At 64.9% G+C, this 55,664-nt stretch carries 56 protein-coding genes and 1 pseudogene (2 of these 57 cut by a window edge); 31 read left to right on the top strand and 26 right to left on the bottom strand.

All coding sequences use genetic code 11. From position 1 onward, the window contains the following. The 5 genes from D7T59_RS00545 to D7T59_RS00525 form a co-directional block, all read left to right on the top strand. Positions 1-243 carry the 3' end of a sigma-70 family RNA polymerase sigma factor gene (locus D7T59_RS00545; protein WP_180850828.1) on the top strand. 444 nt of this gene lie to the left of the window's left edge, so the window shows 243 of its 687 coding nt (coding positions 445-687); its start codon lies beyond the left edge, outside the window; its stop codon occupies positions 241-243. Then, the gene (locus D7T59_RS00540; protein ID WP_180850827.1) at positions 240-1,283 is read left to right on the top strand and encodes a FecR family protein; all 1,044 of its coding nucleotides are present in this window, start codon (positions 240-242) and stop codon (positions 1,281-1,283) included. Before D7T59_RS00545 ends, D7T59_RS00540 begins: the two co-directional genes overlap by 4 nt. A 108-nt stretch (positions 1,284-1,391) precedes the next feature. Then, a complete protein-coding gene (locus tag D7T59_RS00535) occupies positions 1,392-3,848 on the top strand; it encodes a TonB-dependent siderophore receptor (protein WP_258012884.1) in 2,457 nt (818 codons plus the stop codon). Positions 3,849-3,894: 46 nt separating this feature from the next. Next, positions 3,895-5,787: a PepSY-associated TM helix domain-containing protein gene (locus D7T59_RS00530; protein ID WP_180850825.1), complete on the top strand. Its 1,893-nt coding sequence runs from the start codon at positions 3,895-3,897 to the stop codon at positions 5,785-5,787. A 107-nt stretch (positions 5,788-5,894) separates the two neighbouring features. After that, complete coding sequence (locus D7T59_RS00525; RefSeq protein WP_180850824.1) at positions 5,895-8,546, top strand: excinuclease ABC subunit UvrA; 2,652 nt, start codon at positions 5,895-5,897, stop codon at positions 8,544-8,546. Positions 8,547-8,581: 35 nt separating this feature from the next. On the opposite strand, the gene D7T59_RS00520 is transcribed toward D7T59_RS00525, so the two are convergent. Then, entirely contained in the window at positions 8,582-10,558 is a 1,977-nt protein-coding gene (locus D7T59_RS00520; RefSeq protein WP_180850823.1) for a TonB-dependent receptor plug domain-containing protein, read from the bottom strand. 72 nt (positions 10,559-10,630) lie between these two features. Continuing rightward, positions 10,631-11,041 (bottom strand): MerR family transcriptional regulator, encoded by a 411-nt coding sequence (locus D7T59_RS00515; protein ID WP_180850822.1) that lies wholly within the window; start codon positions 11,039-11,041, stop codon positions 10,631-10,633. Positions 11,042-11,127: 86 nt separating this feature from the next. On the opposite strand from D7T59_RS00515, the gene D7T59_RS00510 reads away from it, so the two are divergent. Then, a complete protein-coding gene (locus D7T59_RS00510; RefSeq protein ID WP_180850821.1) occupies positions 11,128-11,757 on the top strand; it encodes a cation efflux transmembrane domain-containing protein in 630 nt (209 codons plus the stop codon). Positions 11,758-11,800: 43 nt separating this feature from the next. On the opposite strand, the gene D7T59_RS00505 is transcribed toward D7T59_RS00510, so the two are convergent. Then, positions 11,801-12,754: an alpha/beta fold hydrolase gene (locus D7T59_RS00505; protein WP_180850820.1), complete on the bottom strand. Its 954-nt coding sequence runs from the start codon at positions 12,752-12,754 to the stop codon at positions 11,801-11,803. A gap of 167 nt (positions 12,755-12,921) precedes the next feature. On the opposite strand from D7T59_RS00505, the gene D7T59_RS00500 reads away from it, so the two are divergent. From D7T59_RS00500 to D7T59_RS00490, 3 genes are all read left to right on the top strand, one after another. Further along, a complete protein-coding gene (locus D7T59_RS00500) occupies positions 12,922-13,491 on the top strand; it encodes a TetR/AcrR family transcriptional regulator (protein ID WP_180850819.1) in 570 nt (189 codons plus the stop codon). A gap of 61 nt (positions 13,492-13,552) precedes the next feature. Further along, the gene (locus tag D7T59_RS00495) at positions 13,553-14,029 is read left to right on the top strand and encodes a DUF1348 family protein (RefSeq protein ID WP_180850818.1); all 477 of its coding nucleotides are present in this window, start codon (positions 13,553-13,555) and stop codon (positions 14,027-14,029) included. Positions 14,030-14,301: 272 nt separating this feature from the next. Next, the gene (locus D7T59_RS00490; RefSeq protein ID WP_012511063.1) at positions 14,302-15,222 is read left to right on the top strand and encodes an MBL fold metallo-hydrolase; all 921 of its coding nucleotides are present in this window, start codon (positions 14,302-14,304) and stop codon (positions 15,220-15,222) included. Positions 15,223-15,337: 115 nt separating this feature from the next. Here the strand turns inward: D7T59_RS00490 and D7T59_RS00485 are convergent, their stop codons facing one another. The 3 genes from D7T59_RS00485 to D7T59_RS00475 all read right to left on the bottom strand — a co-directional run bounded on the left by D7T59_RS00485 (position 15,338) and on the right by D7T59_RS00475 (position 17,234). Next, entirely contained in the window at positions 15,338-16,219 is an 882-nt protein-coding gene (locus D7T59_RS00485) for an RNA polymerase sigma-70 factor (protein ID WP_180850817.1), read from the bottom strand. A 75-nt stretch (positions 16,220-16,294) separates the two neighbouring features. Next, positions 16,295-16,699 (bottom strand): cupin domain-containing protein, encoded by a 405-nt coding sequence (locus D7T59_RS00480; RefSeq protein WP_180850816.1) that lies wholly within the window; start codon positions 16,697-16,699, stop codon positions 16,295-16,297. A gap of 55 nt (positions 16,700-16,754) precedes the next feature. Continuing rightward, positions 16,755-17,234: a carboxymuconolactone decarboxylase family protein gene (locus D7T59_RS00475; protein ID WP_180850815.1), complete on the bottom strand. Its 480-nt coding sequence runs from the start codon at positions 17,232-17,234 to the stop codon at positions 16,755-16,757. An 89-nt stretch (positions 17,235-17,323) separates the two neighbouring features. Between D7T59_RS00475 and D7T59_RS00470 the strand changes: the two genes are divergently transcribed. The 5 genes from D7T59_RS00470 to D7T59_RS00450 all read left to right on the top strand — a co-directional run bounded on the left by D7T59_RS00470 (position 17,324) and on the right by D7T59_RS00450 (position 20,456). Beyond that, positions 17,324-17,632 carry a sigma factor-like helix-turn-helix DNA-binding protein gene (locus D7T59_RS00470; RefSeq protein WP_097047566.1) on the top strand — a complete coding sequence of 103 codons (309 nt, stop codon included), beginning with the start codon at positions 17,324-17,326 and terminating at the stop codon, positions 17,630-17,632. Then, positions 17,629-18,660, top strand: coding sequence for a LysR family transcriptional regulator (locus D7T59_RS00465; RefSeq protein ID WP_180850814.1), 1,032 nt, complete (start codon positions 17,629-17,631; stop codon positions 18,658-18,660). The genes D7T59_RS00470 and D7T59_RS00465 overlap by 4 nt, the downstream gene beginning before the upstream one ends. A 129-nt stretch (positions 18,661-18,789) precedes the next feature. After that, positions 18,790-19,557: an SDR family oxidoreductase gene (locus D7T59_RS00460; protein WP_180850813.1), complete on the top strand. Its 768-nt coding sequence runs from the start codon at positions 18,790-18,792 to the stop codon at positions 19,555-19,557. A 21-nt stretch (positions 19,558-19,578) separates the two neighbouring features. Continuing rightward, positions 19,579-20,094: an OsmC family protein gene (locus D7T59_RS00455; RefSeq protein WP_180850812.1), complete on the top strand. Its 516-nt coding sequence runs from the start codon at positions 19,579-19,581 to the stop codon at positions 20,092-20,094. Between the two features lie 218 nt (positions 20,095-20,312). After that, positions 20,313-20,456, top strand: coding sequence for a hypothetical protein (locus D7T59_RS00450; protein ID WP_180850811.1), 144 nt, complete (start codon positions 20,313-20,315; stop codon positions 20,454-20,456). 126 nt (positions 20,457-20,582) lie between these two features. On the opposite strand, the gene D7T59_RS00445 is transcribed toward D7T59_RS00450, so the two are convergent. Together D7T59_RS00445 and D7T59_RS00440 are read right to left on the bottom strand one after the other, a co-directional pair. Then, positions 20,583-20,939 (bottom strand): hypothetical protein, encoded by a 357-nt coding sequence (locus tag D7T59_RS00445; RefSeq protein WP_180850810.1) that lies wholly within the window; start codon positions 20,937-20,939, stop codon positions 20,583-20,585. A 459-nt stretch (positions 20,940-21,398) separates the two neighbouring features. Beyond that, positions 21,399-22,154: a tetratricopeptide repeat protein gene (locus tag D7T59_RS00440; RefSeq protein ID WP_180850809.1), complete on the bottom strand. Its 756-nt coding sequence runs from the start codon at positions 22,152-22,154 to the stop codon at positions 21,399-21,401. Between the two features lie 168 nt (positions 22,155-22,322). Between D7T59_RS00440 and D7T59_RS00435 the strand changes: the two genes are divergently transcribed. From D7T59_RS00435 to D7T59_RS00420, 4 genes are all read left to right on the top strand, one after another. Then, a complete protein-coding gene (locus tag D7T59_RS00435; RefSeq protein ID WP_180850808.1) occupies positions 22,323-23,039 on the top strand; it encodes a hypothetical protein in 717 nt (238 codons plus the stop codon). 228 nt (positions 23,040-23,267) lie between these two features. Continuing rightward, positions 23,268-24,101 carry a hypothetical protein gene (locus D7T59_RS00430; RefSeq protein ID WP_180850807.1) on the top strand — a complete coding sequence of 278 codons (834 nt, stop codon included), beginning with the start codon at positions 23,268-23,270 and terminating at the stop codon, positions 24,099-24,101. Positions 24,102-24,459: 358 nt separating this feature from the next. Then, positions 24,460-25,524, top strand: coding sequence for a YecA family protein (locus tag D7T59_RS00425; RefSeq protein WP_180850806.1), 1,065 nt, complete (start codon positions 24,460-24,462; stop codon positions 25,522-25,524). Further along, positions 25,410-26,096, top strand: coding sequence for a hypothetical protein (locus D7T59_RS00420; protein ID WP_180850889.1), 687 nt, complete (start codon positions 25,410-25,412; stop codon positions 26,094-26,096). The genes D7T59_RS00425 and D7T59_RS00420 overlap by 115 nt, the downstream gene beginning before the upstream one ends. 12 nt (positions 26,097-26,108) lie before the next feature. Here the strand turns inward: D7T59_RS00420 and D7T59_RS21465 are convergent, their stop codons facing one another. Continuing rightward, complete coding sequence (locus D7T59_RS21465) at positions 26,109-26,396, bottom strand: DUF3693 domain-containing protein (protein ID WP_407072930.1); 288 nt, start codon at positions 26,394-26,396, stop codon at positions 26,109-26,111. A 172-nt stretch (positions 26,397-26,568) separates the two neighbouring features. After that, on the bottom strand, positions 26,569-27,183 hold the full coding sequence (locus D7T59_RS00410; RefSeq protein WP_180850804.1) for a hypothetical protein: 615 nt from the start codon (positions 27,181-27,183) through the stop codon (positions 26,569-26,571). 41 nt (positions 27,184-27,224) lie between these two features. Here D7T59_RS00410 and D7T59_RS00405 point away from each other — a divergent pair, with 41 nt between their 5' ends. Further along, entirely contained in the window at positions 27,225-27,431 is a 207-nt protein-coding gene (locus D7T59_RS00405; RefSeq protein ID WP_180850803.1) for a hypothetical protein, read from the top strand. 667 nt (positions 27,432-28,098) lie between these two features. After that, positions 28,099-28,599 (top strand): hypothetical protein, encoded by a 501-nt coding sequence (locus D7T59_RS00400; protein WP_180850802.1) that lies wholly within the window; start codon positions 28,099-28,101, stop codon positions 28,597-28,599. Between the two features lie 24 nt (positions 28,600-28,623). Here the strand turns inward: D7T59_RS00400 and D7T59_RS00395 are convergent, their stop codons facing one another. Next, positions 28,624-28,995, bottom strand: a complete 372-nt coding sequence (locus D7T59_RS00395; RefSeq protein WP_219629640.1) for a DUF3653 domain-containing protein — start codon at positions 28,993-28,995, stop codon at positions 28,624-28,626. Between the two features lie 282 nt (positions 28,996-29,277). Further along, a pseudogene (locus D7T59_RS00390) lies at positions 29,278-29,619 on the bottom strand (N-acetyltransferase family protein); the annotation flags it as partial. A gap of 221 nt (positions 29,620-29,840) precedes the next feature. Between D7T59_RS00390 and D7T59_RS00385 the strand changes: the two are divergent. After that, entirely contained in the window at positions 29,841-30,599 is a 759-nt protein-coding gene (locus D7T59_RS00385) for an SDR family NAD(P)-dependent oxidoreductase (RefSeq protein WP_180850800.1), read from the top strand. Positions 30,600-30,648: 49 nt separating this feature from the next. Further along, the gene (locus D7T59_RS00380; RefSeq protein ID WP_180850799.1) at positions 30,649-31,941 is read left to right on the top strand and encodes an NAD(P)/FAD-dependent oxidoreductase; all 1,293 of its coding nucleotides are present in this window, start codon (positions 30,649-30,651) and stop codon (positions 31,939-31,941) included. 55 nt (positions 31,942-31,996) lie between these two features. Here D7T59_RS00380 and D7T59_RS00375 read toward each other — a convergent pair whose 3' ends face one another. Genes D7T59_RS00375 through D7T59_RS00360 form a run of 4 tightly spaced genes read right to left on the bottom strand, consistent with a single transcriptional unit; the run spans position 31,997 to position 36,736 of the window. Then, a complete protein-coding gene (locus D7T59_RS00375) occupies positions 31,997-33,436 on the bottom strand; it encodes an efflux transporter outer membrane subunit (protein ID WP_180850798.1) in 1,440 nt (479 codons plus the stop codon). Then, positions 33,433-34,332, bottom strand: coding sequence for an efflux RND transporter periplasmic adaptor subunit (locus D7T59_RS00370; protein WP_180850797.1), 900 nt, complete (start codon positions 34,330-34,332; stop codon positions 33,433-33,435). The genes D7T59_RS00375 and D7T59_RS00370 overlap by 4 nt, the downstream gene beginning before the upstream one ends. Continuing rightward, positions 34,329-34,547, bottom strand: coding sequence for a DUF1656 domain-containing protein (locus D7T59_RS00365; protein WP_097049098.1), 219 nt, complete (start codon positions 34,545-34,547; stop codon positions 34,329-34,331). The genes D7T59_RS00370 and D7T59_RS00365 overlap by 4 nt, the downstream gene beginning before the upstream one ends. Beyond that, positions 34,544-36,736 carry an FUSC family protein gene (locus D7T59_RS00360; RefSeq protein ID WP_180850796.1) on the bottom strand — a complete coding sequence of 731 codons (2,193 nt, stop codon included), beginning with the start codon at positions 36,734-36,736 and terminating at the stop codon, positions 34,544-34,546. Before D7T59_RS00360 ends, D7T59_RS00365 begins: the two co-directional genes overlap by 4 nt. Between D7T59_RS00360 and D7T59_RS00355 the strand changes: the two genes are divergently transcribed. Beyond that, positions 36,658-37,587, top strand: coding sequence for an AraC family transcriptional regulator (locus D7T59_RS00355; RefSeq protein WP_180850795.1), 930 nt, complete (start codon positions 36,658-36,660; stop codon positions 37,585-37,587). The genes D7T59_RS00360 and D7T59_RS00355 overlap by 79 nt on opposite strands. A gap of 18 nt (positions 37,588-37,605) precedes the next feature. Here D7T59_RS00355 and D7T59_RS00350 read toward each other — a convergent pair whose 3' ends face one another. From D7T59_RS00350 to D7T59_RS00320, 7 genes are all read right to left on the bottom strand, one after another. Next, entirely contained in the window at positions 37,606-38,403 is a 798-nt protein-coding gene (locus D7T59_RS00350; protein ID WP_180850794.1) for an SDR family NAD(P)-dependent oxidoreductase, read from the bottom strand. A 149-nt stretch (positions 38,404-38,552) separates the two neighbouring features. Beyond that, complete coding sequence (locus tag D7T59_RS00345; RefSeq protein WP_180850793.1) at positions 38,553-39,614, bottom strand: AAA family ATPase; 1,062 nt, start codon at positions 39,612-39,614, stop codon at positions 38,553-38,555. Continuing rightward, positions 39,614-40,588, bottom strand: coding sequence for an SDR family NAD(P)-dependent oxidoreductase (locus D7T59_RS00340; RefSeq protein WP_219629641.1), 975 nt, complete (start codon positions 40,586-40,588; stop codon positions 39,614-39,616). Before D7T59_RS00340 ends, D7T59_RS00345 begins: the two co-directional genes overlap by 1 nt. Next, entirely contained in the window at positions 40,588-41,013 is a 426-nt protein-coding gene (locus tag D7T59_RS00335; protein WP_180850791.1) for a VOC family protein, read from the bottom strand. Before D7T59_RS00335 ends, D7T59_RS00340 begins: the two co-directional genes overlap by 1 nt. A gap of 25 nt (positions 41,014-41,038) precedes the next feature. After that, positions 41,039-42,142 (bottom strand): FAD-dependent monooxygenase, encoded by a 1,104-nt coding sequence (locus tag D7T59_RS00330; protein ID WP_180850790.1) that lies wholly within the window; start codon positions 42,140-42,142, stop codon positions 41,039-41,041. Between the two features lie 32 nt (positions 42,143-42,174). After that, a complete protein-coding gene (locus tag D7T59_RS00325) occupies positions 42,175-43,218 on the bottom strand; it encodes an NAD(P)-dependent alcohol dehydrogenase (RefSeq protein WP_180850789.1) in 1,044 nt (347 codons plus the stop codon). A gap of 45 nt (positions 43,219-43,263) precedes the next feature. Then, positions 43,264-44,178: an alpha/beta hydrolase gene (locus D7T59_RS00320; protein ID WP_219629642.1), complete on the bottom strand. Its 915-nt coding sequence runs from the start codon at positions 44,176-44,178 to the stop codon at positions 43,264-43,266. Positions 44,179-44,292: 114 nt separating this feature from the next. On the opposite strand from D7T59_RS00320, the gene D7T59_RS00315 reads away from it, so the two are divergent. Then, positions 44,293-45,270, top strand: a complete 978-nt coding sequence (locus D7T59_RS00315) for a LysR family transcriptional regulator (protein WP_180850787.1) — start codon at positions 44,293-44,295, stop codon at positions 45,268-45,270. Here D7T59_RS00315 and D7T59_RS00310 read toward each other — a convergent pair. Next, positions 45,238-46,203 (bottom strand): AraC family transcriptional regulator, encoded by a 966-nt coding sequence (locus tag D7T59_RS00310; protein ID WP_180850786.1) that lies wholly within the window; start codon positions 46,201-46,203, stop codon positions 45,238-45,240. The two genes, D7T59_RS00315 and D7T59_RS00310, sit on opposite strands and share 33 nt — an antisense overlap. A 122-nt stretch (positions 46,204-46,325) precedes the next feature. Between D7T59_RS00310 and D7T59_RS00305 the strand changes: the two genes are divergently transcribed. After that, positions 46,326-47,099 (top strand): SDR family NAD(P)-dependent oxidoreductase, encoded by a 774-nt coding sequence (locus D7T59_RS00305; RefSeq protein ID WP_180850785.1) that lies wholly within the window; start codon positions 46,326-46,328, stop codon positions 47,097-47,099. 34 nt (positions 47,100-47,133) lie between these two features. Then, positions 47,134-48,003 (top strand): oxidoreductase, encoded by an 870-nt coding sequence (locus D7T59_RS00300; RefSeq protein ID WP_180850784.1) that lies wholly within the window; start codon positions 47,134-47,136, stop codon positions 48,001-48,003. A gap of 66 nt (positions 48,004-48,069) precedes the next feature. Here D7T59_RS00300 and D7T59_RS00295 read toward each other — a convergent pair whose 3' ends face one another. Beyond that, complete coding sequence (locus tag D7T59_RS00295; protein WP_180850783.1) at positions 48,070-49,008, bottom strand: alpha/beta hydrolase; 939 nt, start codon at positions 49,006-49,008, stop codon at positions 48,070-48,072. Between the two features lie 212 nt (positions 49,009-49,220). On the opposite strand from D7T59_RS00295, the gene D7T59_RS00290 reads away from it, so the two are divergent. Both D7T59_RS00290 and D7T59_RS00285 read left to right on the top strand, forming a co-directional pair. Next, a complete protein-coding gene (locus D7T59_RS00290; protein WP_180850883.1) occupies positions 49,221-51,410 on the top strand; it encodes a hypothetical protein in 2,190 nt (729 codons plus the stop codon). Positions 51,411-51,482: 72 nt separating this feature from the next. Next, positions 51,483-51,968: a TspO/MBR family protein gene (locus tag D7T59_RS00285; protein WP_180850882.1), complete on the top strand. Its 486-nt coding sequence runs from the start codon at positions 51,483-51,485 to the stop codon at positions 51,966-51,968. A gap of 16 nt (positions 51,969-51,984) precedes the next feature. On the opposite strand, the gene D7T59_RS00280 is transcribed toward D7T59_RS00285, so the two are convergent. Then, entirely contained in the window at positions 51,985-52,278 is a 294-nt protein-coding gene (locus D7T59_RS00280) for a hypothetical protein (protein ID WP_180850782.1), read from the bottom strand. 251 nt (positions 52,279-52,529) lie between these two features. Between D7T59_RS00280 and D7T59_RS00275 the strand changes: the two genes are divergently transcribed. The 3 genes in view from D7T59_RS00275 to D7T59_RS00265 are tightly spaced (each overlapping or abutting the next) and all read left to right on the top strand, a layout consistent with a single transcriptional unit that may run on beyond the window. Continuing rightward, positions 52,530-54,767: an ATP-binding protein gene (locus tag D7T59_RS00275; RefSeq protein WP_180850781.1), complete on the top strand. Its 2,238-nt coding sequence runs from the start codon at positions 52,530-52,532 to the stop codon at positions 54,765-54,767. After that, entirely contained in the window at positions 54,764-55,231 is a 468-nt protein-coding gene (locus D7T59_RS00270) for a response regulator (protein ID WP_164136642.1), read from the top strand. The genes D7T59_RS00275 and D7T59_RS00270 overlap by 4 nt, the downstream gene beginning before the upstream one ends. Continuing rightward, positions 55,224-55,664 carry the 5' end (the start) of a hybrid sensor histidine kinase/response regulator gene (locus tag D7T59_RS00265; RefSeq protein WP_180850780.1) on the top strand. The gene runs 1,959 nt beyond the window's last position, so only the first 441 of its 2,400 coding nucleotides appear in the window; it begins with the start codon at positions 55,224-55,226; its stop codon lies off the right edge, out of view. Before D7T59_RS00270 ends, D7T59_RS00265 begins: the two co-directional genes overlap by 8 nt.

The following is a 55,664-nucleotide window of genomic DNA, read 5'->3' as shown; positions in this document are numbered from 1 at the left end:
CTGCCCGAGCGCCAACGCGAGGCCTTCGTGCTCTGCCGCTTCGATGGCCTGACCCAGGAGGACGTTGCCGCGCGCATGCAGATCTCGCGCCGCATGGTGGTCAAGCACCTGTCGCGAGCGGTGGCTTACTGCGAAGTGCGGGTACGCTATGCGTCTCTGGCGCAGATGCAGGCACTGCATCAACCCAGTGGGACAGGCGAGGCGTTGGCGCCTGCCATTGATGCTGATCTTCCCTGCCGATGACCGATCTCCCTGCTGCCACAGGTTCCGACCCCTTTGCCCTGCACGAGGCGGCCGCCGCGTGGCTGGTACGGCGGCAGGATGCGGACTGGCAACCGAAGGACGAGGCGGCCCTGCAACACTGGCTGGCCGAGAGCGAAGCGCACCGACAGGCGTTCGCCGATGTAACCAGAACCTGGCACGACCTGGGTCAGCTGCCGCGCCCCGTGCTGGCCTCGGACGCGCATGCGGTGATCACCCCAGCAGTACCCGCACCTGCCGCTCCAAGGCGGAGCGGGGCCGCGCGGCGTGCGCGGTCGTGGCGCATCCCACGCACGGTGGCGGCTGCGGCCGTGGCAATGCTGGCCCTGGGGTATTTCGGCTACGGTTGGTATTCCGCGCCCAGCTACGTACAGGACGTGGCCACCGGTGCGGGCGAGATACGTGATCTGCAACTGCCGGACGGCTCACGGGTTTCGCTCAATGCACACAGCACGCTGGCCGTGCATTTCCATCGCTCTCGCCGCGAAGTGGTGCTCAGCCAGGGCGAGGCGTTCTTCGAGGTCGCCCCGGCGGCCGATCGCCCCTTTACCGTCGATGCCCAGCGCAGCCGGGTGACGGTGGTCGGCACGGCCTTCAATGTGCGCAATGGGCCGGGCGAAGTGGTGGTCAAGGTGCTGCATGGGCACGTGCGGGTGCAGCCCGATCGCGCCGAAGGCAGCGCGCCGGTCAGCCTGCACGCCGAACAGGGCCTGGCCGTTACCACGCTCACTGCCACCTACCGCTCCGTAGCCGCCAGCGCAGACAGCATTGGTGGCTGGCGCAACGGGCGCCTGGTGTTCCGGCGCACGCCGCTGGACGAAGTGGCGCAGGAAGTCGGGCAGTATCTGGGCCATCCCGTCACGCTGGGCCAGCCAGGGCTGAAGTTCCTGCCTGTTTCCGGCTACGCAGCCACCGACGCCCCGGCGACGTTCCTGGAGGCGCTGCCGGACCTGCTGCCGGTGCGGGTGACCCGCACTGCGCAGGGCGGCTATCGCATCGACGAACGGCCTGTTACCCGCTGACGCCGGAACGAAAATTTCTTCCGGCGCGGGTTCCCACCCCACCGCCATTTTCCGTTTACCCCAGTGAGGCCAGTAGCGGCCAAGCATGATGGAGCGGTAATGGGGTACATGAAGATCAAGCGCGCACTTGTTGCCAGCGCGTTTTCCACGGGCGTGCAGGCCAAGCGACTGCCGCTGCTGGCACTGTGCATTTCCAGCGCGCTGGCAGCGCCGGCCATTGCACAGGCGCAGCCGGCTGCGCGCGTGCAGTTCAATATTCCGGCGCAACCGCTGGATGCCGCATTGCGCAGCTTCTCGGAGCAGTCCGGGCAGCAGGTGCTGTTCAGCGAATCGGCGGTGGCCGGCCGTCGCGCCCCGGCCTTGGCCGGCAGTTACACGCCCCAGGAAGCACTGGCGCACCTGCTTCAGGGTAGTGGGGTGCGTGTCAACGCCACCCGTCCGGGCGTGTTCACGCTGGCGCACGAAGTGGCATCGCCTGCGCGCAGCAAGGAAGCCCAGACCACCCTGCAGACGGTGAACGTGACCGCCAATGCTCCAAGCGACGGCGCTTACACGGCACGTGAGCTGAGCCTGGGCAAGCTGGGGCAGAGCATCCGCCAGACCCCGCAGTCGGTCAGCGTGATCACCCGCCAGCAACTGGACGACCGCAACCTCACCACGCTGGACGAAGCGCTGGCACAGACCACCGGTGTGACCAAGACCGCCCGCAACTTCGGCAACCACAAGTTCTCGATCCGCAGCTTCACCGTGGACGACAGCAACTATCTGGTCGACGGCGTGGCCGGCATCGTCTACGCCCCCGTCGGCTGGCTGCCGATCGACACCGCGGTGCTGGAGCGGGTTGAAGTGCTGCGCGGTGCCGGCGGCATGATGCTGGGTGCGGCCGACCCCAGCGGGGCGATCAACATGGTGCGCAAGCGCCCGCGCGACCAGGCCCATCTGGATCTGGCGGCCACCGTGGGCTCGTGGGACAACTACCGCGTCGAGGTTGATGGCGGTGGCCCGCTCAATGCCGCCGGCAGCGTGCGCGGCCGACTGGTTGCCGCCTACCAGGACCGCGACTACTTCCAGCGGGGCACCTCATCGAAAACGCCGGTGGCCTATGGGGTAATCGATGCCGACCTGGGCACGGACACCACGCTGACCTTCGGCCTGCGCCATCAGGCCAGCGACACCGATGGCTACTGGCTGTTCGGCCTGCCGCGCTACACCGATGGCGGTGCGCTGGACATCAAGCGTTCCACCTCGCTCATCCAGGACTGGAACCGGCAGGAGGGCTCCGTTGACGAAGCCTTCGCAGAGGCGGAGCACCGCTTCAACGAACGCTGGAAGGCACGCCTGTCGGTGAACCGAACCGAGTCGGACCTGGACCAGCGTGTCGCGGTTCCGCTGGGCGGGGTGGATCGCGCCACCGGCATCGGTTCGCGCTTCTATGACATCTATTTCAACCGCTCGCGCGTGCGCAGTGATGGCATCGACCTGCACACCACCGGCAGTTTCGAGGCCTTCGGCCGCAGCCACCAGCTGCTGCTGGGCGCGATGTGGTCGCGGCAGCGTACCCGTCAGAGCTCTGCAGACCTGGCCATCGACGTGCCGATCGATGTCTACGCGCCGGACCACAGCGCCATTGCGCAACCGCTGCAGCCAGCCTGGGACTGGTCAGAAAACGCCCGCGCCCAGCAGAGCGGCGTGTACAGCAACCTGCGCCTGCAGCTGGCAGAACCACTCCACCTCACGCTGGGTGGCCGGCTGAGCTGGGTGAAGTACCAGTCCAGCGATGGCTTCACCGGCGCCAAGAGCCGCGACTACGAACAGAAACACGAATTCACCCCGTACGCCGGCCTTGTCTACGACCTGGGCCCGCAATGGTCGGTCTACGCCAGCTACGCCGATACCTTCCAGCCGCAGAGCTCGTACGTCACCGCGTCCGGCTCGGTGCTGGACCCGGCCATCGGCGCCAACTACGAGCTGGGCGTGAAGGGTGAATTGAACGATGGCCGCCTGAATGTCTCCGCTGCGGTGTTCTCCATCCGCAAGACCGGCAACGCCGTGGTGGACGAGTCCGACCCAGGCAGCTGCCGTGGCTCGCTGGCGTCGTCCGATTGCTACCGCAATGGCGGCAAGCTGCGCAGCAAGGGCTTTGAACTCGAAGCCAGCGGCGAACTGGCGCCCGGCTGGCAGATGATGGCGGGCTATACCCACGTCACCAGCCGCGACGATGAGGGTGCGACCATCAGCGCCGAGACGCCTCGCCACCTGCTGCGCCTGTCCACGTCCTACCAGCTGCCCGGCAGGTGGAACGCGTTCTCCGTGGGCGGTGGTGTATCGGCACAGAGCAGCTACTCCTATCCGGCCTACGACGACCCGGACTGGCGCATGGGCGCAGCGGGACGTGCCGTGTGGGACCTGCGGGCCGGCTACCGGATCAATCCGCGCTGGAGCGTAGGCGTCAACGTGGCCAACCTGTTCGACACCCGCTACTACGCGATGATCAGCCAGATCCGCCGCGGCAACTTCTTTGGCGAACCCCGCAACGTGATGCTGACGCTGCGCGGCTCGCTGTGATCTTCCGCAACCGGCGGGGCAACGGCCTGCCCGCCACGGGGGCGGCATGAAGGCAGGCTTCCGGCAGAGCATGTCGTGGCTGCACACCTGGGGCGGCCTTACCTGTGGCTGGCTGCTGTGCGCGATCTTCCTCACCGGCACGCTCAGCGTGTTCCGCGAGCCGATCACGCGTTGGATGGAGGCCGGCCCCGTGCCGGCCTCCTCGCCTGTGATGGACACGGGAACGCAGGCGGTGCGTGCACAGCACTGGCTGGCTGCAAACGCCGCCGATGCCCGGGCATGGCAGATCCGTTGGCCTGCCCAGCCGGGCTGGCCACTGGAGCTGTCGTGGGAGGATGGCGACGGCACCGCGCACGAACGCTGGGTGGATGCCGGCACCGGCATGCCACACCCTCCACCTCGTCTTCGGGAAACCGAAGGCGGGCGCCACTTCATGTCCTTCCATTACACCCTGCACGGCGGCATGGCCGGCTACTGGCTGGTGGGCTGGATCACCGCCTGCATGCTGCTGGCGCTGGTGTCCGGCGTGGTGGTGCATAAACGCATCTTCAAGGACTTCTTCACCTTCCGCCCGGGCAAGGGACAGCGCAGCTGGCTGGATGCGCACAACCTGAGTGCCGTGCTGACCCTGCCGTTCCTGTTCATGATCGGCTACACCGGGCTGACCTTCTTCTACAGCAGCTATCTGCCGTGGCCGGTGCATGCGGCCTATGGCGATGCCGATGACGCCTATACGCGCTATGAAGCCGAGCTGGCGCCTGCGCGACCTGTCCCGGCCGGCATACTGGTCGCGGGCGCGCAGCTGCCGAACCTGCCGAACCTGCCGAACCTGCTTGCGCGGGCGCAGGCCATCAGCGGTCAGCCGCCGGCACTGGTGGTGATCCTGGCGCCCGACACCGTGCACAGCGTGGTGGAAGTGGAGGGCCGCAAGCCGGTGGGGAACACCGGCAGGCACCTGTTGAGCGAGGCCAGCCGGGTGACCTTCCATGCGGCCAGCGGCAGGCTCCTGCAGCTGCATGCAGCGCATCCGCAGCAACTGGGTGCCTTGCAGGTGCACGAAACCATCGAAGCCCTGCACAAGGCCGATTTCGGCGGCTGGCCGATGAAGTGGCTGTACTTCATCAGCGGCCTGCTGGGCACCGCGATGATCGCCATCGGCACGCTGTTGTTCTCGCTCAAGCGGCGCAAGCGCAGCGAGCAGGAGTTCGGCGCCGCCACGGCAGGCATCTACCGTTGCGTGGAGGCGTTCAACGTGGCATCGCTGGCCGGGGTGGCACTGGCAAGCATCGTCTACCTGCACGGCAATCGGTTGCTGCCACTGGAAATGAGCGATCGCAGCGCGTGGGAAATACGCATTTTCCTTCTAACCTGTGCGGCCTCGGTGCTGCACGCACTGTGGCGTCCACCGCGCCTGGCCTGGATCGAGCAGTTGTGGCTGGCCGCCGCACTGTGTCTGGCACTGCCCGTGGTGAATCTGGCAACCACCGGGCAGGGGCTGCTGATGTACCTGCAGCGGGGCGCATGGCAGCAGGCCGGGGTGGAGCTGGTCACACTGGCCTTCGGATTGATGCTGGCAAGAATGGCCCTGATGCTGCAGCGCCGCTGGCCACGGGCGCACGAGGCCGCGCGCAGTGCCAAGCCGGCGCCCGGGCAAGGTGCGGCGCATCGCTGGCAGGTGGCGAGCCGGGTGCTGGCTGCCTCGGTGGGCGGCTACGTGTTCACCGCGCTCACTGCCACGGCACTGGCGCTGTTGCTGCCCTCACTGGTGAATGTACGCACATCCGTTTCGGTCCTGACCAGTTCGCTGCTGGGGTTCGTGCTGTTGATCTCCGTTGCCGTGGGCATCTTCAGCGTCCGTAGTGTGGGGAAGGTGTGGCTGAGTCTGGTGGCAGGGGGCGCCCTGATGGGAGTGCTGGTGGTGATGCTGCGGCCGGGGTGAGGGCAGGGGAGGCGGCTCACCCTCACCCACATTCACCCCGCAGCAGCGAAAATGCATCCATGGGCGCGCCCTGGCGCGCGCCACTCACTGCCTGCAGGATCGTATCGATGTCCAACACCCCCTTTGGTGAGTCGTCATGTGCTGCCGCGGCCAGCGGTTGCGTCGAGGTGCGTGGTGCACGCGAGCACAACCTCAAGAATGTCGACGTCTCCATCCCGCGCAATGCACTGGTGGTGTTCTCCGGCGTATCAGGTTCCGGCAAGTCATCGTTGGCCTTCGGTACCGTCTTTGCAGAGGCGCAGCGGCGCTACTTCGAGTCCGTTGCGCCATATGCCAGGCGCCTGATCGACCAGGCGGGCGTGCCGGACGTCGACGCCATCGACGGGCTGCCGCCGGCGGTGGCCCTGCAGCAGCAGCGCGGCGCCAGCAATGCACGTTCATCGGTGGGCAGCGTGACTACGCTGTCCAGCCTGGTGCGCATGATGTACTCGCGTGCCGGTGCGTACCCGGCCAACCAGCCCATGCTGTACGCCGAGGACTTCTCGCCCAACACGCCACAGGGTGCCTGCAGCACCTGCCATGGCCTGGGGCATGTCTACGAAGTGACCGAAGCGCTGATGGTTCCGGATCCCTCGCTGAGCATCCGCGAGCGTGCCATCGCCTCCTGGCCACCGGCATGGCATGGCCAGAACCTGCGCGACATCCTGGTCACGCTGGGCTACGACATCGACGTGCCGTGGAAAAAGCTGCCAAAGAAGGACCGCGACTGGATCCTGTTCACCGAGGAAGCACCCAGCGTGCCGGTCTATGCCGGTTTCACCCCCGCCGAGACGCGCGCCGCCCTCAAGCGCAAGCAGGAACCCAGCTATATGGGCACCTATACCGGCGCACGCCGCTACGTGCTGCACACCTTTGCCAACACCCAGAGCGCGCTGATGCGCAAGCGCGTGTCGCGCTACATGGAAGGCAAGCTGTGCCCGGCCTGCCACGGAAAGCGTCTGAAGCCGGAAGCACTCTCCGTCACCTTTGCCGGCGTGGATATCGGCGAGTTCATGCGGCTGCCGCTGGATCAACTGGCGGCGCTGCTGGAGCCCATCGCACAAGGTCATTTCGGCGCGCACAGCAAGGGCGCTCGCACCCGCAGGAGCGCGACACCCCGCGATCGCGCCCGGAGGGCCGCGAGTGGCCAGGCGACCCACGAGGGTGCTCCCGACGTGCGCCTGACCTCGGCCTTGTCCGAAGAGAAGCGACTGGCCGCACAGCGGCTGGCAGGCGGTGTGATGGCGCGGGTACGCCAGCTGCGTGACCTGGGCCTGGGGTATCTCTCGCTGGATCGCGCCACGCCAACCCTGTCCGCTGGCGAACTGCAGCGCCTGCGGCTGGCCACCCAGCTCAGTTCCTTGCTGTTTGGTGTGCTGTACGTGCTCGATGAGCCCTCGGCCGGCCTGCATCCGGCCGACAGCCAGGCGTTGTACGACGCGCTTGAGCGCTTGCGCGACGGCGGAAACTCGGTGTTCGTGGTTGAACACGATCTGGAGCTGATGCGCCGCGCGCAGTGGCTGGTGGATGTGGGCCCGGAGGCAGGCGAGCGGGGCGGGCGCGTGCTCTATAGCGGCGAGCCCAATGGCCTGCATCAAGTACAGGATTCGCGCACGGCCCGGTATCTGTTCGACCAGGTGCCTGCGCCTGCCAGTCGCCAGCGTAGTGTCGCGAACTGGCTGGAACTGAAGGGCATCCATCGCCACAACCTGCAGGGTGTGGACGCGCAGGTGCCATTGGGATTGCTGACGGCAGTGACCGGCATTTCAGGCTCGGGCAAATCCAGCCTGATGGCGCAGGCGCTGCCCGAGCTGATACTGCTGCATCTGGGGCATGAACCCGCCGACGATGGTGCCGAGGCCTCGCCGAACGACGGGCCGACGGTGATCGAAACTACCCGAGGCCAGTTGGCCGGTGATGTGGACGCCATCCAGCGGGTCGTGCAGGTGGACCAGAAGCCGATCGGCCGCACGCCACGATCCAACCTGGCGACCTACACCGGCCTGTTCGACCACGTGCGCAAGCTGTTCGCCGCGACACCCGACGCGCGACGCCGCCGCTTCGATGCGGGCCGTTTCTCGTTCAACGTGGCCAAGGGCCGGTGCGAGACCTGCGAGGGCGAGGGCTTCGTCAGCGTCGAACTGCTGTTCATGCCCAGCGTCTATGCGCCGTGTCCCACCTGCCACGGTGCGCGTTACAACGAGGCCACGCTGAAGGTGCAGTGGAATGACCGCAATATCGCCGAAGTCCTGCAGATGACGGTGGACCAGGCGCGTGCGTTCTTCAGTGAAGAGGATGCCATTGCGCGCCCGCTGCAGTTGCTGCAGGAAATCGGCCTTGGTTACCTGCGCCTGGGCCAGCCGGCCACGGAGCTTTCAGGCGGCGAGGCCCAGCGCATCAAGCTGGCCACCGAACTGCAGCGCAGCCAGCGCGGACGCACGCTGTATGTGCTGGATGAACCCACCACCGGCCTGCATGCATCGGACGCGGACAGGTTGCTGGTACAGCTTCAGCGGCTGGTGGACGCGGGCAATACGGTGGTGATGATCGAGCATGACATGCGCGCGGTCGCACAGGCGGACTGGGTGATTGATGTAGGCCCCGGCGCTGGCGGGGCAGGGGGCACCATCGTGGCGAAGGGGACCCCGCAACAGGTGGCACGGGCGAAGGACAGCAGGACCGCGCCGTTCCTTGCGAGGGAGCTGGAGGCCAGGGCTTGAATGGGCCTGCAATGCGGCAAGCCAAACCCGCCCGCCTAGAACTTCATCCTCACACCCCCATTCACCACAAACCCTTCCAGCGGCGCCCACGCATCCACGGTCCACTGGCCATCGTCGGCGCGGCGAGGCCGCAGCATCGGGTTGTAGCCGCTCTGGCGGATGTTCAGGATGTTTTCCAGGTTGAGGAAGAGGCTGATTCTTCCCAGCACAATCTCCCCCAGTGCTCCCACTTCCAGATACGGTCGGCTGCGTCGACGCCAGGGATTGTCATCCAGCGCCTGGATGCCGGTGTAATAGGCCTCGAGGCCGATACGGCCACGCTCGTGCTGCTCCCACATGGCAACCAGGCCTGCGCTGTGCCGGGGCGTAAGTGAGACTAGGCGTCGGCCTGCGCCTTCCTCGCCGGGCTCGCGCGCATCGGTGTAGACGTAGCTGCCGGTCACCGTGATGTCCTCCCAGCGGTAGCGCAGCAGAAGTTCACTGCCACGGGTGCGGGTAACGCCTTCCACATTGACCAGTTGCACGCGTTCTCCCGGGGCGGTCGCAGACTCCACCAGGCGTACCGCATGGTCGATGTCGGACGCGAACACGCTGAGGTTCAGCTCCCAGGGGCCATGCACATAGCCTGCATCGATGGACCCGGTGGTAGCGATCTCCGCGCGAAGTCCAATGAGCGGCTCCAGCCGTGACAGGCCGGCGGCCTCGATCTGCTCGACGAAGGGCGTAGGCGCGTAGAAGCCTCTGCCGATCGAGGCGCGCAGGGTCCACTCGTCAGGGCGGAACAACAGCGATATGCGAGGGCTGAAATGCCCGCCATACTCGCTGTGGTCATCCCAACGCGCACTACCGGAAAGCGTGAAGTCGTCGCGCAGCGCCTGCTCGGCCTGCACGAACAGGGCGGGCACGGTGTAGCGGTAATCAAACTGCGGGTATCGGGTGGAACGGAACCGGTCCTGCTGTGCGGCAATGCCCGCCAGCCAGCTCGTTGCGCCTATGCCGGACGCATAGCTCACTTCCGCAAAGCCGGTCTGATGGGTGTCGTTGTCCTGCTCGGGGCCATACCCGTGGTCGTGATGGGTGGACATGGCCGATGCGCGCAGCTGCAGGCGGTCGCTCTCGCGCACCGGAACATCAACCACCGCGCCTGCGTCAACGCGCTCCGTGCGCTGTGTGAGGGCGAAGGGCTGTCCGTCGGGCGCCCGTTGACCGGGCAGTGTTCCGCCCAGCCGGCTCTCGCGCATTGCGCCCGCCGTCAGCAGTGCACGCGCTCCATTGTCCGATTCCCAGAACAACCGCGGCCGAACCGTGGCGCGCTCGTAGCCGGGAATGTCAGTCCAGCCGTCTCCGTCCAGGTCCTGGCGGTCCTGGCGATGGTAGCCACCCACCACCGACAGGCCCCAGTGCTCGACCAGCGGCCCGGCGGCGTAGCCGGTCACGTCCTGGCCGCCGCGGCTGGTGGCATTGAGCAGCATTTCGGCCTCAGCAGTCTTTTTCGGCCGGCGCGATATCAGGTTCACCACGCCGCCCAACGCTGCCGGGCCGTACAACGCCGATGCGCTGCCCTTGATGATCTCGACACTGCCCAGGTCGGTCGGGGGAATCTGCAGCAGGCCGATGGACGATGACTGACCGCCGTACAGCGGCAGACCATCGGCCAGAAGCTGGGTATATCGGCCGCGCATGCCCTGGATGCGGATGTTCGATGCCCCCATGCCCGGTGAGGTGTTCTGCACCCGCACGCCCGCCGTCTCGGCCACAAGCATGGAGACGTTGCCCGGCGACATCAGCAGCTTCTCTTCGATCTCTTCCTGCGATACAACGTCTACCCGGATCGGTTCGTCGGAAACGCGACGCCCTGACCGGGTGGACTGCACCACCACTGCGTCGAGGTCCACCGCCTCATCGTGGTGATCGTCGTGCGCGGCGGGTGGTTCATGCGCACTGGCCGAGGCCGCGGCGGACAGCAGGGCGGCGCTCAACGCCAGGGCAAGCGGATGGGGCAGCAGGGTCATGGGTCGTCAGGGCGGGCAGGCCGCGCGGTGGCGAAGTAGCCCGGCGTTGTAAACCTTGATGCAGCTACAAGGTCAAGCGCCAGGCTGCGGCTGAAGGGCTTCCAGTACCCTGCAATCGGCTACGCGGCCGCCGGGGCAATTACCGATCATCCGCTCCAGCTCTCCCTGCAGTGCCTGCAGGTCATGGATGCGGCGTGTGATGTCCGCGATGTGCGCTTTCACCACATCGTCCACCGAACTGCACTCGTGCTCGCTCTGTTCAGCAAAGGCAATCAACTCGCGGATCTGCTCGATGGAAAAGCCCAGCTCGCGGGCGCGGCGCACGAACGACAGGCGTCTCTGGTCCTGGGCGCCGTAGTAGCGATAGTTGCCCTCTGATCGCAGCGGCGGCTGCAGCAGGCCGATCTTCTCGTAATAGCGGATCGTTTCGGCCTTGGTGCCGGTCTGGTGGGCCAGCTGGCCGATGGTGAGGTGGCTGGGCATGGGCTTGACCTTGTAGGGGCTACAGGGTTGATAACGACTGTCCCATCCTTTTTCAAGCCGGGGCACAGCCTGGCAAGAGCCCTCCCATGGACCACTGCTGCGGCCACAAGCGCCAGGAACTGGAAGCGTTGGCCCACCACGGTGCGCAGCGGCGCGTACTGGTGGCGGTACTCATCATCAACCTGGCGATGTTCTTCATCGAGTTCGGCGCGGGCATCGTGGCGCGCTCCAGCGCCCTGCAGGCCGATGCTGTCGACATGCTGGGCGACGCCATTGTGTATGGCCTGAGCCTGTGGGCGGTGAACCGGGGAGCGCGCTGGGAGGCCGGTGCAGCCCTCGCCAAGGGGCTGCTGATCCTGGCCTTCTTTGTCTTCATCGTGGTGGAAGTGGTCAGCAAGCTGATGCACGGCGTACCACCCTCCAGCGGCTTGATGCTGGGGTTTGGGGCCATCGCGCTGGTGGCCAACCTGATTTGCCTGGCACTGCTGTGGCGGTTCCGCGCGCTGAACATCAACATGAAAAGCACCTTCGAGTGCTCCCGCAATGATGTCGTCGCCAACCTCGGTGTACTGGTGGCTGCCGGTGGGGTTGCGCTGACCGGAAGCGGCTGGCCGGACATCGCAGCAGGCGCAGTGATCGCGCTGCTGTTCCTGAAGTCCGCGGTTGGCGTCATCAGCGAAGCGTGGCCCGCATGGCGCGCGGCTGCGAAAGCGTGACCTGATGCAAGGGGCTCCGGCGATATGCCGGAGCCCGCGGGGCTTACTTTTCCTGCAGGAACGTCAGCAGGTCCTGGTTGACGCGATCCTTGTGGGTGTCGGTCAGGCCATGCGGTGCACCCGGGTACACGATCAGCCTGGCGTTCTTGATCAGCTTTGCCGACTGGCGGCCGGAGATGTCGATCGGCACGATCTGGTCGTCGTCGCCGTGGATGACCAGAGTGGGCACATCGAACTTCTTCAGGTCTGCGCGGAAATCGGTGGCCGAGAACGCAGCGATGGAGTCGTAGGTGTTCTTGTGGCCACCCTGCATGCCCTGTGCCCACCACGCATCGATCAAGCCTTGGGACACCTTCGCGCCCGGGCGGTTGAAGCCGTAGAACGGGCCCGACGGAATGTCCTTGTAGAGCTGCGCGCGGTTGTCCATCTGCGCCTTGCGGATGCCATCGAACACTTCGATCGGCAGGCCGTTCGGGTTGTCGGCGGTCTTCAGCATGAACGGCGGCACCGAGCTGATCAGCACCGCCTTCTTCACCCGGCCGGTGCCATGGCGGCCGATGTAGCGCGCCACTTCGCCGCCGCCGGTAGAGAAGCCCACCAGGGTGACGTCATGCAGGTCCAGCGTGTTGATCACCGTAGCCAGGTCATCGGCGTAGTGATCCATGTCGTTGCCATCCCAAGGCTGGCTGGAACGGCCGTGGCCACGACGGTCATGCGCGATGACGCGGTAGCCGTGGTTGGCCAGGAAGATCATCTGCGATTCCCAGCTGTCCGAGTTCAGCGGCCAGCCGTGGCTGAAAGTGACGACCGGGCCGGTCTTCGGGCCCCAATCCTTGTAGTAGAGCTGCACGCCATCGGCGGTGGTGATGTAGCTGGCGGTGCGCGCGATGCTGGTGACTGCAGCCGGCTTGGCCGGTTCGGCAGCCTGCGCGGACAGGCCGGCCTGGACCGAGAGGGCGAGGGCGGCAATGGCCAGGGTACGGGCAAAGGTGTTCATGCGGGACTCTCATGGGTGGGTGGTGAGGCGTACTTTGCGCCTGCAATCAGGCGCATTGGTGATGAACTGTCCGGATTTCTTGATAGATCGTCCTGCATGGATGTGCGCACCCGAGGCGCTGCCAATCGCGCGTTGACAAGGTAGAACGAACGTTCTACCTTGCAGCCATGAACAAGACCGGCACCGACACCCAGCAGAGGATCCTGGCTACCGCCGAAGCGCTGATCTACCAGAACGGGATCCACGCCACCGGCATGGACCTGCTGGTGAAGACCTCCGGCGTTGCCCGGAAGAGCATCTACCGGCACTTTGAAAACAAGGACCAGGTGGCCGCTGCGGCATTGAACGCGCGCGACGTGCGCTGGCTCACCTGGTTCCAGCAGGAGTGCAACAAGGCCGACACCCCGGAAGCGTGCATCCTCGGCATGTTCACCGTGCTCAAGGGCTGGTTCCAGTCCGAGGGCTATCGCGGCTGCGCCTTCATCAATACCGCGGGCGAGGTGGGCGACCCCGGCGATCCGATTCGCCACATCGCAAAACACCACAAGCAGAAGCTGCTGGATTACACGCTGGAACTCACCACGCAACTGGATATCCAGCAGCCGGACGCACTGGCGCGGCAGCTGCTGGTTCTCATGGAAGGCGCCATCACCGTCTCGCGCGTGATGGGCGACTACAACGCCGCAGACACTGCAAGGGATGTTGCAGAAGTGCTGTTGGAGCAGGCCAGGCGCTGACGCCTGAGCCATCAAAATCCGTCGAAGCACCCCGTTCATCCATTTGATTGGAGGCCCCACCGTGTCCACTGAAGCACCCCGTCCGCCACTCCCCCCGTTCACCCGTGAATCGGCCATCGAGAAAGTTCGCCTTGCCGAAGATGGCTGGAACACCCGCGATGCCGACAAGGTTTCGCTGGCCTATGCGCTGGACACCGAGTGGCGCAACCGTGCCGAGTTCACCCACGGCCGCGAGGAAGCGCGGCAGTTCCTGGCCCGCAAATGGAAGAAGGAACTGGACTACCGTTTGATCAAGGAACTGTGGGCCTTCACCGACAACCGCATTGCCGTGCGCTACGCCTATGAGTGGCATGACGACTCCGGCAACTGGTTCCGTTCCTATGGAAACGAGAACTGGGAATTCGGCGCCGATGGATTGATGCAGCGCCGGTTCTCGAGCATCAACGACATGCCGATCAAGGAAAGCGACCGCAGGTTCCACTGGCCGCTGGGGCGCCGCCCCGATGATCATCCGGGGCTGTCTGATCTGGGTATGTGATTCGCATTGCTTCCTGGAATGCAACATCACGTCCCCCTCCACGGGCCTACCGCAGCAACGGTGTGCTGCCTAGGCTGATCGCACACGGCACATGCCGTGTTCCGGGCCCACCGCTTGCGCAGTGGCCCGCCTTCCCATGAACCCTGCAGCGCTGGCCTGCCAGGCATCGTGCCCTGGCAACGCCACGCCCTGCGCCGTGGGAAAGCGCCCGGAATCGTTCCGCGCCAGCCTTGCATCGCTGCCCGCCCAATGCCCCTTCGTGGAGATCCCTCATGTTCAGTCTGGAAAACACCGCCGCGCCCATTGCCCCCGCCCTCGATGAACTGGTGCCCTCGCGCTACGCCCTCAAGGTGGGCGACGTCGAAGTGCTGGTGATCAGCGATGGCGTCCTGCCGTTGCCCACCCAGATGCTCGGCCACAACGTTCCGGCCGCCGACCGTGCCGAATGGTTCGAAGAGATGTACCTGCCGCAGGATGCCTTCGACTGGGCATTGAACGTGATGGTGGTGCACAGCGGTGATCGCACCATCCTCATCGATGCCGGCCTGGGCATGGATCCGGACCTGCAGCTGCCGCGCGCCGGCCAGTTGATCCGCCGCCTCGGTGCCGCCGGTATCAACCTGGGCGAAATCACCGATGTGGTGATCACCCACATGCACATGGATCACGTCGGCGGGCTGCTGGTTGAAGGCGTGAAGGAACAGCTGCGCCCGGACCTGAAAATCCACGTGGCCGCGGCGGAGGTGGAGTTCTGGAAGTCGCCGGACTTCAGCCGTACCAACATGCCGCAGGGGTTCCCCGATGCGCTGCGCGCCACGGCCAAGCACTTCTGGGCCGAGTACAGCAGCTACGTGCACACCTTCCAGGACGAACAGCAGATCGCGCCGGGCGTGACGGCCCGCCGAACCGGAGGGCATACCCCGGGCCACTGCGTGGTGCGCGTGGCGTCTGCCGGGCAGGCCCTGACCTTCGCCGGTGACGCGGTGTTCGCGGTAGGCTTCGACCAGCCGAACTGGCACAACGGCTTCGAGCATGATCCGGAGGAATCCGCGCGCGTCCGCATCGCCCTGCTGAAGGAACTGGCAGGCACCGGCGAAATGCTGGTAGCCACGCATCTTCCGTTCCCGTCAGTGGGCCGGGTGTCACTGGAGGGCGAGACCTTCCGCTGGGTGCCGGTGTTCTGGGACTTCTGATCGGATCCTGCGGCCATTGCGCAGGCGGGCGTTGACGACCGGGGCGCATCGGCGCCCCGGTCGAATGCCGCAAGAACGAGGTCGACAATGGATGCCATCCACGCGCGGCGCGGATCTACTGGATGGAGGTAGGCAGTGCCAGCCGCTGCAGTTTGTGCGGGTTGCGCTGAACCAGGATCTGCGTGATCCGTTCGCCATCGGTCTCGAAGGCCATCGCCGCTTCCAGCTCGCCATCGAAGTAGCGCAGCAGTCCCAGCCGTCCGTTGAGCATGGCCGGCACCATCCGCAACTGCGCGCTGCGCCGCAGGTGCGGGGCATACAGCAGCTGGGCAATGCGAGCGCCCCCGACCATCGGTTTGGGGAAGCTGGTGACGATGCCGCCGCCGTCACCCACCAGCTCGGCCGACTCGGCCATCAGTGCCTTCATCGTTCGGAAATCGCCGCTGGATACGGCCTCGGCGAAACGGCGCAGCAGTTTCTGGTGCACCTCCTGCGGGACGTTGTAGCGCGGGCGCTCCTGCCTGAGCTGCAGGCGTGCGCGATGCACGATCTGCCGGCAGGCAGCTTCTGTCTTGTCCAGGGTGCGCGCGACCACCGCGTAGTCCTGATCGAACACGTCGTGCAGCAGGAAGGCCGCACGCGCATCCGGCGCCAACCGCTCCAGCACGCTGAGGAAGGCGACCGACAGATCGCTGGCGGTTTCCAGCACATATTCAGGCGTGCTGGTGTCATCGGTCAGCAGCGGCTCGGGCAACCACATGCCGACATAGTGTTCGCGCGTATGCCGTGCCAGGCGCAGGCCATCAATGGCGCGACGGGTGGTGGTGGCGACCAGCCAGGCTTCCGGATTCTCGATCTGTGACTGGTCGGCGCCATGCCAGCGCAGCCAGACATCCTGCACCACGTCTTCGGCTTCATGCGAAGACCCGAGCATGCGGTAGGCCACGCCGAACAAGCGCGGGCGAAGGCGGGAGAACAGCGCAGTGGAATCGTCCATGCCAGCGTAGACGGGACAGGTCCCCGGATTGTGACACCCGGGGACCTGTCGTTGGTGCCAGCGCCGGACGTGCGATCAGTGCGGTGGCAGAACCGCCGGCTTGCCGATGTCCTTGATCAGGAACACCACGAACTTCGCCGGCTCGGTAGCGCTGGCGTTGCGACCCACGGTGTGCAGATCGGCCGGGCCTTCATGGAAGGCCTCGCCCGGGCCGAGGGTGACTTCCTTGCCGCCGGCCACGCCCATCACGATTCGTCCTTCCAGGACGTAGACGAAGCCATGGGCATCGTGGCGGTGCACCGGATCGGCGCCACCCGGCGGGTATTCCACGGTAAGGATCAGCGCTTCCTTGCCGGGCTGCTCCGGCAGGGCGCGGGTCATCACCTCGCGCACCAGGGGCTCGGGCGCAGCAGGGGGCGGGGTGGCGGCAACGCTGCACAGTGGCAGCAGCGCAAGCAGGGCCAGAACAGAACGACGCATGGCAGGTCTCCAGTGCGGTAGGGGAGGGTCGCTGCATGGAGCAGCGGCAGAACGATCAGGCCAGGCCGGCCTTGTCCAGGCCAAAGGCCGCGTCCAAGGTGCCGGGCGTAGTACGGAAGGCGACGTTGGCGCGGTTCCAGGCGTTGATCGCCATCACCGCGTGGGTCAGGTCGACGATCTCCTGCTCGGACAGCTGGCCGCGCACCCGCGCGTACAGCTCGTCGGGCACACCCTGCGTCGGCAGCTGGGTCAGCACTTCGGTCCAGGCCAGGCAGGCGCGCTCGCGCGGGCTGAACAGCGTCGATTCACGCCATGCCGCCAGGTGGTGCAAGCGCAGTGGGCGCTCGCCGCGCAGGGTGGCCTCCTTCACGTGCATGTCCAGGCAGAAGCCGCAGCCGTTGAGCTGCGATGCACGGATGTTGACCAGATCGATGATGGCCTCTTCGATCGAGGCGGTATGGGCGGCATGCGAGTACAGGCCGAGCTTCTTGAACAGTTCCGGCGATTGCGCGGCGTAATCCAGACGTGCGGTCATGGCGTGTTCCTGTAGCGAGTGAAGGACACAGCGAGGCTAGGCCTGCGCCCGCACTGCCGGTAGGCCGGGGCCGGGCTGCACGTTGTTGCATGAAAAACACCAATGGCCTGTCACAGCGGCCGATGCTCGGCCGTCTGCCGGGCATGGACACCTCATCGCACCTGCGCACCGCATTCCGCCCTGCCAGCGAACAGGTCTGGCAGACCTTCCTGGCCGCACTGCGCGAATTGCCGCCCGATGCACGTGCGGTGCTGTTGCTGCACGACGTGCTGGGCGCCGGGTTCGAGGACATTGTGCCCCTGCTGGGGCTCGACCTTTCCGCGTGCAGGCAGCGCCTGGCGCTGGCGCGGAACCACCTGCACGCACACCGTGCCCGCCTGGAGCCAGGCCGCCCATGAACACCGCACAGCCCAGCCCGGCCAGCGACGGCCACGATGCGCTCAATGCATCCTTCTCCACCAGCTACGCCGGCGTGCTGGCCTTCATTGCAGTGGCGGCCGAGGGCAGTTTCGCCCGCGCGGCCGACCGCCTCGGCATTGGCCGTTCGGCCGTCAGCCGCAGCGTGCAGAAGCTGGAAAACCAGCTGGGCGTGCGGTTGTTCCTGCGCACCACGCGCTCGACCACGCTGACCCGCGAAGGCGAGCTGTTCCTGGAGGGCTGCAACCCGGGCGTGAACTGCATCCTGCAGGCGCTGGAGGAAATGCGTGACCTGCGCGAGGGGCCGCCGCGCGGGCACCTCCGTATCAGTGCCAGCCACGGCTTCGGCCGGCGGGTGATCGCCCCCTTGCTGGCCGCCTTCCGCGCCGAGTACCCGCAGGTCTCGGTAGAACTGCTGCTGGACGAGCAGGCCCCCGACCTGGCTGGTGACCGCATCGATGTGGCGTTCCGCGACGGCCTGCTGGAAGACAGCCAGGTGATCGCCAAGCAGCTGGTGCCGATGCAGCTGGTGGTGTGCGCGTCACCGGCGTACGTGCAGGCGCAGGGTCTACCGTCGTCGGTGGATGCGCTGTCCACGCATGCCTGCATCGGGCGGCGCCTGCCGGGTGGGCGCATGCAGCCCTGGGAATTCCGGGTCGACGGCATCGATGTGCACCTGCAGCCGCCAGCCGCACTGGTGTTCAACGATGCCGACCTGGCCCTGCAGGCCGTCATCGACGGACTGGGCATCGCCCAGCTGCCCAGCTATCAGGTGCGTGAAGCGTTGTGGGCGGGCAGGGTGGTGACCTGCCTGGATCGGCATGCGCCGCTCGATCGCGGTCACTACCTGTGCTACCTCAGCCGCCGCCAGCTCCCCAAGCGCGTACGGGCCTTCATCGACTTCAGCACGCAGCGGGTGCGCGCGCTCGAACTGGATGTGATCTCGCACTGGGAAGCACGCCAGCAGGCCAACCCCATGAAGCCAGGGGCACAGCCCGCCTGGGCCTGAACACATTGGTGCGTGCCGGGCAACAGTGCGCGCCCCAGCGCGGACCTACTGCCCCGCACCCACGCTGCCTACGATTCCAGCATGCACGGCCACAGCCGGTCGCCCCTTCTACAGTCCAGGAGACACGTCATGAAATTCCTCGTCATCGGTGGTACTGGCCGCATCGGCAGCAAGGTGGTGGAGCGCCTGCGCACCGCCGGGCATGACATCGTGGCGGCCGCGCCCTCCACCGGCGTGGATGTGCTGACCGGTGAAGGCCTGGACGCCGCCATGGACGGTGTCGACGTGGTGGTGGACCTGGCCAACTCGCCCTCGTTCGAAGATGCGGCAGTGCTTTCGTTCTTCGAGACCGCTGGCCACAACGTCCTGACCGCCGCCGCCCGTGCCGGCGTACGCCACCACGTTGCGCTTTCCGTCGTAGGCACCGACAAGCTTGCGGCCAGCGGCTACTTCCGCGGCAAGATCGCCCAGGAGCGCCTGATCCGTGATTCGCGCCTGCCGTACACCATCATCCATTCCACGCAGTTCTTCGAGTTCCTGCCGGGCATCATCCAGTCCGCCGGCAACGGGGAGACCCTGCACCTGCCGGCCGCCAACGTTCAACCGATTGCCGCCGAGGATGTTGCCGAAGCGGTGGCACGCATCGCGCAGCAGCCACCCCGCAATGGCGTCGTGGAAATTGCGGGCCCCCAGCGCGCCGCGATGGCGGATCTGGCCACGCAGTATCTGCAGCGGACCGGCGACCCGCGGCAGGTCGTGGCAGACGCCGAGGCCCTGTATTTCGGCGCGCCGCTGCAGATCGATACGCTGGTGCCGGTGGGGCAGGCGTGGCTGGGGCAGGTCGGCTTCGACGCCTGGCTGCAGCAGTCCGGCCTGTTGCAGCGGCAGTCCGCCTGAGCGGCCATCGATCACCTGCCAATGACCGAGCTGAAGCCACCTTCGCCCGCCATCCTGGACCGCTACCTGGGCGACGACGTGCAGCCGCTGTACACCGGCCGCGTGCGGGTGAGCGGCGGCCAGGCCCAGCACGGGCGCGCGTCCGGCGTGGTGCGATCGGACGACGGTGCACTGGCGGTGGACCTGCGCCTGCCGCCGGAACTCGGTGGGCCTGGCGGCGGATCGAATCCCGAGCAGCTATTGGCCGCAAGCTACGCCGGCTGCTTCCACGGCGCCATGGTGCTGGTGGCCGCGCGTGCCGGCCTGCTGCTGCACAACCCCAGCGTCGAAGTGGAGGTCACCTTCGCCCGTGATCCGGCAGATGGGCTGTACCTGCTGTCTGCCGAGATCGTGGTCCATCTTCCCGGCATGGATGCGGACCTGGCTGGCGAACTGGTGCGCAACACCGAACGCGTCTGCCCGTACGCCAAGATGTTCCATCGTGGCATCAGCCATGTGGTGCATGTGCGGGTCGGCCCGCAGTCCGCGCCTCTGTAGAGTCGAGCCGTGCTCGACTACGGCATGCCACATCGCGCGCCCTCAGGCACCTCGCCCGCGAATATCTGCAGCACCCGATCCAACAGAACAGGTTCCGGCACGCCAGCCAGTACCTGCTCCAGGTAGTCCACGGGTTCCAGCTGCCATTGAAGCAACGCACGAAGCTGCAGGACGGCGGGCGCCCGCTGGTCCGCGTCCAGTGAGACCTGCAACAGCAGATGTTTCGAGCGCCTCTCCAGCCACAGCACTGGTATGCCTCGGCAATGAACCTGGAACTCGGCATCTCGATGCCGCTCAACAAACTGGAAGCCCTGTCGTGGCCGAGACTCCACGAACTGCATCGCTTGGCGGCGCAGTTGTGAGAATCGATCGTCGTTGATGCTTTGGAACCCGACAGGCGCGGGAACCGGTCGCGCGGACCACTGCGCCTGTGCCGCAACCACCGCCACGAGACAGAGCGCGGTGGCCGCCCAGCAGTACCGCGCCACTCAACCGTCCGGACGTACCCGTGTGCTGGCGTGCGCCGTGAGTCCCAACCCGGCCATGATCAGCCCCTCCATGACGCGCGGGCCGACATACTGCTCCAGTTCACCGTTCTCGCGGGCACGCTGTGCGGCCAGCAGGATTTCCAGCACCACGCGAAGCCCGGCTAGCGAGCAATCGGTATCGGCCAAGGCGATGCGTCGGCCTGGCATCTGGTGGCGCTCCGGCCAGGGTTGGCCATCGGAGGCGGCGCCGGAGCCGATGCTGTGCAGCAGGGCGATAAGCGTGTTGGGATCCATCGCGGGGCCGTTGGCGGGCGCGTCGCGGGTCGGGTGCGGGGCWGGGGGGKGGGGCTGGGTCATGGCTGGGCTCCTTGCGTGCGTGCAGAAGCCGCCACCGATGAAGGTGGCGGACGGTGCGTGGCTCGAAATCCGGTACGCGACTATGACCGGTGAGCACAAGGCCCCCACGCACCGCCCGCCATAACCGGCCGACGGATTGCCAGCCGGCACCACAAAGCTTGGTGCCGGCTGGCAAGCGCAAACTACAGTCGCGTTACCGGGATTTCGAGCCCCGACCACCGATGTATTGGTGGCACAGAAAGGAATACCCCCGGCTATGCGCGATGCCAATGCAGTAAGGCCGATGCCGTCACCACTTTCAACATTTTCAGAATCGTTGCATACGACGCAATGAGGCTGGAGCCTTGCGCCGCAATGCTATCGGTGATGCGAGTGGTGCAGGCCTACGGACTGTCGGCAACCGCCCGGAGAGACCATGAGCGAGGCGGATGCGACAGGATTGCCAGAGGCTGGCAGGCGTCAGTAGCCCTTGAACGCGACCTTGGTCCGCTCCAGCCATGCGGCATTGTGGCTGCGCGCATGGCGCGACCAGTGCTGGGCATCGTCGATGATGCTGGCGAACAAAGTTCGGGCCTGCTCACGGTCGGCGGGCTGCGGTTGTGCCATCAGCCACTCGGCGAACAGGCAGCGGGCGGCCGCATCATTTCCACTTTCCACAGCGCGCTCGAACGCGGCGCGGGTGCCAGGTGCCTGTGCAGCAGCCAGCGCCTGCGCATGGAGCAGGGTCTGTTCCGGCTTGCGACGCACATCCGGATGGCGGGCGAACAGGCCGTCCAGCGTCTCAACTGCAAGCGCGGCGTGCCCGGACTCGAGGCGGGCACGCGCCAGACCAGTAAGGATGTAGGGGTCGTCGCCCAGCGGCGAGCTGGCCGCCTGCTCAAGCAGGGTTCTGGCTTCCTCCGCCTGCCCGGCATCCAGCAGCGTCATGCCCAGGCGAACCCGGTTCTGCACGGTCGGCGTACGCGCCAGCTCGGCGCGGGCGTTGCGCAGGTCCTGGCCCGGGTCCATGAGCTGCTGGGCGGAGCGGACCACCTGCCGCGCGCCGCGCGAGTTGCGGGCTTCCGGGAAGTAGATCGCCAGAAAGTAGACGACGCTGCCCAGCAGCGGGAACGAGAAAAGCAGGATCAGCCAGTAGAGGCTCTGGCCCGAGCGGATGGCGTGCACCGCGAAGTAGATGGCTGCCAGTACGTGGAGTCCGATTCCGATATAGGGCATGTGCGCCACCTCGTCCTTGTGAGGGCTGGCACTATAGTGGGGGAGGGGTGGGGCGCCAATGGGGTGGTGCCGATTGGGCGTGACGCGTCACGTTAATGGGGTTGGATTCTGCGGGGCAGAGCGCTGCATGTCACTATGCAGCGGGGCTGCATCGATGGAAGGGGATACATGGAGCGTACGAAAAAGACACTGACGATGGCCGATGTTGCTGGATGGGGTTCGGCGCTCGTGACGTTCGGATTAATTCAAGGCGCCTTCTATCTGAAGGCGTATTGGGGCCACTTCGGCCTGGATCCCTTTCAGTTTGTTGCGGTGAGTGAGCTTGCGCTGGCAGGGCTTGCTGGGATCGGCATGGTGTTGTTCTTCATACTGATTGCGCTGCTGCTTGGAGGGTGGGTCGAGGGGGAGGTGACAGCGACGCCGTCCCAAGCCAATCTGCTGATGTGGCTGACCCTGGCTCTTTGTCTTGCTGGAATGGGTGCCTTGCTTTGGTGGTCCAATGCCTGGCCCGTTCTGATAGGTGTGGCGCTGACGGGCATATGTGCAATGGCAGTACGCCTGTCCCCAGTGTTGCCGGCCGCCGTGAAGGACTCGCCGTGGCTGGTCTATGCGCTCGTGATGATTGTCTATGTCCCGATCTCGTCGAACTGGCTTGGCTTCGAGCGCGCCAAGGCGATTACTTCTGGCAGCAGCGAGTACACGGTCAATGTGACCATCGATGAGAAGGTGCAAGGCAGCCTGGGCCTGGTGGGGCGCTTGGGTGATAGCTATGTGCTTTGGGACCCGGTACAGAAAGCTGCAGTTCTTGTGCCAGTGGACAACGTGAGTAGGCTGGAGATTGCGCAAAAACCGGTTCGGCCTGCAAAGCCAGTTGAGTCGCGATAAGGGCTCGCTATCGAGGGTAGGCGGCAGGGCGATCGCCACTCGGGGGACATCTGACCAAGCCAGCTTTGGCACCGGAGGCCCGCGAAAGCCATAATTGGTTCTTTCCACCCGAGACAGGCACGGATGCAACTGCATGAAATGTGGCGAAAGGCCTACGACGAGAACCGGTTCCTTAGGCACTTGTCTGAGTATGAGCTGCAGCAACGGGTGCGTGATGTAGTGTTGAACATGATCACCCTGACGCCACAGGCGAAGATTGGATTGGGATCTCCCGAAGATCCTGAGGCGCAGCGGTTCATGCTCAAGTGGACCCAGGTTCTTCAGGAGATGCAGCTCCGATACGGCCCATTTCCCAACGGCTTTACCAGTGGGTTCATCCGCGAGCAGCCGCTGCCCGATTTTGTCGGAGAGTTGGGTCGCAAGGCCGCCAACGTGTTTGCAGCATTGGATTTGGATCCAAGAAACAGCTTGGTCAAATACGGCAAGAGTGAACATATGGCCGCCTTGCTCAGGCAAGGAAATGCACGGATTCAGCCTGCCAGCTTCTTCAAAGCTAGCCACCTCAACGGAGCGGTACGTGACGACGAGCTGAGTCTAGCCTTGTCTATTGTGGTATCTCGCGATGATCTCGTAGCGCTCGTCAAGAATCCACATGATGTTCCGAAGCATTCAGGCGAGCAAGTCATGCACGCCAACTACACGACAGAGGGTGATTACTGGCTCTACTGTGTGACGCAATCAGTTGAGCCTCGCTTGTTTGTCGACTTCGAGGCCCAGGCATGCGTGATTATTAGAAACAAGAAAGCTTTCGCCGAGCGACTCCGCCAAGCTGCCGACTCTCAGACTCCATCGACCGAGCATTCACACGGGGACGCAATCTACGTCGATCCACATCAACCCGAGAATGCACACATTAGCGTGCCCTTTGCCAAGCATTTCCGATACACGTACCAGCGTGAGTATCGATTTGCGTGGATCCCAAGAGTGCCGACTCAGGCATTGAGCCCAATTGACCTCAATATGGGGGCGCTCGACGACATCGCGACGTTGGTTGAGCTATAGCATTCTGCTTGGCGCGCTATCTTCCCATGGGGGCCAACGCGATGAGCGCACGCCGCCTGGGCATCTGCGCGCCCACCTGATGCGCGGCTCGTCATCATCTATCCACGGGAGACTGCAACTTGGGCGGAGGCGGCGCTCTTGTCACGACGCCTGCGACTGATGTTACAGGTCTGCGTAGGGTGGGGGTTAGGAATGTTTATCGGGCGTAGGGAGGGCCGTTCCCGACGCGATGCTGAGGCTATAGAGTTGTGGTGAGGCCGCATCCAAGTGCTTGCTGCTGCCTCTGCACGAGCACTGAAAGGGGTGAAGGAGCCGCTGAATTAGCCCCCCTCGAGGAAGAAGGGAAAAGGAATCACATATGGGCGAAACTAAGCCAGGCAGGAATGAACTCTGTCCGTGTGGAAGCGGCAAGAAGGTCAAGCGCTGCCACGGCGGCACCAATGTCAACTACGAAGAAGTGATCTCGCGAGGCGCCGAGGAAGCCAAGCGCAAGGCTGAGATCAATCGGATACAACAGCAGCGACAGCAAGGCCTGGGTCGCCCAATCATCGCCGCCCAGACAGCCAGTAAGCGCATCGTCGCTGTAGGCCATCGTCTATTTCAAGGCACCTGGCCAACCTTTCATGACTTCCTTTATAGTTACATTCTCGATGTTCTGGGGCGCGACTGGTTCGAAGCGGAGGCGCAGCTGGAACACAACAAACTTCATCCTGTCATTCAGTGGCATGAAAGATTCCTGCTGGCATCCAAAGCCGCCAATCTGGCGGTAGGTGAGACACGCCAGACGCTGATGACCGGCGCGATCAGCGCATTTATGACGCTGGCGTATGACCTCTATACTCTGGAACACAACAATGATCAAACGCGCACGCCTCAGCTGCGGAAATCATTGATTGGTCGTTTGAAGTGCCAAGATCAGTTCATTGGCGTGCGCTATGAAATCCGTGTTGCGGCCATGCTTTTGAGGGCTGGGTTCGAGCTGGAATGGGAAGATGAAACCGATCGCCGAACCAGGCATGTGGAATACACCGCCACCTATCCGCGCACCGGCAAAGCCTTTGGCGTCGAGTGCAAGATCCGAAACCAGGATGCTGCGAAGCAGACGAACCAGCATCTTGGGAGATTTGCTGGGCTGGTGAGTGATGCGCTGAAGAAGGCAACGCCACATGACCGCTTGATCTTCGTCGATCTGAACACGCAGGCTCATCCCTACGTTCCGGGCGGACCACATGACTGGCGAACGATCGCCATCAACACGCTTCGAAAGTTCGAGGCACAACCCAAGGCGGCGACGCTGCCCCCCCCGCCGTGGTGTTCATCACCAACTATCCCGACCATCACCACCTTGAAACTCAGGTTCCCGATGCAGGGGCCACCGTTGAGGGCTTCAAGATCGATGACTACCGGACCGGTCAGTTCCTGACACTGCAGCAGAAGATTGAGATGCGCGTACGTAATCCTGAGGTCGAGGCACTCGTGGCATCGATCCAAGAGCATATCGACCTGCCTTCCACATTTGAAGGGGAAATTCCTGGGCTGCCATCAAACCGCCTGCTTATTGGGCACCGATATCAGATGGGCGATGGAGTGGTGGGTACGTTGGAAGACGCCTGCGTAATGAACGACAGCGGCGAGGTTGCGCTGATCATTGATCGGGACGAAGGCGGGCGGGCGATCTACAGCGACCAGCTCTCGCCTGAGGAATTTGCTGCTTGGAAACGCTATCCAGAGACCTTCTTCGGGCAGATCCGCCAGGGACCGGGTCCGATCAATGATCCAATTGAACTTTATGATAGATTGAAAGCTACTTACGCCCGTACCCCAAAGGAAAAGCTGCTTCAGTTCATGGGAGAACACGGCGACCGATTTGCCGCACTCACGCAGCCCGAGCTGTTGGATATCTATGTGCAAGGGATGGTGAATTCTGTGATGGAGCGGGCGGGGGAGCAAGAAGTCCCAGTGCATATTCAAAGGATGAAGCCGCCGCCGATTTAGTTGGGGCGGCTGTCATGTCGCAAGGCTCCAGTCATTGCCATGAGGAAACGACGAAGCCCAGATTCGACGGATGCACCATTGCGCATATGTATACAGCATTCGCGCTCTCAAATCCTGAGGCTGCTGCATGTGCCTTATAGGGCAGGGCAAACCCACAGCCAAGCATAGTGCCAATGCAGTTGCCGCCAGCTTCCTCCACACCGCCTTTTCCTCCCGGCTGATAGCTCGCGCCTCGCCGAATACACCCAGCACGCGAGTAAGCGGCACACCTGTTAGGCCGGCCAGAGTTGCGCAAACCATGGCATCTGGGTGCGAAATGCGCTTTCGATAGTTGCTAATCGCAGGCGGTCGCACGCCGAGGCGGGGCGCGAGGTCCTTGCCGTAGCTAATACCACACGCCTCCCACCCCAAGGCCGCTGGCGGGCTCCTTGGGGCAGTCACTTGGGAGGGGAGATGCGGCATGTTCTGCCAACTAACTCGTCATCAACTTGATGACACCGTTGCTACGAGTCGTTATGTCATTCAAGCGGCCACGCATCTTCCTTAGGTTAGAAAGTGTTGCGTCAGACATCGGAGCATTTTGCACGACAAAGGGCGATATGCGTTCTCGCTCCTTGGCCAGGTCCCGCCGCACTATCCGCAGCATCTCATTGACGATGACCATTTCCGAGATCACCTCGTGCGGGACGTGGTCAGCTACGTCGGAGGTCACCGGAATCTCTTGCGCGTAAGTACCCAGGGCATCAAGCAGCTCGTCATAGTCAGCCCAAGTCCTGCCCTCGACTTCGGCGTCGAGGAACCTGTCAGCGCCACCAACCAAGACAGTTGCGTGGGTCAAGCTGTAGAGAAACTGGCTCTGCCTAGCGACTCGGCGATCGCGCTCCGCACTGAGCGCTTGCTTTCGAGTCTCCACCGCCAGGTAGGTGGCCGCGATGCCGATTGCCCAAGTGCCAAATGCAGCCACCCAATCGGCCTTGCTTCCGAACGGTTCTGCTTCACGAATCACCATCGTGAAAACCATGCCGAACGCAATGCCGATTGCGACACCAATCAGAAAGTGTTTGTTGCTAGCCCAGAACTTCTTCATTCCCCCTCCGATTCAAACTCGAATGTTCCGGAGATTCTGGCATGACCGAACCACTTTTGGCCTTCGTCTTGGTAGGAGCGACTATGGCGGTCTCCATCGGCGGTGCAAAGCTGGTTTCGTGCCTGCTCGATCGGCGTGACTGCACCGCCTCGCAACAGTCACGCGAAGCCCAGGTCATGGCGCTCGCAAAGGCTGAGATTAGTGCCACCAAGCATGGTGAACTGCTGGCAGCACAGGGGAGTCAGTGAATTCAGGAGCCTCGATGGAACCTTGACGGTCGGCATTGACTGCCCCCCCCTGCGTGGACATGCTCGCGGTGCTGAACGAACTGGCATTCCCCGAGGGCGACTAGCCGACCACCGCCGCGGCGAACGGGAGCACCTTGATTGCAGTTGGCAAGCGCCCGCTGGGCACGTTCCCCGAAACGCCGCCGTATCAGGCCAGCTTCTGATAACCGTGACGCATCACGCGATTTAGAATGAGATACCATGCCCTCAACCTTTGGGGGCGAAATGGACATTCGATTAGGACTGATTCTGGGTTCACTTTTGCTGGCAGGATCGCTACATGCACAGCAAATGCGCTCGGCAACTGGCCCACAGCCATTGCCCAAGTACGTGCCGCCCGCACCAAAGGCGATCAACCTTGGAGCCGAACCGCTCAAATGCCAGGAGCACGTTGATCCACGAATCCGGCTTTATTGTGCGGACCTTGAGCGCTCGTTGATCCAAGGCGAGGCGCGTCGACAGGGCATACCGACGCCATCGAGTGAGATTGTTCGCGTGCCTGCTTATGGCAGTGAAGATGCAAGGAAGTTGGGAGCTGCCTGCATGGGCGGAACCGCAATGCGTCGCCTAAACAACGGCTGGGAGCAACTACGGAATTCCAAGGGCGAATGGCTGAGGTGCAGGACATATGAGCGATGAATTCCAGTACAGCAAGCAGGAAGTGGCTGATGCCCATTTCGATGCCGCTTGCAAGGCGTTTTTGTCCAGCGCTCACCCAGCAGTAGTAGTGACGCTTTCAGCTGTCGCGGAAGAGATCTATGGCGCGCTGATTAGTGACACTTTAGGCTGGCTAAAAGAACAACAGCCGAGAGCAATCGACACCATGGTTGATTGGGCGTGTCGGCCAGAGAGCGCTGGGGGCCTAGGAATGGAATCCAAAGCAGCTTGGAAATTCCTGTACGCCACCAAGAACGCAGTGAAGCATGCAAGAGACCCCTCCGAGCCAACAACGATTGACCCCGCAGCCATGGTGTACATACTCATCGGGGCGATCATCAACCGGCTAAGACTTGGCCGACCTCTGGAAGGTGAAGGGCAGAAAGTAGCCCAGGTACTGGTGCAAATGTGGCATCAGAAGCCGAGCTGGGTGACAGCGGAGGCAGAGAAGTGGGAGCAACAGGGGGTGTAGGGGCGGCGCCCCTACGCAGTCGCCTCACACGCGCTGACGCGGCCTTGGCCCACGGCGCATGTAGACCACATTGGACGTCTCGGCGTCGGCGCCGCGATCACCCACGCCCAACCGGCGGTCTCGGCGAATTCTGAGTACTTCTGCAAGGTATATGACGCTGGATTTCTTTTTGGCAGAAGCCTTTCGGGGCGGCACCGATCGGGTAGCGGACTGGGCCCGGGCAGCAGCCATCATCAGCCGCCATTCCCGGGCGATGTTGCAGGTCAGCGACCACCAGGCCATGTCGCCGGGCTCCAGCTGATGACCTTCCGGGGTGAACATATGCCCAGCTTGGAATCCGAAACCGGCCCAAGGGCCAGTCAGGTCAATTCGGTCGTGCGGATCGATCTCGATCATGCTGCAAGCTCATCCTTGTCGGGGGAGCTTGCAGGGAGGCAAGAGCCGAGCCAGAGCCCCAGCCATTGCCAAACCGAACCAACGAAAGCAGCGCCGCGCCGACCGATCCGGCGCATGCGCCGTATTTCGCATAATGTATATTATGTTTACAACGGGACCAGCACCCAGCAGACCGGAACCTCCCCAGCACTGAGATCCCGGACCTCAGCCCTGGCCTCCAGCCTTTCCACTCACTCCTCGCAACGCCGATAGTCAAACGGAATCCGCAGCCTCCCCGTCGCCCTATAGAAACCGGTGCATCACATATACATCGACCAACCCCAACGTTCGATGCCGGAACGCCGCCGGTAGCGTCCCGACCACGGCAAAGCCCAGCTTCCGGTACAGCTCAACCGCTGGCGCATTGGTGCTGACCACGTAATTGAGCTGCATGGCCAGAAAGCCTTCCGATCTGGCTCGATCAAGACTGTGCTCCGCAAGCGCCCGGCCAATGCCGCGACCTTGTACCCGAGGATCAACCACATAGGTGGCGCTGGCCACATGCGCCCCCAGATCCGGGAAGTTGGCGCCCAGCTTGTACATCCCGGCCACGCGCCCTTCCAGGGCGGCCACAGATGTCGTCCGCGCTGGTGGGCCGGATTTCAATGGGGCTCCTCGGCGAGAGGCCTGATGGACAAGGCGGACACCAGCAGAATCCAGGCACGAACAATCCCGCAGGTAATGCGAACGCCCGCACATGGGATTAGGAGGTTCCAGAGCGCCCAATGGATGCGAGCCCTGCGCCGGCCAGTCAGCCGTAGCGCATGGGCCTCTCAACCCATGATCCATAGTACAGAGGCGTTCACATGGCACGTTTGAAGGACAAAGTAGCAATCATCACCGGCGCAGGGGCCGGCATGGGGGCAGCCGATGCCCGCCTGTTCGCACGCGAGGGCGCCCACGCGTTCATCACTGACATCCGTGCCGACGCAGCGCAGGCCATTGCGGCGGAGCTCAGTGCTGAAGGCCTGTCGGCCACGGCCCTGCCCTTGGATGTCACCCGCGAAGACCAGTGGAACGACGTGGTCGACCAGGTCATCGCAGCGCACGGCCGCATCGACGTCCTGGTCAACAATGCAGGGCTTCCCGGCCCTTTTGATACCTGGGACAACGCCACGCTGGAAGGCTTCAACGCCATCATCCAGCTCAACCTCAACAGCCATTTCCTCGGCATGAAGGCGGTCAGTCCGCACATGAAGCGCGCGGGCAAGGGCTCGATCGTGAACATGTCGTCCATCTGTGGACTCGTGGCCATCACCGGCATCCATCCTGGCTATTGCCCGTCCAAGGGCGCCAATCGCCTGCTTGCCAAGGGCGCTGCTGCCGAGTTCGCCAGCTTCAACATCCGCGTCAACTCGGTGCACCCAGGCATCATCGACACACCACAGAACAAGGACCTGATCGCCAACGATGGCGCCAACCATGGCATGCGCTCGCGCATCCCGCTTGGTCGCTTCGGACGTGCAGAGGAAGTTGCCAATGTGGTGCTGTTCCTGGCCAGCGACGAAGCGTCCTATGTCACCGGTGCCGAGATCGTTGTCGATGGCGGCTACGTCATCGTCTGAGCCCATCCGGCGCGGGACGGTCTCGCCCTCGCGCCAACAGGCACACCCCATGTCAGATCAGAAGAGAATCGTCATCGTCGGCGGTGGCATCGCCGGCTTGCTGCTTGCCACCCAGCTCGGCCAACGGCTGGGTCGCAGCGGTCGTGCCGCCGTCACTGTGGTGGACAAGAGCCCCACCCATATCTGGAAGCCCATGCTGCACACGCTGGCAGCGGGCACGCGCAGCCTGCAGCAGCAACAGGTGGTACTGCTGGCCCATGCAAGCGAGCACGGTTTCACTTACCAGCCGGGGGAAATGCGCGGTCTGGACCGGGAATCACGGGAAGTCCTTATCGGCGACCTGCGCTCACCCGACGGAGAGTTGCGGGTACCCGCGCATCGAATCCCCTACGACGTGCTCATCCTCGCCATGGGTAGCCATGCCAATGATTTCGGCACGCCCGGTGTCCGCGAGCACTGTCACTTCATCGACAGCCTGGCCCAGGCCGAAGTCTTCAACGATGCACTTCGAACCCGGGTGATGCGTGCCATGGCCCAGGACGAGCGCCTGCGTGTGGCCATTGTCGGGGGCGGCGCCACCGGTGTGGAGCTGGCTGCGGAACTGAGCCGGTTGCTGGAGCTCGCTTCCAGCTATGCAGACCCTACCCTGCGTGATCGCCTGGATCTGACCCTGCTGGAGGGAGGCCCGCGCATCCTGCAGGCGTTTACCCCAGCGATCTCGGCGTCGGCCACACACCAGTTGCGACACATCGGTTTCCAGGTTCTGACCGGGGCATCCGTGATCGCCGCCGAGGCCGAAGGCTTCCGTCAGGCCAATGGCAACCTGGTTCCCGCAGACCTCATGGTCTGGGCGGCCGGGGTGAAAGGCATCACGTTTGCAGAGGGGCTGGATGGGCTGGAGCTCAATCATGCCAATCAGGTTCGTGTGCGCCCCAGCCTGCAATCCACAACGGACGACACCGTCTTCGTGCTCGGGGATGCCGCAAGCCTGACCTTGGCCGGTGCCACGCGCGCCCTGCCACCTACGGCACAGGTGGCCACCCAGCAAGCGCAGCATCTGGCCCGTCACCTTCCGGCCTGGCTGGAGGGCCGGCCGCTGCCCGAGTTCACGTTCCGTGACTTCGGTGCACTTGTTTCGATCAGTGACTACAACGCCTTTGGCACGCTGGGAGACTTCGGATTCTTCCGTGGCGCGTCGATCAAGGGACGATTCGCACATCTCAGCCATGCGCTGCTTTATCGTCGCCACCAGCATGCGCTGCATGGCTTCCGCAAGGCGACGCTGCTGTGGATGGCCGAACGCCTGAACAGCTGCGTTCAACCGCGCGTTCGTCTTGCCTGAGGAGAGGACGGTGCATCGGGGCCAGCCATGGCCCCGATTGCATTGCGGCCCTTCCTTACGACTCCCACCCTCCTCCCAGTGCCAGGAACAGGGCGATGCGGCTTCGAGCGACCGTCGCATCGGAGGTGGCGACGGCCTGCTCGGCCGCCGCAAGGTTACGCGCCACATCCAGCGCTTCCAATGCCGATACGGTTCCTGCCTTCAGCATCTGCTGCTGTTGCGCATGCGCCAGTCGGGCCGCCTCGCGCACATCCACCAGTACGGCGTTCTCTTCCAATGCCTTGGCATAGGCTGCCGCGGCAATCTCTGTTTCCGACAGCGCCTTGAGAACCGTACCGTCGAAGGCGGCCAGTTCAGCCCGTGACGCCGCGTCGGCAGCGTCTATCCTCGCCCGTGCCACGGAGCGGTTCGGAAAGCTCCATGACACCAGCGGGCCTACCGAATAGCGCAGTGCGGAATCGTCGAACAGATGGTCCAGTCGACGCGATGTGGCACCCGCACTCAAGCCAAGATGCACACTGGGATACAGGCCCGCCGTCTCCACACCAATCCGTGCCGTGGCCGCTGCCAGTCGACGCTCGGCCGCACGTACGTCCGGGCGTCGTCGGATCAGGTCGGCGCCCTCGCCCGCTGGCACCACACCTGCCATGGTCGGAATCGAGGTGCAGTGCTGGTACTGCGCATCCAGTTGCGAGGGTGCCTGTCCCAGCAGCAGCGCCAGTCGTGACAGTGCGGATTGCTGGCCGGCCTGTAGTGGCGGTATCTGCGCCTGCAGCTGCCCAAGCAGGCCCCTGGCGCGGGTCACATTGATGGCTGGCTGCTGCCCGGCCTTCCATGCACGCTCGATCAATGCCAGCTCCGAGGCCTGCAGCTGGATGGAACGTGCCACCACCTGCTGGCTCGCGCCGGCGGCGCAACTGTCGGTGTACGCGCGCACCACGTCGCTGACAATACCGATGGTGGCCAGGTCCCGCGCCGCAGCGACGGCCTCGGTCTGCGCGTCCTGCGCCTCGAGGAGCCGTTTTACCCGCCCGGCCAGATCAAGATCGTAGTCGATGCTGATGCCAGCATCGAAACTGGCATGCACGCCTGCGCCGGGTCCAATTCCGAGGCTGGAAGCCTGGCCGGCACCTGCCCCGGCACTGACGGCAGTACCCACACCCGCTGCGGCACGGACCTCCCGTGCCTGTGCTCGGGCCTGCTCCAGCCGCGCCTGTGCGATCCGCAGATCGGTGTTGGCGGCAAGGGCGCGCTGCACAAGGGCATCGAGCGCGGGGTCGTCGTACAGCCGCCACCATCGTTCTGGCAACGGAGCATTGCTGACGGCCGCCGACGCTCCCTGTACGGGTTCGATCGATGCAAATCCAGGGCCTGCAGCCGGCGGTATCGGAGGCCGGTAGTCAGGCCCTACGGTACGGCACGCGCTGATGGCCAGCACGATGCACACCGGCAGTACCCGCCGGGCGACATGCCCACAGGGAACGGCGCGCATCATGGGGCCCTCCCCTGCGAATCGTCTTCGATCAGGGTCACCGTGGCGGTGCGCCCCGCGATCATCGCCATCCCTTCAGGGATTTCATCCAGTTCGACCCGCACTGGAATGCGTTGGGCCAGCCGGATCCAGGTGAACGTCGGATTGACGTTCGCCAGCAGGGTGCCATTTGCAGTCACACGCTCACGGTCATCGATGCCCGGTGCCAGGCCGACAACGTGGCCACGCAACGTGGCGGCCTCACCCATCACATGGACCAGGACCGGTGCACCTGGATGGATGCGTGGCAATTTGGTCTCCTCGAAGTAGCCTGCGACGTGATAGCTCTCGCTGTCGACGATGCTCACCAACGGCTGGCCTGCGCTGGCGTAGGTGCCGGGGCGCAACGAGAAATTGCTGATGGTGCCGTTCACCGGCGAACGCACGGTAGCGCTTTCAAGATTCAAGCGCGCCAGGTCCCGCTCAGCGATGGCCTGGCGATGACTGGCCGCCGCCTCTTCAGCCTGCGTGCGGCGGGCAGCGATGTCCTGGTCGGATGCTACGCCGACCAATCCACCGTAGCGCGACGCCTCACGGCGCGCAGAGCGGGATCGCTCCGCAGCCAGTGCCACCGCGGCGTCCGCCCGTTCCAGGGCATTGGCGAGGCGGTCACGGTCCAGCACGAACAGGACCTGCCCACGCTGCACCTGCTGGTTGTCTCTCACATGTACTTCAGAGACGCGGCCAGAGACCTCGGTGGCCAATGCAACCACGTCAGCGCGGATCTTGCCGTCACGGGTCTGTGGCGCACTGATGTAGTAGCTGTAGATGTGCCAGGCCACGAACGCAGCAATGGCACTGAACATGAGGGTAAGGGCCTGCCGGGCAACGGCAAGCAGCAGGGGTTGCAGATTCTTCATGACGATGTGCGCCAGACAAGCGGAAAGAGAACCATGAGCGCGCCAACGAGCATCACCAGCAGCGACAGGTCGAACAGGGGGCGATTGCCAAGCAGCCGGTAGGCGCCAATCCGATCCAGCACGCGCGACAATGCGATGCGCAGCACAAATCCGATCAGCAGGCACGGCAGCAACGGCGAGACAAACAGTCCAGCCAGGTCGAGCTCTCCGATCATGCTGCCTCTCCGTTCTGTGCCGGCACCGGCTCCAGGGCCAGGCGCAGGTGAACCAGAGCATCGGTCAGTACTTCGCCTTCGCGGCTGCCCAGCAGGATGTCGCGTCGCAGCACCCGGTCGAGGTGATCGCCCAGCATTCCGGGCGACGCTGCGCCCGCCAGTTCACGGTGGAGTCGACGCATCAGCGCATCCAGCAAGTCGCGTTCGATCCCTGCCACATAGTGGGTGGCACGTTGCAGGTGTACCAGGCTGTGGCCCAGGCGAAGCTGCCGAAACAGGTGCGCTGCTGCCACCGCATTCGCGCCTGTGGCACGAGCGCCAAGCTGCCCGATGCGATCGAGATCGCGCTCAAGGAAGGCGTCCTCTACGTCGCGATCCGCGGTCCGGCTCAGCGTCGCCAGGTCCTGCCGCCCGTCCTCCTGCAATCGCTTCGAGGCCGCTTCGGCGCCCATGCGCTTGACCAGCAGCAGGCAGAAGAAGCCGATGAAGATGCCGATCAGGGTTCCTGCGGCCATGTCCAGGAAGGTGCCGAAGTCCTGGGGCTGGTAGTGACTGGCCAGACCTGCATTACTGAGTGTCAGCGCCAGCAGCAGGATCGCCAGCGGCTCCTCGATGCTCCACACCGCCAATGGCAGGATCACCAGTGCACACGCAAGTGCGAATCCAGTGAAGCTCTGGGCCATGGGTAGAAGCAGGTATCCCAGTACCACCGACAACGCGACCGACAACGCGGCGAAGCGACCGAACTTCATCGCGGCCAGGTTGGCGCCATCGAAGATGCCGAAGAAGGCCAGCGTCACGGTACCCATGATCAGCATGTTCGGCCCCTGTGCCCAGCCGGTGGCCCACCACAGCAGGCAGATCAGCGCATACGCGAGGGCGCAGCCACCGCCGATGCGGAGTGCGTGATGATGATCCGGCGCGAGCGGCAGTGGCTGGCTCGTGGCCAGGCTGCGCTCCAGATGCGGCGGCAGCGGGTCGCCCTTCTCCAGGGCATCATCCAGCACCTGGATATCGGTCCATGCCTGCTGTGCACGCGCCAGGTCGCGCTGGCGGGTTGCCACGATGCGCGCGCGCCAGGCCGGGTCATGCAGGCGCGAGCTGCCCGCGGTCGTCGCTTCCAACGCTCCGATCAAGGGCACAAGACGCGCCAGCCGCCGCTGAAGCGCAAACAGCAGCCTGTGCTGGCGATTGCTTACCGTGCTGTCGAAACGCAGCTGCTCAGCCACCAGCGAGAGCGCCGAAAGGTCGGCCACGGCCTTGAGCCGATGCTGCGCAGCCACGTCCGTGGCCACGTTGCCAGCGACTGCGTCGTCCAGCCACTGCCTGACCTCTGGCAACCAGCGGCGCAGTCGGGTTCTCACCGAAGGGCCCAACGCGGTTGGCGCCAGGCCGTCGACCAGGGTGATCGCGGCGATGCCGATGCAGATCTCGGTGACGCGCAGCAGCGCGATGTCGAACAGGCGCCCCGGGTGTTCCACGTTGCCCACGGCGATCAGGCACAACGTGACGGCAAACAACTGCAGCGCATATGCCCGTGGGGTGCGGTTGGCCGCCGCCACGGTGAAGCCCAGCGTGGCAACCACACCACTGGCCAGCACCACTGGGAAGGAAAGAATGCCGAACAGGCCGCCGATGGCCAGCGCAGTCACGCCGGCACCGAGGGTGCCCAGTAGACGGTACAGCGCTTTGGAGCGGACATTGGCCGAGATTGGATTGGCCAACGCGACGCAGGTCACGCTGGCCCAGTAATTCTGCTCCAGCCCGAGGTGCACGGAGGCGACGAACGCCAACATGCAGGCCACATAGAGCTTCAATGCGAACAACAGGGTGGCCGCCGCATTCATGCCGGCCACCGCAATTCTGGAAGTGGGTTCACGAGGAAGGGCCCGGAAGGCGCAGGGCGGCAAGCGCCATGCCGCCGAGGTGGAAAGATGGACCGGGACGCAGGCCGGCGACCGGCACGTCCAGCCGGAAATTCTAGGAACGGAACACGGGCTGTACCATTCGCCACCGTTCGTGGTTGATGTGCAATCGTCCGCCCGCTTCGCGCCGGAGACGGGGTTGGCGCGGTACGCTATGTGCGGCCCTTCTGTTGCCGTTCTGGTGCATGGATCCTCTGTCTGAAGTACTAACCCTGCTGCGCCCCACCCATACGCGTACCGCAGCGCTGGATGTGGCGGGCCCATGGTCACTGCGTTTTCCCAACCGGCAGGGCATCAAGTTCTGTGCCGTCGAGCGCGGGGAATGCTGGATCTCCGCAGATGGCGGCCAACAGGCGCAGCACCTGCAGGAAGGTGACTGCTTCCTGCTCAGCAAAGCCGGCTCGTATGTCCTTTGCAGCGACCCTCAACTCGCCCCTGTTGATGCCGCCTCGGTGCTCGACCTCGAAGCCACTGGCCGCAGGACGCTGCACGGTGGCGGCGACCACCTGATCGTCAGCGGCAGCTTCCGCTTCGCCGATACCGATGCGGTGCGCGTCCTCGACCCCTTGCCCGGTATCGTGCAGGTGTCACATGGCGACAGCGAGGCCATCCTGTTGCGCCGTGCGCTGGCCCGCCTTGCCGAAGAACTGGTACAGCCACGCCCGGGGGCTGCGCTGGTGGTCGAGCACCTTGCCCATCTGATGCTGGTGGAGATGCTCCGCCTGTTCCTGTCCTCCGAGCACCCTGCCCTGCCGCCCGGCTGGATGCAGGCCATGACCGACCCACGTATCGCCGACAGCATCCGCGCCATGCACGGCGAGCCAGCCCGTACCTGGCGGCTGGACGATCTTGCCAGCATCGCGGCCATGTCACGCACGGTCTACGCCGGCCGCTTCAAGCAGCTGATGGGCGTTTCGCCCATCGAGTACCTGACCAACTGGCGCATGCTGTTGGCCGCTTCCCGCCTGCGCAGCACCCAGCAGACGCTGGCACGCATCGCGGCAGACGTGGGCTACAGCTCCGAGTTCTCCTTCATCGCAGCCTTTACCCGGGTGATGGACGTCGCACCGGGCCGCTATCGCCGTCAGGTCCGCACCCGCATCGATGCGGACTGACGGCGGCAGCCAGGAGCATCAGAATGGCGTGTCAGCCACGCCACCATCCGCACGCAGCGCGGCGCCGGTGGTGCCGGATGCGAGGATGGAGCAGGTGTAGGCAACCAGGCTGGCCACTTCCTGCGCAGTCTGGAAGCGCTCGGTGATCGACGAAGGCCGCATGGCCTTCACCAGCGCTGCGCCCTGCTCCTCGATGCTCTTGCCGGTCCGGCGGATCTCATCCTGCAACATCGCCTCCACACCTTCGCTCAGGGTCGGCCCCGGCAGCACCGCGTTGACGGTCACGCCAGTACCGGCCATGCGCTTGGCCATGCCACGCGAGAGACCCAGCAGCGCGGTCTTGGTGGTTGCGTAGTGCAACATGTCGGGAGGCGTGCTGATGCCGCACTCCGAGCCGATGAAGACCACCCTGCCCCAGGCCTTGCCTGCCATGGCCGGGAGGTACGATCGCGCAAGGCGCATGCCAGCCATGATGTTCACCGCCCAGTAGGTGTCCCACGTGTCATCGGCAATCTCGAAAAAGTCTGCGGTTTCGAAGACAGCGGCGTTGTTGACCAGGATGTCGCACGCCGGAACCTGTGCCAGCAGCACGTTGCAACCCGCCGCGCTGGCCAGGTCCGCAACCACGCCCTGCACGGGTGCTGCGGCGCCGCGCTCGGCCTTCAGCCGCGCAACAGCCTGGTCCACCTGGTCGCTCCTGCGGCCATTCACCACCACCGTAGCGCCCTCCGCCAGCAACGTACTGGCGATGGCATAGCCGATGCCCTGGGTCGCACCGGTAACCACGGCGACCTTGTTCTGGATACCAAGTTGCATCTCACATTCACCTTGTTGAGGCGCACATCGTGCGCGGGTTGAAACAGCCGCGGTGGGCATTGGATTCCATGCCATGGCCGCAAGCGTCGTGTTCAGGTCATTAGGCGCCGCGTGCAACGCTCAGGCCATGCGTGTCTGACCGCAATCACTCAGCCAGCGTCCGCACGTGACCCGCTGCGCGAGCGCGCGTTCAGCCACGCCATCACCGTGGCGTTGGATTTGTGGGTGGCCCCCAGGTACAGCGCCGTGTTGGCCAGTGCGGCCGCGCCCAGTTCGTCGCCGAATCGCTCCAGCACCTTCCAGGCCTCCAGGGCCCTGGTCTGTGCTCTCGGGTCGGACAGGCCGATGTCCTCGATGGCCATCTTGCTCAGGTTGCGGGCCAGGTACCGTGGATCGCAGCCTCCATCCAGCATCCGGCAGGTCCAGTACAGGGCCGCGTCAGGATTCGTGCTGCGCACCGACTTGAACGCCGCGGATATCTGGTCGTAGAACAATTCCCCCTGCTTGTCGAAGCGGCGCACCTGGCGGGGCAGCGCGTCATCCAGCAACGAATGGGGGATCCGACCATCCGCAGGCGCCAGATCCGCCACGATCTCCAGAGCATTCAGCGCCCTGCGCAGATCTCCATCGGCGCGAACGGCGATGGCGCCCAGAACGTCGTCGTCGATCTTCAGATCGAAGTGGGCCAGTCCCTGCATCCCATCCACCAGCGCACGCCGCAGTTGTCCGATGATGTGGATCGGCTGCAGCGGCTGCAGTACATGAACGTCGCAGCGCTGAAGCAGTGACGGTCGCAGCTGGAACGACGGATTCTCGGTGGTGGCAGCGAGCAAGCGGGCGTCGTTGCCCTGCAGATGACGTACCAGCACATCCTGCGTGGCACGGTCCAGACGATGAACCTCGTCGACGAACAGCAGGTGGCCGCGCCCGGTCTGGTGGCTGGCCACGGCCAGCGCCCGGCCCAGTTCGGAGGGTGTCATCACCGCTGCAGGCAGCGATGTGTGCCGATGCCCCGATGCCCCCAGTAGCAGTTGCGCGATACTGGTCTTGCCACACCCCGGCGGCCCCCACAGGATGATCGAACGTGGCAGGCCTGCTTCCAGTGCCCGCTGCAGCGGCTGTCCATCCGCCAGCAGATGGGACTGCCCGACAACGCCGGCAAGCGATACCGGGCGCAGCCGTTCGGCCAAGGGGGCGCGTGCCTCCGACATCACTCCGCGCTTGGCGTCACGCCAGCGAAAGCATTGATACCGGTCAGCTCGGCTGACAGCCGCCACAGGCGTTCTGCCTGCGCGGCGTCCACCGCATACGGGCGAACACCCCCTTCGCTCGGCACGGGAAGGTCTTCCTCCCATGCGACGTCGCAGTCCTCGCAGTACACCCCACCAATGCCATCCAGCAGCGACGATGTGGCCGCCCACACCGTGGTCGCCGCACCTTGAGCGGACGTCTTGAAACTGGGGTCGATCAACCGGCCCTCTGCATCAAGCCAGCCCAATGCCTGCATTTCTTCCAGTGCCATGTGGCGCTGCAGCGCCGTGTGGATCTTGCCCGGATGGACCGAGTAGGAACGCACGCCAGCGGCGCGACCGAGCACATCCAGGTGCAACGCGAACAGCGCGATGGCGGTCTTGGACTGCCCATAGGCCAGCCACTTGTCGTACCCCGTTTCGAACTGCGGGTCCGTCCAGCGCATGGGCGAATAGTGATGTCCCATCGAGGACAGCGAAACGATGCGGGCTCCTCGCGCAATGGCCGGCCACAGCAGATTGACCAATGCAAAATGGCCCAGGTGGTTGGTGCCGAACTGCGATTCCCAACCGTTGCCCACGCGCGATTCATCGTTGGCCATGACCGCGGCATTGCAGATCACGATATCCGCCTTGCGTCCGCTGGCGACGAAGCGCTCGGCACAGGCACGCACGCTGGCCTGGTCCGCCAGATCAAGCATGTCCACCTCCACCCCGGGCACATCGGCCAGCGTGGCCCGGGCCGCCGTCGGGTTGCGCGCAAGTACCAGCACGTCTGCGCCGGCGCTGGCCAGGGCCCGGGTGGTTTCCAGGCCGAGGCCACCGTGGCCGCCGGTGATGATGGCCAGCTTGCCGCGCAGATCGATACCCCGCACCACATCGGCTGCGGAACTCGTCCGGTCGAAGCCGGAGTTCAGGGGGCGCTGAAGGCTCATCACGACGACGCCCCCGCAGTGTCAAGCGTGGAGGCAGAATGGGCCAGCGTATGGAACGCGCACAGCTTGTTGCCGTCCGGGTCACGCAGGTAGGCCAGATACAGCGAGCCCGCCGGAGTCTCGCGCACACCGGGCGGTTCCTCGCACGAGGTTCCACCGTTGGCCAGCGCCGCAGCATGGAAGGCATCCACCTGTGCCGGGTTGGCCATGAGCAGGCCGATGGTGCCGCCATTGGCCGCCGAGGCAGCTTCGCCGTTCAGCGGCGTGGCCAGCACCAGCAGGCTACCTGCGTGCTGATAGAGGATGCGCTCGGAATTGAAGTTGAGGCTGAGTGCCGGGCGGGCGCCGAGTACTCCCATTACGGCGTCGTAGAAGCGACGGGACCGCACAAGATCGTTGCTGCCAAGGGTTACGTGACTGAACATGTTTCTGTCTCGGTTCGGAATGAAGTCAGGCCCAGCGCTGGCGCGCCGCACCCGGCGAAGTGGCGTCGCGGAAGGAACGCCCGAAGACCTGGCCCTGCAGCACCTGTTCGCGCATGTGGGGCAGGCGCCGTTGCTGGTAGAGGGCCAGGGCGTCCACCACGTCGGGTTCCAGCCGTAACGCCCGTGACACGTGCAGGGCATCGAGCATGGACTCAGCGAATCCCGCGCCGGTCATCGGCGATTGCGCATGCGCAGCGTCCCCCACCAGGGCCAGGCGCCCGCGCGCGACATGCGTGGGGACGTACTCGGAGATGGGCATCGGCAGCGCGCCCGCCTGCCGGATCGCCCGCGAAAGTGCCTTGCCCCAGGGCGCAGGCCACTGCACCCGCGCACGATTGGCCAACGCAATGCGGGCGTCTGCGGGCACTGCGTCCGCCGTCGGCGTGAACCGCACCCGGTCCTCGCAGACCGCCCCGAGGGTCTGCAACAGCCGGGTGCTGCGCGCTTCGAACCACGCCCACCCCACGCGTCGCGGGATGGCGTGTGCAGCCTCCAGCAACGGGTAGATAGCCAGCACATCGTGGCCGGCCGAATGGAACTCGACACCGCTCAGCGCACGCGCGTTCCGGGGTGGCACGTCCAGTTGCCCCAGCCACGCCAGATAGCCTGCGTAGCAGGCCTCGGGCTGCTCCGGGGCGACGCACCGTCGAACCACGCTCCGATGGCCATCGGCCCCGATCAGCAGGTCGGCCGTCCACTCCCGCCCCTCTGCGCTACGGGCCCATGCCGCGTCAACCCGCTCACCAACGGTGACCACCGCCTCGCCATCCACCAGCGTGATGCCGGGCTCGACGCAGGCCGCCTGGCGGAGCGCACTGTAGACGTCCCACCACGCATGCGGCAGCACGGCCTGTTCGATGGCATCACCGCCCAATGCATCCACCACCTGCTGGCTCGCCGGTACGGTGAATGCCATCCGCAAGGCAGTGCCGCCGGCGCGGATGGCCACACCAGCGCGCCCGCGCGCCGGTGCTCGCTCGAGCACGGTGGAGGCCACGCCGACGTTGGCCAGTGCCAGGGCCGCTGACAATCCCGCCAGCGAACCACCAATGATCAATGCCGTGCGCATGCTGTGCTCCTCGTCCGCCCTACCGCAGGCCTTCAGGCCAACGTGGACATGTCGATGACGAAGCGATAGCGCACGTCGGCCCGCTCAAGCCGATCAAAGGCTTCGTTGATCTGGTCCATGCGGATCAGTTCGCAGTCCGGCAGGATCTGTTGTCGCGCGCAGAAATCCAGCATTTCCTGGGTCTCGCGGATTCCGCCGATCATCGAGCCTGCTACGCGGCGGCGGCCCATGATCATCGGAACGGTGAACGGCTCCTGCAGATCGCCCAGTTGCCCGACGACCACCAGCGTGCCGTCGATATCCAGCAGCGGAATGTACGGGTTTATGTCGTGCTTGGTCGGTACGGTATCGACGATCAGGTCGAAGCTGGAAGCTGCAGCCGCCAATGCCTGCGCGTCGTCGGTTGGCAGGAGTGCCTCTGCACCCAGGGCCAGCGCGTCGGCCTGCTTGGCGCGCGAGCGGCTGATGACGGTGACGTGTGCGCCCAGCCCGATCGCCAGCTTGACCGCCATGTGGCCCAGCCCACCCAGGCCCACCACGGCCACCCGGCTGCCGGGGCCAACGTTCCAGGTGCGCAGCGGCGAATAAGTGGTGATGCCGGCACACAGCAGCGGTGCGGCTCGAGACAGGTCCAATCCTTCGGGCACGCGCAGCACGAAAGCTTCCTTCACCACAATGTGCCGCGAATAGCCGCCAAGGGTCGGCTGGCCGGTGACGCGGTCCAGGCCGTTGTATGTCTCGGTCAGCACCTCGCGGCACATGTGCTCTTCGCCCTTGTGGCACTGGTCGCAGTGCTCGCAGCTGTCGATGAAGGTGCCGACAGCCACTGCATCACCTGCCTTGAAGCGATGCGCGGACGCGCCGGTGGCCACCACACGACCGATGATCTCGTGGCCGGGCACGACCGGATAGATCGCCCTGCCCCAGTCGTTGCGGACCATGTGCAGATCCGAATGGCAGACACCGCTGTAGAGGATTTCGATAGCGACATCGTCGTCACGCAGTTCACGACGTTCGATGGTGTGCGGCACCATTGGCGTGGTTGCCGACAGCGCAGCGTAGGCCTGGGTTCTCATCTGCAGAATCCTTGAGTAATTCAACGAAACGCCGCATTGGCGTGCTCAGCGCGCAACCAGCGCCTGGTGGTAGAACTCGCCCAATGCCGCGCCCGCGCGCGCCACGAATTCGGGCTGGTCGTAAAGCGCCACGTGGGTACCACCGGCCAGGATCAGCAGGTGCTTGTCGGTGCTGGCCGCGCGCCGGTGCAGCTCTTCGCTCATCCAGCGGGTGCCGGCCTCGCTACCGGCGATCGCCAGCAACGGTTGGGTGAGGAACAGTTCCGCGTTGTTGAAGGCGTCGTAGCCCACCAGTTCGGCCAGGTTCTGCAGCGGGAACAGCCCAGTGGCGTTCGGATGCTGGCCACGCGGTGTGCGGTAGTAGTCGAAGGCTTCGGCAAAGTCCGGGTGTGTGGCCGCTTCGCGGTTGGCTGGCAGCGAATCCTGGTACTGGAGCTGCCCGCCCTCGGCCTGACGGCTGCGGGCCTGCGCTGCGGCGTCAAGCAGCGCGACTGAATTCCGGGGATCGGCGCCGCCGTCCCAACCCTGGCGGAACATCTGGCCGTAATTGACGGCACTGATGGTGCCCACCGCGCGGATGCGGCGATCGTTCATCGTGGCGTGTGCCGCATAGCCGCCACCGGCACAGATACCGAGCACACCCATCCGATCGGCGTCGACGATCGGCAGCGTGACCAGCAGGTCAATCGCCGCGCTGATGTCGGCCACGCGCGCATACGGGTTCTCATTGCCGCGCGGTGCGCCGGTGCTGTTGCCCTGGCAGGAGGCATCGAAGGTCAACACCACGAAGCCCTGCTTGACCAGGCTGGCCGCATGCACCGTTGCGGTCTGCTCCTTCACGCCACCGGCCGGGTGAACGACCACGATGGCCGGATGACGGGCCGACAGTGCGGCGTGCTCCGGCACATGCAGCTGGCCGGCCATGGTGATGCTGCCATTGGGGAATTGCACTGCTTTCATTGCCATCCTCACAGGTTGCTGTCCACGTTGTGTGGAATGACAGCTACGATAGGGCTGGCATGGCGCGGTGATAATCCGCAAAAATCGTAATGGACTTATAAGCAGGACCACCCAATGGCAGGCAGTCACCTCAAGGATCTCTCCGCCTTTCTGATGGTTGCCGAAGAGGCAAGCTTCACCCGCGCCGCGATCCGGCTGGGCATCACCCAGTCTTCGCTCAGCCAGATCATCCGCGGGCTGGAAACCCGCCTGGGGCTGCGCCTGTTCGCTCGCACCACCCGCAGCGTGGCCCTGACCGAGGCCGGCGAGCGCCTGCTCGGACTCATCGGCCCAGCCATGAACGAACTGGAAGCCGGGCTGGCCCGCATCGGTGAACTGCGCGACAAGCCCGCCGGCACCCTGCGCCTGACCGCAGACGAATATGCCGTGCACGCTGTACTGATGCCCGCCATCGCCCGGCTGGTACCGGACTACCCCGACATCCGCGTGGAAATCACCACCGACTACGGCTTGACCGACATCGTCAGCGGGCGCTTCGATGCCGGCGTGCGTCGCGGTGGCCTGGTTGCCAAGGACATGATCGCCGTGCCGATCAGCCTCCCGATACCGATGGTGGTGGTGGCATCACCGGCCTACTTCGCCCGCCACCCGGCGCCCCAACAGCCGCAGCAGCTGGTGGAGCACCAGTGCGTGAACCTGCGGCTGCCCACCCATGGCGAGATCTATGCCTGGACATTCACTCGCGCCGGCAGCGACCACCGGGTGAAGTCCGAAGGCCAGGTGGTGGTCAACAGTATTTCGGCCATGCGCGATGCCGCTTTGCAGGGTGTCGGCCTCACCTATCTGCCACTGCATTACGTGCAGGACCGGCTGGCGTCAGGAGAGCTGGTCGAGGCGCTGTCCGAGTGGCGCAAGACTTACGAGGGGTATCACCTCTACTACCCGAACCGGCGCTTGGCTTCGCCGGTGTTCAAGCTGTTGCTGCAAGCGTTGCGTGACAACCTGGAAGGCAGCAGGAAGCGCAGCGCAACCAGTGCCACACGTGCCGCCACCCAGCGTTCACCGGCCAGGCCTCGCCGGCGCACGACCTGATCCCGCTTGCCTGGGCGGGGCGGCCTGCCTGCGATACTGCGCGGGCGCCTGCCCCATGATGCGCTTGAACGCGGTACTGAACGCACTCTCCGATTCGTAGCCCACGGCAAAGGCAATACTGGACACGGCATCGGCTCCATGGGACAGCCGGTCCGCCGCAAGCAGCATCCGCCAACGTGACAGATAGTCCATTGCCGTGTGCCCGACCAGTGCCTTGAAGCGCTGCGCGAACACCGTGCGCGAAACCCCGGCGATACGCGCCAGTGACTCCAGCGTCCAGGACTGGGCCGGAGCCGCGTGCATCGCCCCGAGGGCGAGGCTGATGTGGCTGTCGGTCAAGGCCAGGAACCAGCCCTTCGGCACCCGGCCCGGGGTAGCCAGGTGCAGGCGTAGCACCTGTACCAGCATGAGATGGGCCAGATGGGTGGACATCAACCCTGCGCCCGGCTGCGGCGCGTGCAGCTCATTGGCCCATTGATCCAGCGCCCAGCGCAGCACGCCTGCCTGTCCCGAAGCACGTGGCACATGGATCAGGGGTGGCAGCGCATCGAACAGCACGGCGGCATGCCGCCCTGGAAACGCGAATCGGCCGCTGATGAGGAAGGTCTCTCCCCCCCCGTTGTGAGTGACAACGCCCTGCCGTGCCGCCGCTTCGATGATGGGCTCGCCGCTGGCGATGGCCACTGCAGGATCCGAAGCGAGCACGAACCGGCAGCGGCTGTTGAGCAGGAAGCAGTCGCCGGCTTCGAAGTGGAAGGGTGCGGGCTCACCCTCGACGCGGCCCCAGCAGCCGCCCCCCATGACCGCCGTGAACTTGATGCCTTCGTGCGCCGGGAAATCGAATGCCCAGTCGCCGGCGGCATCGAATCCGGCAAAGAACTGGCTGCTTGGTTGCAGCAGTGACAACACATCGGACAGCGGGTCAGCGCTCATTTCCGTACGCTCGAAGAAGTCAGGCGAACGCCACGGCATGGATCGTACAGAACCCCGGGCCTATCGTGCATTCCATGGCGGCACATCACCGCCCCGCTCCCGATCAAACACAGGAATTGCCCATGAAACGCCTGCAGGACAAAGTCGCCATCATCACCGGCGCCGGCAGCGGCACCGGCATGGGTGCGGTCATCGCGCGGGTCTTCGCCAGCGAAGGCGCCATCGTTGTTGCCACCGGCACCCCCGACCGCAAACAGAACCTTGACGCACTGGTGCAGGACCTCACCGCCCAGGGCCAGCGCGCAACATCGGCGTTCCTGGATGTGACCCGGCCCGAACAATGGGCCGAGGTAGCCGCCACCACGATCGAGCGCCATGGCCGCATCGATATACTGGTCAACAACGCCGGTACGCCGGGGCCGCGCGACGGCCGCTGGCACAACGCCACGGCCGAGGACTTCAGCCACGTCATCGACGTCAACCTGACCAGCCAGTTCCATGGCATCAAGGCGGTCACGCCGCAGATGGAACTGCAGCACAGTGGCGCGATCATCAACATCTCGTCCGCCGCCGGCATCATCGTCTTCCCCGACGTACCGCCGGGCTACAGCGCCTCCAAAGGTGGCAGCCGTCACCTGACCAGGGCCGCCGCCGTCGATTTCGCCCGCCGCGGCATCCGTGTCAACGGCATCTACCCGGGGCTGATCGACACGCCGATGGCGACCCATTTCACCGAAGATCCGCAACTGCTGGAAAGCCTGCTCAAGGGCATTCCGATCGGCCGCGTCGGCACTTCGGAGGAAATCGCCAGGGCCGCGCTGTTCCTGGCCAGCGATGACGCGTCCTACGTCATCGGTGCCGAACTGGTGGTCGACGGTGGGTTGACCATCATCTGATCGCGTGTTGCACAACATTCCGCAGGATTCTCCAATGAATACACAACAGCCACGTGTCTGGTTCATCACCGGTGCGTCTTCCGGCCTGGGCAAGGCCCTTTCCGAAGCGGTCATTGCCCGAGGTGACCGTGCCATCCTCACCGCGCGGCGGGTGGACCGCCTTCGCGCGATCGCTGCAGGCCATGAGGACCACGTCCTGCCGCTGGCGCTTGACGTGAACGATGCCGATGGCCGTGCCCGTGCCGTGGCCGACGCCATCGAACGCTTCGGGCGCATCGATGTGCTGGCCAATGTGGCTGGCCGCGGTGTGGTGGGCGCCTGCGAGGAATTCAGCCTGGAACAGCTGCGCGAGCAGATGGAACTGAACTTCTTCGCTGCTGCCGAAATGAGTCGCGCCGTGCTGCCGCAGATGCGGAAGCAAGGCGCTGGCCACATCCTCACTGTCAGCAGCATTGCCGGGCTGGTGGCAATGAACGCGGCCGGCCCCTACTGTGCAGCGAAGTTCGCCATCGAAGGCTGGACCGAAGCACTGGCGATCGAAGCAAAGCCGCTCGGCATCCGGGTGACGCTGGTGGAGCCGGGCGCGTTCCGCACCGAGTTCGCCGGTGATGCCAACATGCGGCCAGCACACCGCATCGATGCCTATCGGCCGGTTGTGGAGCCATTCGAAACCTACCTGGAATCATCCTCCGGGCAGCAGATGGGTGACCCGGCAAAGGCCGCACAGCGCATGCTGGACGTTGTAGCCAGCAATGATCCGCCGGTGCGGCTGATGCTGGGTGCGGATGCCTATTCGATCTGGGAGACCACCCTGGCCAACCGCCAGGCCGATCTGGCCAGGTGGCGTGAGCGCGGCATCGATACCGCGTTCGAGGGCGCCGCTACGGTGCAGATCCAGCTGTAAAGCAAACGTCCCGCCGGCCTGAAATGGGCCGGCGGGACGTACGCTGCTCTGGCGGGTCTTGTTGCATCAAGCGCCAAGATGCGTCCGGTAGAACGGAATCAGCTGCTGCAGTGCCTGGGTGGTGGCTGCTGGCTGGTCATACAGCTCGTAGTGGCTGGCGCCGGCCACGATCTGGATGCTCTTCTGCGCCGAACGCGCCCTTGCGTACAGCTCCAGGCCGTCACGATACGAACCGAAGCCACCGGGCACACCGCCGATGACGATGTGCAGCGGCTGAGTCAGCAGATGCTCGGTGAACGCAAAGGCATCCCAGTTCAGGGCGGCGCCGGTGCTGGTGAAGCGCAGCTTGTTCGGCGAGCCCGGCTGCTGGCCACGCGGCGTGCGGTAGTACTGCACCGCCTCGACGATGTCGATGTCGTTGATTCCGGCGGCTTCGCGCTCCGCTTCGGAGCCGGGAATGTAGCCCACGATCAACGGCTCAGCACCCCGTGCCTCGGCAGTGCGCTGCTTGCCCAGCGCTTCCAACGTCTTCAACGCAGCATCCGGCGACATGTCACCCTCGCGCATCAGCCGGCCGTAGTTGGCAGCCACCACCGTGCCGACTGCCCTGAAGCGGTGGTCGGTAGTGGCCGCGCTCACCGCGTAGCCACCGCCGCCGCAGACGCCCAGCACGCCAACACGGTCTTCATCGACGTACGGCAGCGTCATCAGGTAATCCATGGCACAACGGAAGTCCTCCACACGGGTAGCGGGATCTTCCATGAAGCGGGGATCACCGCCGCTGGCGCCCTGGGTGGAGGCGTCAAAAGCGAGAGTGATGAAACCGGCGGCGGTCAGTGCCTCACCGTAGATGGCGCCCGACGTCTGCTCCTTGCAGCTGCTGATCGGGTGCGCGCAGACGATGGCGGCGTACTTGCTGGCAGGGTCGAAGCCTTCCGGAAAGCGCAGGGTGGCGGCGACTTCCCAGCTGCGGTTCTTGAAACTGACGTTCTGTTGCGTGCTCATTTCAGTTCTCCAGGGGATTGGATTCGGCAGGCAAAGCGTAGACTTCCCCTATTGGGTTGATAATCCCCAAAAAAAGCATTGCACTTATTCCCTCTACCACCTAATTGCTCCAGGTCGCCGACTTCAGACCCTCTCCACGCCCGCATTCACGCGGTGCAACCCAACACTTCGCAATAGTGCGCTGGCTCCCCATGTGATGAAGGTTGAAGCCGCTGATTTCCGTTCGCTACCCTCAATGGCCTCGCCATGCGCGCCTCTCGGTGCGCATTCTGCTTGTCGTGTACGCTGCTTACCTTCTGGCCGGCAACATCTTCCTCAACACACCACTGTTCGACCAGGTCACCAACCGCAAGCCGCACAAGTTCGTGATGACCACCGGCCCCGCCATCACACTGCTGCCGGGCCACGTCATTGCCTGGAACGTGCACATGCGCGGCCACGTGAATCACACTGTCTACGTGCTGCACGCCGAGCGTGCCAGCGCCCGATTGGCGGTGCTGCCCCTGTTCAAGCGGGAAGTCCGGGTGCCCCGGCTGCAGGCCACCGGGGTATCCGCTGAGATCAGCCGCGTCGAGGACGCCATTCCGCCACCCCCGCGCAGCGACCAGGGCTGGACCCTGCGTTTCGATGCCATCCACAGCGACAGCATCCGCAGTGCCCGGCTCGGCAAGCTGCTGATCATCGGCAAGGGCCAGGGCACGGTCGGGTTCCTCAAGCAGCTGCGCGGCGGCCCATCGGAACTGTTCGATTCCGAGGTCTCGTTCAGCAAGGCAGACGCCAGCTATGACGGCGTGCAGCTGCTGGGCGACATGGATCTGAGCGCGCGCTTCAGCTTTCCGCGCCACTATCGCGACCAGGCGCCCGGCCTGGCCAAGTTGAAGCTGCTGCATGCGCAACTTGAGGTGGATGCGCGCAGCCAGGGCCTGCGCATGGATACGGACGCGCAGACACCACGCATCTCCAGCTCGCCAGTGCCCGGACGCCTACAACTGGCAGTTCACATGATCGACGGCCAGCTGCAACCCGGCGACCACGCGCTCTGGCAGGTGCCGCTCTTCCTCGGCGATGGCGCGCCTAATCGCGGCGTGCTGGCCTTGCAGCTCAATGTGGCCAACGACCTGCGCCTGCAGGCGCGCCTGCCGCCACGCCCGGATTCGGCCGCTGGCATCGATGCCGACCTGCACATCACCGGGCGCGAGATTCCATTCCAGCACCCTGCCCAGCTGCTGGAGCGCAGCTCCGGCACCGTGCGCGGCGAATGGACCTTCACCTCGCTCAACTGGATCCCTGCCCTGTTCGTGCGCAAGCCGTGGCTGCAGCTGGATGGCGGCGGCACGCTGAAGGCCGATCTGCGCCTGCGCAATGGCGAACTGATCGAAGGCAGCACCGTGGACATTCCTTCGGCTGCCGCCGTAGCCGAGGTCGCTGGCGTGCGGCTGGCCGGCACGGCCAGTGCGCATGGCGAATTGAAGGCCGGCACGCCCAATCAGGCACAGCTGGCGATCCGGCTGCCCCGCTTCAGTGCACGCCCCAGCGATGCCAGGGGCGTGCGGCTGTTCGATGGTCGCGACCTGGCCGTGGACCTCACCGGCGATGGCCGCCTGCAGGAACTGCGCAAGGGCGTTCGTGCGCGGTTGCGCTTCAGCGAAGCGACCATCCCGGACCTGGCCGCTTACAACCGCTACCTTGGCTCTCAACAGGTGCGCCTGCTGCGTGGCACCGGCAGCCTCAGCGGCGACGCCACGCTCGACACCGACGGCCGCGTCGGCCACGGCACCGCGCGCCTGCAGGGGCGCGACGCCAGCGCGAAGGTTGCGGGCCTGGACATGGGCGGCGATATCGACGTGAACGCGACGCTTCGCCGCGGGGACTTCAACCAGCGTCATTTCGATCTGTCCGGCACCACCGTGGAGCTGCGCAATGTGCAGGTGGCCGGCAGCGAGCGCACCACGGCGTGGAAGGGCCGCGCCGCCTTCAAGCGAGGCCGCATCGACGCGCAGTCCCCGTTCCAGGTGGACGCCACCACCGATCTGACCCTCAGTGATGCGCGCCCGCTGCTGGCGGTGTTCGCCAAGCGCACCGACTACCCGCGCTGGACGCTGTCCCTGCTGGATTCCGGCCAGGTCGATGCGCAGGCCACGCTGCGTTGGCGCCCGGGGCATCTGGTGATCGATGGCCTGCAGGCCGAGAATGATCGCTTGTCGGTGCGTGCGCGGCTGGATCTACTGGAGCGGCGCAAGCGTGGCGATCTCTATCTGCGCTGGGGACTGCTGGGCGCCGGCATCGAGCTTGATGGCGATCAGCGTCAATGGCATCTGGCCAGGGCGCGCGAATGGTTCGATCAGCGCCCTTCGCTGTTGCCGGCAAGCGGAAGCGGAAGCGCCGTGGGTACTTCAGACTGATCGCACCCGGCCTGCATCCATTTGCCGCTTCCGTTCGTATGCACTGGTATAGGCATGATGGAGCGGTACGGAATGAGGCGGCGTTCACAGGCTCTGGGTCTTCTGGGATGGGGCATGGTCACTTTTGCGGCGGCAGCAGTCGGCGCATGGGCATCGACTTCCGCCGCCAGCTTCTACGCCACCCTCACCCTGCCTGCCTGGGCACCGCCTGCGAGCGTGTTTGGTCCGGTATGGACCCTGCTCTACGCGATGATGGCTGTTGCTGCATGGCTGGTCTGGCGTCAGCGCGGGTGGCGAGGTGCACGGCCGGCGCTGACGCTCTATCTGCTGCAGGTGGCCGTCAATGCGCTATGGAGCTGGCTTTTCTTCGGCTGGAAGCTCGGTGCGCTGGCCTTCGCCGACATTCTTGTATTGATCACCCTGGTCTGTGCAACGATCCTTGCATTCGCCCGCATTCATCGCGGCGCGGCGCTGATGCTGCTGCCTTACCTGGCCTGGATATCGTTTGCTTCCGCGCTCAACTTCGCGGTATGGCGCGCCAATCCCGGGCTGCTGTGACCCGCCATCAGCACACTCAGGCCTGTGCGACGCGCTGCGGCTGCCAGGCACGCAGCAACGCCGGCTTGAACGCCTGCTGGCCACAGCCTGTGGGACACCGCACCACCCGCGCGGCGGAGTGGCTGACCAGGCCCTGCCCCTCCTCCGCCTTGAACACCGTTTCGCAGCACAGGCATCGCGCAACCAGCGAGTACAGGTGCAGCAGGCGTCCACTGGCCGGATCCTGCAGCGCATCCACATCCAGCAGTTCAAACTGGCAGCTGTCGGCAAGCATGCGGTATGGCGTTGAAGGCAAGGTCTGCAGATTCACGGACGTGGTCACTGAGGGATGTGGGTTCACCTTAGGCAGGCCGGTGTCGAGCGCGCGTGCAGCGCACATGTACCTTTCGCGAAACAGGCAAGTGCCGTTGGAATGTTCGGATGAAGAATTCAGGTTCGAATGAAACGTTCTTCACGCGCACGTGCTGGTATGCAGATGCACGCTTTTGCTTCACCATCCATGCATGCCGGATGCAACGCTGGGCCATTCCAGCCATCCACGAATCATGAGTCCCGCCTTTGATGCCTTCTGCCGAGTCCACGCACGACACTGCCCAGTCCCGTTGTGCGCGCGAGCCGATTCATACGCCCGGTGCGATCCAGCCCTACGGCGTGCTCCTGGTGCTGGAGCCGCAGTCACTGCGGGTGCGCGAGCGGGCCATCAGTCAGCCGAGCGTTCTTCAACAGTTCGGCGAGCCTTTGACGCAGCATGTCAGCGAGGTGCTTGGTGGCGTGCTGGCGCCATTCCAGGCGCTGCTCCAACAGGCCACCATCGGTAGCAGTGCGCATGTGGGCGCAGTGCACCTGGATGGTCACGGCCGGCATCAGCTGCTGGTGCATCGCTCCGCCACCGATCTCCTTGTCGAGCTGGAGGCACCGGTTCCGGGCCAGCCCGGCTCGCTGGAAGAACTGTATCCGGCCATCCGCGAGCTCATGACGGGCATCGAATCGGCCTCGACGGTGGAGGATCTGTGCCAGCTGGCCGCCGCGCACATGCGCCGGCTCACCGGCTTCGATCGCACCCTCGTCTATCAATTCGACGCCGGCTGGAACGGCATCGTGGTGGCCGAGGAAGGCAATGGCCTGTTGCCCTCGTACCTGGACCTGCGCTTCCCTGAATCGGATATTCCTGCGCAGGCCCGCGAACTCTACCGCCGCAACAGGGTGCGGTTGATCGCGGACAACAGCTATACCCCTGCCCCGCTGATGCGGACCGAGGACCATCACGACGCGCCACCGACCGACCTGAGCCTGGCCGTACTGCGCAGCGTTTCCCCCGTGCACCTGCAGTACATGCGCAACATGGGCACCGGGGCGTCGATGTCGGTCTCGCTGGTGCATGAAGGCCAGTTGTGGGGACTGGTGTCGTGCCATACGGTGCAGCCGCGCCGCCTGCCCTACCACGTGCGCACCGCCTGTGAGTTCATGGGCCAGATCCTGTCGCTGCAGATTGCCCTGAAGGAGCGTGCACGCGCGATCGAGGAGCGCGTGGCACGGCGTTCGGTGCTGGTCAAGCTGCTGGCACGCATGGCCGGCGACGAGGATTTCATGGCTGCGCTGCGCCACGATGAAGCCAGCCTGCTGTCGCTGACCGGCGCAGCAGGCGCCGCCATCGTGCACAAGGGCGACTGCATGCGCGTCGGCCAGTGCCCGCCGGCAGGCGACGTACTGGCCCTGGCCGACTGGTTGGCCGCACAGCAGGCCGGGCAGGAAGCCTACTGCACTGAGCACTTGGCAGCCGACTGGGCGGCGGGCGCGCGCCTGTCCGATGTGGCCAGCGGCGTACTCGCTGTGTCCATTTCCCAGCTGCATGACAGCTACCTGATGTGGTTCCGCCCCGAAGTGGTGCGCACCGTGCGCTGGGGCGGCGATCCACGCAAGACCGCCCCACCCGACGTGGCACTGTCGCCGCGCAGCTCCTTTGAGGCCTGGAAGGAGACCGTGCAGCAGCGCAGCCTGCCATGGGGTGACGCCGATCGCGATGCCGCGCACGAGATGCGAACCGCCATCGTCGACATCGTCTTGCGCAAGGCCGAGGAAATGGCCGAGCTGAACGAACAACTCCTGCGCAGCAACAAGGAACTGGAGGCATTCTCCTATTCGGTCAGCCATGACCTGCGCGCGCCATTCCGCCATATCGTCGGTTACTCGGAGCTGCTGGGCAGCTCGGCCGGCGAACGCCTCAATGATACCGAGCGCCGCTTCCTGGATACGATCGTGGAGTCGGCCAAATCCGCCGGAACGTTGGTGGACGACCTGCTGAGCTTCTCGCAGATGGGCCGTTCCACGCTCGGCCGGGTGCGGCTGGACATGGCCGCGCTGGCCGCGGATGTCCGCAGGAGCCTGGCGCTGGACTACGCAGGCCGCGAGGTGCGGTGGACGATGGCACCGCTGCCGGAGGTGGAGGCCGACCCGACGATGCTGCGCCTGGTCTGGCAGAACCTGCTGGCCAACGCGGTCAAGTTCACCCGCGAGCGCGAGCAGGCGGTGATCGAGATCGGCCATGAGCGCCTCGATGAGGAGGACCACTTCTTCGTGCGCGACAACGGCTGCGGTTTCGACATGCGCTATGTCGACAAGTTGTTCGGCGTGTTCCAGCGCCTGCATCACGTCGAGGAATTCGAAGGCACCGGCATCGGCCTGGCCAATGTGCGCCGTATCGTCGGCCGCCATGGCGGCAGGACCTGGGCCGAGGGCGAACCCGGCAAGGGCGCCACGATCCATTTCACCCTACCCCGTTCCACAGGAGATCACCCATGAGGGACCTGCGGCCGATCCTCCTGGTAGAGGACAGCCCCAAGGATGCAGAGCTGACGCTGGCGGCGCTGTCGCGTTGCCAGTTGCTGAACGATGTCATCCATGTACGTGACGGCGCCGAAGCACTGGATTACCTGCGCTGCGAAGGCAAGTTCGCCGGCGCCAACCATGGTGGTCCGGTGGTGGTGCTGCTGGACCTGAAGTTGCCCAAGGTGAACGGCCTGGAGGTGCTGGAGCAGGTCCGTGGAGATTCGAACCTGAGCAGTACGCCGGTGGTGATGCTGACCTCCTCGCGCGAAGAGCAGGATCTGGTGCGCAGCTACGAACTGGGCGTCAATGCGTTCGTGGTCAAGCCGGTCGATTTCAAGGAATTCTTCGACGCCATCCAGGGCCTGGGCATGTTCTGGGGCATCACCAACCAGCCACCGCCGCATCGCCCCTCCGGTACGGGGCAGCACAATGCATGATGGATCGCGCCGCAGCGAGCGCCTGCGCATCCTCATGCTGGAGGACAGTGCGCTTGATGCGGAGTTGATCACCGCACAACTGCAACGGGCCGGCCTCGACTTCGAGGCTGAGCGCCTGTGGACCCGCAATGCCTTCATCGAGGCGATCGAGAATCGCGCCTTCGATGTCATCCTGGCCGATCATGTCCTGCCGGGCTTCGATGGCGACGCTGCACTTGCCCTGGCGCGCGAGCGCGTGCCACAGACGCCTTTCATCTTTGTCTCCGGCACGCTGACCGAGGAATTGGCTGTGCAGGCGCTCACGCGCGGTGCCCGCGACTACGTGGTGAAGCAACGCCTGCAACGCTTGCCCGATGCGATCCGCCGTGCCCGCCAGGAGGCGCACGAGCGCACCCGGCTGGCCCACGCGCAGGCCGCCCTGAATGACAGTCAG

Source organism: Stenotrophomonas maltophilia (assembly GCF_013464915.1).
GTDB classification, from domain to species: Bacteria; Pseudomonadota; Gammaproteobacteria; order Xanthomonadales; family Xanthomonadaceae; genus Stenotrophomonas; species Stenotrophomonas maltophilia_AT.
This window is presented reverse-complemented; position numbering and strand designations above follow the sequence as displayed.

Coding starts and splice junctions, on each gene's coding strand:
- D7T59_RS00535 (WP_258012884.1), top strand. CDS start 1,392: ATGAAGATCAAGCGCGCACTTGTTGCCAGCGCGTTTTCCACGGGCGTG.
- D7T59_RS00285 (WP_180850882.1), top strand. CDS start 51,483: ATGAGGCGGCGTTCACAGGCTCTGGGTCTTCTGGGATGGGGCATGGTC.
- D7T59_RS00410 (WP_180850804.1), bottom strand. CDS start 27,183: ATGAAGAAGTTCTGGGCTAGCAACAAACACTTTCTGATTGGTGTCGCA.
- D7T59_RS00350 (WP_180850794.1), bottom strand. CDS start 38,403: ATGCAACTTGGTATCCAGAACAAGGTCGCCGTGGTTACCGGTGCGACC.
- D7T59_RS00345 (WP_180850793.1), bottom strand. CDS start 39,614: ATGTCGGAGGCACGCGCCCCCTTGGCCGAACGGCTGCGCCCGGTATCG.
- D7T59_RS00375 (WP_180850798.1), bottom strand. CDS start 33,436: ATGATGCGCGCCGTTCCCTGTGGGCATGTCGCCCGGCGGGTACTGCCG.
- D7T59_RS00540 (WP_180850827.1), top strand. CDS start 240: ATGACCGATCTCCCTGCTGCCACAGGTTCCGACCCCTTTGCCCTGCAC.
- D7T59_RS00395 (WP_219629640.1), bottom strand. CDS start 28,995: ATGATCGAGATCGATCCGCACGACCGAATTGACCTGACTGGCCCTTGG.
- D7T59_RS00335 (WP_180850791.1), bottom strand. CDS start 41,013: ATGTTCAGTCACGTAACCCTTGGCAGCAACGATCTTGTGCGGTCCCGT.
- D7T59_RS00450 (WP_180850811.1), top strand. CDS start 20,313: ATGTTTCGAGCGCCTCTCCAGCCACAGCACTGGTATGCCTCGGCAATG.
- D7T59_RS00330 (WP_180850790.1), bottom strand. CDS start 42,142: ATGCGCACGGCATTGATCATTGGTGGTTCGCTGGCGGGATTGTCAGCG.
- D7T59_RS00455 (WP_180850812.1), top strand. CDS start 19,579: ATGACCGAGCTGAAGCCACCTTCGCCCGCCATCCTGGACCGCTACCTG.
- D7T59_RS00400 (WP_180850802.1), top strand. CDS start 28,099: ATGAGCGATGAATTCCAGTACAGCAAGCAGGAAGTGGCTGATGCCCAT.
- D7T59_RS00340 (WP_219629641.1), bottom strand. CDS start 40,588: ATGAGCCTTCAGCGCCCCCTGAACTCCGGCTTCGACCGGACGAGTTCC.
- D7T59_RS00500 (WP_180850819.1), top strand. CDS start 12,922: ATGAACAAGACCGGCACCGACACCCAGCAGAGGATCCTGGCTACCGCC.
- D7T59_RS00320 (WP_219629642.1), bottom strand. CDS start 44,178: ATGAAAGCAGTGCAATTCCCCAATGGCAGCATCACCATGGCCGGCCAG.
- D7T59_RS00440 (WP_180850809.1), bottom strand. CDS start 22,154: ATGCCCTATATCGGAATCGGACTCCACGTACTGGCAGCCATCTACTTC.
- D7T59_RS00430 (WP_180850807.1), top strand. CDS start 23,268: ATGATCACCCTGACGCCACAGGCGAAGATTGGATTGGGATCTCCCGAA.
- D7T59_RS00485 (WP_180850817.1), bottom strand. CDS start 16,219: ATGGACGATTCCACTGCGCTGTTCTCCCGCCTTCGCCCGCGCTTGTTC.
- D7T59_RS00480 (WP_180850816.1), bottom strand. CDS start 16,699: ATGCGTCGTTCTGTTCTGGCCCTGCTTGCGCTGCTGCCACTGTGCAGC.
- D7T59_RS00365 (WP_097049098.1), bottom strand. CDS start 34,547: ATGATCGGAGAGCTCGACCTGGCTGGACTGTTTGTCTCGCCGTTGCTG.
- D7T59_RS00515 (WP_180850822.1), bottom strand. CDS start 11,041: ATGCCCAGCCACCTCACCATCGGCCAGCTGGCCCACCAGACCGGCACC.
- D7T59_RS21465 (WP_407072930.1), bottom strand. CDS start 26,396: ATGGTTTGCGCAACTCTGGCCGGCCTAACAGGTGTGCCGCTTACTCGC.
- D7T59_RS00520 (WP_180850823.1), bottom strand. CDS start 10,558: ATGACCCTGCTGCCCCATCCGCTTGCCCTGGCGTTGAGCGCCGCCCTG.
- D7T59_RS00405 (WP_180850803.1), top strand. CDS start 27,225: ATGACCGAACCACTTTTGGCCTTCGTCTTGGTAGGAGCGACTATGGCG.
- D7T59_RS00490 (WP_012511063.1), top strand. CDS start 14,302: ATGTTCAGTCTGGAAAACACCGCCGCGCCCATTGCCCCCGCCCTCGAT.
- D7T59_RS00355 (WP_180850795.1), top strand. CDS start 36,658: ATGGATCCTCTGTCTGAAGTACTAACCCTGCTGCGCCCCACCCATACG.
- D7T59_RS00475 (WP_180850815.1), bottom strand. CDS start 17,234: ATGACCGCACGTCTGGATTACGCCGCGCAATCGCCGGAACTGTTCAAG.
- D7T59_RS00470 (WP_097047566.1), top strand. CDS start 17,324: ATGAAAAACACCAATGGCCTGTCACAGCGGCCGATGCTCGGCCGTCTG.
- D7T59_RS00510 (WP_180850821.1), top strand. CDS start 11,128: ATGGACCACTGCTGCGGCCACAAGCGCCAGGAACTGGAAGCGTTGGCC.
- D7T59_RS00530 (WP_180850825.1), top strand. CDS start 3,895: ATGAAGGCAGGCTTCCGGCAGAGCATGTCGTGGCTGCACACCTGGGGC.
- D7T59_RS00295 (WP_180850783.1), bottom strand. CDS start 49,008: ATGAGCACGCAACAGAACGTCAGTTTCAAGAACCGCAGCTGGGAAGTC.
- D7T59_RS00275 (WP_180850781.1), top strand. CDS start 52,530: ATGCCTTCTGCCGAGTCCACGCACGACACTGCCCAGTCCCGTTGTGCG.
- D7T59_RS00525 (WP_180850824.1), top strand. CDS start 5,895: ATGTCCAACACCCCCTTTGGTGAGTCGTCATGTGCTGCCGCGGCCAGC.
- D7T59_RS00325 (WP_180850789.1), bottom strand. CDS start 43,218: ATGAGAACCCAGGCCTACGCTGCGCTGTCGGCAACCACGCCAATGGTG.
- D7T59_RS00460 (WP_180850813.1), top strand. CDS start 18,790: ATGAAATTCCTCGTCATCGGTGGTACTGGCCGCATCGGCAGCAAGGTG.
- D7T59_RS00315 (WP_180850787.1), top strand. CDS start 44,293: ATGGCAGGCAGTCACCTCAAGGATCTCTCCGCCTTTCTGATGGTTGCC.
- D7T59_RS00360 (WP_180850796.1), bottom strand. CDS start 36,736: ATGGGCCCGCCACATCCAGCGCTGCGGTACGCGTATGGGTGGGGCGCA.
- D7T59_RS00370 (WP_180850797.1), bottom strand. CDS start 34,332: ATGAAGAATCTGCAACCCCTGCTGCTTGCCGTTGCCCGGCAGGCCCTT.
- D7T59_RS00385 (WP_180850800.1), top strand. CDS start 29,841: ATGGCACGTTTGAAGGACAAAGTAGCAATCATCACCGGCGCAGGGGCC.
- D7T59_RS00465 (WP_180850814.1), top strand. CDS start 17,629: ATGAACACCGCACAGCCCAGCCCGGCCAGCGACGGCCACGATGCGCTC.
- D7T59_RS00425 (WP_180850806.1), top strand. CDS start 24,460: ATGGGCGAAACTAAGCCAGGCAGGAATGAACTCTGTCCGTGTGGAAGC.
- D7T59_RS00270 (WP_164136642.1), top strand. CDS start 54,764: ATGAGGGACCTGCGGCCGATCCTCCTGGTAGAGGACAGCCCCAAGGAT.
- D7T59_RS00300 (WP_180850784.1), top strand. CDS start 47,134: ATGAATACACAACAGCCACGTGTCTGGTTCATCACCGGTGCGTCTTCC.
- D7T59_RS00380 (WP_180850799.1), top strand. CDS start 30,649: ATGTCAGATCAGAAGAGAATCGTCATCGTCGGCGGTGGCATCGCCGGC.
- D7T59_RS00505 (WP_180850820.1), bottom strand. CDS start 12,754: ATGAACACCTTTGCCCGTACCCTGGCCATTGCCGCCCTCGCCCTCTCG.
- D7T59_RS00305 (WP_180850785.1), top strand. CDS start 46,326: ATGAAACGCCTGCAGGACAAAGTCGCCATCATCACCGGCGCCGGCAGC.
- D7T59_RS00435 (WP_180850808.1), top strand. CDS start 22,323: ATGGAGCGTACGAAAAAGACACTGACGATGGCCGATGTTGCTGGATGG.
- D7T59_RS00310 (WP_180850786.1), bottom strand. CDS start 46,203: ATGAGCGCTGACCCGCTGTCCGATGTGTTGTCACTGCTGCAACCAAGC.